General features: G+C 70.5%; 57 protein-coding genes and 1 pseudogene (1 of these 58 cut by a window edge). 21 read left to right on the forward strand and 37 right to left on the reverse strand.

The window, feature by feature from the left end; translation table 11 throughout:
* Positions 1-91: 91 nt before the first annotated feature.
* Entirely contained in the window at positions 92-2,860 is a 2,769-nt protein-coding gene (locus AB0E90_RS43070) for a DEAD/DEAH box helicase (RefSeq protein ID WP_360418123.1), read from the reverse strand.
* 64 nt (positions 2,861-2,924) lie between these two features.
* Between AB0E90_RS43070 and AB0E90_RS43075 the strand changes: the two genes are divergently transcribed.
* The gene (locus AB0E90_RS43075; protein WP_360418124.1) at positions 2,925-3,674 is read left to right on the forward strand and encodes an HAD family hydrolase; all 750 of its coding nucleotides are present in this window, start codon (positions 2,925-2,927) and stop codon (positions 3,672-3,674) included.
* On the opposite strand, the gene AB0E90_RS43080 is transcribed toward AB0E90_RS43075, so the two are convergent.
* The 7 genes from AB0E90_RS43080 to AB0E90_RS43110 all read right to left on the reverse strand — a co-directional run bounded on the left by AB0E90_RS43080 (position 3,665) and on the right by AB0E90_RS43110 (position 8,684).
* Positions 3,665-3,940, reverse strand: a complete 276-nt coding sequence (locus AB0E90_RS43080) for a hypothetical protein (RefSeq protein WP_360418125.1) — start codon at positions 3,938-3,940, stop codon at positions 3,665-3,667. The two genes, AB0E90_RS43075 and AB0E90_RS43080, sit on opposite strands and share 10 nt — an antisense overlap.
* A gap of 85 nt (positions 3,941-4,025) precedes the next feature.
* The gene (locus tag AB0E90_RS43085) at positions 4,026-4,925 is read right to left on the reverse strand and encodes a diacylglycerol kinase family protein (protein WP_360418126.1); all 900 of its coding nucleotides are present in this window, start codon (positions 4,923-4,925) and stop codon (positions 4,026-4,028) included.
* Between the two features lie 14 nt (positions 4,926-4,939).
* Complete coding sequence (gene tatC, locus AB0E90_RS43090) at positions 4,940-5,905, reverse strand: twin-arginine translocase subunit TatC (protein ID WP_360418127.1); 966 nt, start codon at positions 5,903-5,905, stop codon at positions 4,940-4,942.
* A gap of 9 nt (positions 5,906-5,914) precedes the next feature.
* Positions 5,915-6,250 (reverse strand): Sec-independent protein translocase subunit TatA, encoded by a 336-nt coding sequence (tatA, locus tag AB0E90_RS43095; RefSeq protein ID WP_360418128.1) that lies wholly within the window; start codon positions 6,248-6,250, stop codon positions 5,915-5,917.
* 164 nt (positions 6,251-6,414) lie between these two features.
* The gene (locus tag AB0E90_RS43100) at positions 6,415-6,636 is read right to left on the reverse strand and encodes a hypothetical protein (protein WP_360418129.1); all 222 of its coding nucleotides are present in this window, start codon (positions 6,634-6,636) and stop codon (positions 6,415-6,417) included.
* A 10-nt stretch (positions 6,637-6,646) separates the two neighbouring features.
* On the reverse strand, positions 6,647-7,612 hold the full coding sequence (locus tag AB0E90_RS43105; protein WP_360418130.1) for a YafY family protein: 966 nt from the start codon (positions 7,610-7,612) through the stop codon (positions 6,647-6,649).
* Between the two features lie 85 nt (positions 7,613-7,697).
* Positions 7,698-8,684 carry a WYL domain-containing protein gene (locus tag AB0E90_RS43110; RefSeq protein ID WP_360418131.1) on the reverse strand — a complete coding sequence of 329 codons (987 nt, stop codon included), beginning with the start codon at positions 8,682-8,684 and terminating at the stop codon, positions 7,698-7,700.
* 60 nt (positions 8,685-8,744) lie between these two features.
* Between AB0E90_RS43110 and AB0E90_RS43115 the strand changes: the two genes are divergently transcribed.
* Entirely contained in the window at positions 8,745-9,770 is a 1,026-nt protein-coding gene (locus tag AB0E90_RS43115; RefSeq protein ID WP_360418132.1) for a cation diffusion facilitator family transporter, read from the forward strand.
* 11 nt (positions 9,771-9,781) lie between these two features.
* Positions 9,782-10,870, forward strand: a complete 1,089-nt coding sequence (locus AB0E90_RS43120) for a DUF3866 family protein (RefSeq protein ID WP_360418133.1) — start codon at positions 9,782-9,784, stop codon at positions 10,868-10,870.
* Here the strand turns inward: AB0E90_RS43120 and AB0E90_RS43125 are convergent.
* A pseudogene (locus tag AB0E90_RS43125) lies at positions 10,821-11,072 on the reverse strand (diguanylate cyclase); the annotation flags it as partial. The gene AB0E90_RS43120 and the pseudogene AB0E90_RS43125 sit on opposite strands and share 50 nt — an antisense overlap.
* A gap of 782 nt (positions 11,073-11,854) precedes the next feature.
* Here AB0E90_RS43125 and AB0E90_RS43130 point away from each other — a divergent pair.
* Entirely contained in the window at positions 11,855-13,468 is a 1,614-nt protein-coding gene (locus tag AB0E90_RS43130) for a TIR-like protein FxsC (protein ID WP_360418134.1), read from the forward strand.
* Here the strand turns inward: AB0E90_RS43130 and AB0E90_RS43135 are convergent.
* Positions 13,447-13,635: a hypothetical protein gene (locus AB0E90_RS43135; protein ID WP_360418135.1), complete on the reverse strand. Its 189-nt coding sequence runs from the start codon at positions 13,633-13,635 to the stop codon at positions 13,447-13,449. The two genes, AB0E90_RS43130 and AB0E90_RS43135, sit on opposite strands and share 22 nt — an antisense overlap.
* Positions 13,636-14,994 (reverse strand): Pup--protein ligase, encoded by a 1,359-nt coding sequence (gene pafA / locus AB0E90_RS43140; protein WP_360418136.1) that lies wholly within the window; start codon positions 14,992-14,994, stop codon positions 13,636-13,638.
* A 127-nt stretch (positions 14,995-15,121) separates the two neighbouring features.
* On the opposite strand from pafA, the gene AB0E90_RS43145 reads away from it, so the two are divergent.
* On the forward strand, positions 15,122-16,213 hold the full coding sequence (locus AB0E90_RS43145) for a GDP-mannose 4,6-dehydratase (RefSeq protein ID WP_360418137.1): 1,092 nt from the start codon (positions 15,122-15,124) through the stop codon (positions 16,211-16,213).
* A 21-nt stretch (positions 16,214-16,234) separates the two neighbouring features.
* Positions 16,235-17,068: a patatin-like phospholipase family protein gene (locus AB0E90_RS43150; protein ID WP_360418138.1), complete on the forward strand. Its 834-nt coding sequence runs from the start codon at positions 16,235-16,237 to the stop codon at positions 17,066-17,068.
* A gap of 74 nt (positions 17,069-17,142) precedes the next feature.
* Here AB0E90_RS43150 and prcA read toward each other — a convergent pair whose 3' ends face one another.
* The 6 genes from prcA to arc all read right to left on the reverse strand — a co-directional run bounded on the left by prcA (position 17,143) and on the right by arc (position 24,162).
* A complete protein-coding gene (gene prcA, locus AB0E90_RS43155) occupies positions 17,143-17,997 on the reverse strand; it encodes a proteasome subunit alpha (RefSeq protein WP_360418139.1) in 855 nt (284 codons plus the stop codon).
* 52 nt (positions 17,998-18,049) lie between these two features.
* Positions 18,050-18,889 carry a proteasome subunit beta gene (gene prcB / locus AB0E90_RS43160; RefSeq protein WP_360418140.1) on the reverse strand — a complete coding sequence of 280 codons (840 nt, stop codon included), beginning with the start codon at positions 18,887-18,889 and terminating at the stop codon, positions 18,050-18,052.
* A gap of 255 nt (positions 18,890-19,144) precedes the next feature.
* Positions 19,145-19,360 (reverse strand): ubiquitin-like protein Pup, encoded by a 216-nt coding sequence (locus AB0E90_RS43165; RefSeq protein ID WP_213010935.1) that lies wholly within the window; start codon positions 19,358-19,360, stop codon positions 19,145-19,147.
* A gap of 115 nt (positions 19,361-19,475) precedes the next feature.
* The gene (gene dop / locus AB0E90_RS43170; RefSeq protein WP_360418141.1) at positions 19,476-20,993 is read right to left on the reverse strand and encodes a depupylase/deamidase Dop; all 1,518 of its coding nucleotides are present in this window, start codon (positions 20,991-20,993) and stop codon (positions 19,476-19,478) included.
* A 28-nt stretch (positions 20,994-21,021) separates the two neighbouring features.
* On the reverse strand, positions 21,022-22,320 hold the full coding sequence (locus tag AB0E90_RS43175) for an acyltransferase (protein WP_360418142.1): 1,299 nt from the start codon (positions 22,318-22,320) through the stop codon (positions 21,022-21,024).
* A gap of 63 nt (positions 22,321-22,383) precedes the next feature.
* Complete coding sequence (gene arc, locus AB0E90_RS43180; RefSeq protein WP_360418143.1) at positions 22,384-24,162, reverse strand: proteasome ATPase; 1,779 nt, start codon at positions 24,160-24,162, stop codon at positions 22,384-22,386.
* A gap of 174 nt (positions 24,163-24,336) precedes the next feature.
* Here arc and AB0E90_RS43185 point away from each other — a divergent pair, with 174 nt between their 5' ends.
* Positions 24,337-24,630 (forward strand): ferredoxin, encoded by a 294-nt coding sequence (locus AB0E90_RS43185; RefSeq protein WP_360418144.1) that lies wholly within the window; start codon positions 24,337-24,339, stop codon positions 24,628-24,630.
* A gap of 137 nt (positions 24,631-24,767) precedes the next feature.
* On the opposite strand, the gene AB0E90_RS43190 is transcribed toward AB0E90_RS43185, so the two are convergent.
* The 3 genes from AB0E90_RS43190 to AB0E90_RS43200 all read right to left on the reverse strand — a co-directional run bounded on the left by AB0E90_RS43190 (position 24,768) and on the right by AB0E90_RS43200 (position 27,477).
* Entirely contained in the window at positions 24,768-25,358 is a 591-nt protein-coding gene (locus AB0E90_RS43190; RefSeq protein ID WP_360418145.1) for a hypothetical protein, read from the reverse strand.
* A gap of 65 nt (positions 25,359-25,423) precedes the next feature.
* Entirely contained in the window at positions 25,424-26,341 is a 918-nt protein-coding gene (locus tag AB0E90_RS43195; protein ID WP_360418211.1) for a tRNA (adenine-N1)-methyltransferase, read from the reverse strand.
* 50 nt (positions 26,342-26,391) lie between these two features.
* Positions 26,392-27,477 carry a site-2 protease family protein gene (locus AB0E90_RS43200; RefSeq protein ID WP_360418212.1) on the reverse strand — a complete coding sequence of 362 codons (1,086 nt, stop codon included), beginning with the start codon at positions 27,475-27,477 and terminating at the stop codon, positions 26,392-26,394.
* 154 nt (positions 27,478-27,631) lie between these two features.
* Here AB0E90_RS43200 and AB0E90_RS43205 point away from each other — a divergent pair, with 154 nt between their 5' ends.
* Both AB0E90_RS43205 and AB0E90_RS43210 read left to right on the forward strand, forming a co-directional pair.
* Positions 27,632-28,594: a PD-(D/E)XK nuclease family protein gene (locus AB0E90_RS43205; RefSeq protein WP_360418146.1), complete on the forward strand. Its 963-nt coding sequence runs from the start codon at positions 27,632-27,634 to the stop codon at positions 28,592-28,594.
* A 16-nt stretch (positions 28,595-28,610) separates the two neighbouring features.
* Positions 28,611-29,525 carry a response regulator transcription factor gene (locus AB0E90_RS43210; protein ID WP_360418147.1) on the forward strand — a complete coding sequence of 305 codons (915 nt, stop codon included), beginning with the start codon at positions 28,611-28,613 and terminating at the stop codon, positions 29,523-29,525.
* Positions 29,526-29,902: 377 nt separating this feature from the next.
* Here AB0E90_RS43210 and AB0E90_RS43215 read toward each other — a convergent pair whose 3' ends face one another.
* Positions 29,903-30,718, reverse strand: coding sequence for a DUF4097 family beta strand repeat-containing protein (locus AB0E90_RS43215; RefSeq protein WP_360418148.1), 816 nt, complete (start codon positions 30,716-30,718; stop codon positions 29,903-29,905).
* 11 nt (positions 30,719-30,729) lie between these two features.
* A complete protein-coding gene (locus AB0E90_RS43220) occupies positions 30,730-31,215 on the reverse strand; it encodes a hypothetical protein (protein WP_360418149.1) in 486 nt (161 codons plus the stop codon).
* Between the two features lie 277 nt (positions 31,216-31,492).
* On the opposite strand from AB0E90_RS43220, the gene AB0E90_RS43225 reads away from it, so the two are divergent.
* A complete protein-coding gene (locus AB0E90_RS43225; RefSeq protein WP_360418150.1) occupies positions 31,493-32,245 on the forward strand; it encodes an ABC transporter ATP-binding protein in 753 nt (250 codons plus the stop codon).
* Positions 32,245-34,773, forward strand: coding sequence for an ABC transporter permease (locus AB0E90_RS43230; protein WP_360418151.1), 2,529 nt, complete (start codon positions 32,245-32,247; stop codon positions 34,771-34,773). Before AB0E90_RS43225 ends, AB0E90_RS43230 begins: the two co-directional genes overlap by 1 nt.
* Here the strand turns inward: AB0E90_RS43230 and AB0E90_RS43235 are convergent.
* On the reverse strand, positions 34,742-35,404 hold the full coding sequence (locus tag AB0E90_RS43235; protein ID WP_360418213.1) for an HAD family phosphatase: 663 nt from the start codon (positions 35,402-35,404) through the stop codon (positions 34,742-34,744). The genes AB0E90_RS43230 and AB0E90_RS43235 overlap by 32 nt on opposite strands.
* A 94-nt stretch (positions 35,405-35,498) precedes the next feature.
* Here AB0E90_RS43235 and AB0E90_RS43240 point away from each other — a divergent pair, with 94 nt between their 5' ends.
* From AB0E90_RS43240 to AB0E90_RS43250, 3 genes are all read left to right on the forward strand, one after another.
* Complete coding sequence (locus AB0E90_RS43240) at positions 35,499-36,269, forward strand: aminoglycoside 3'-phosphotransferase (protein WP_360418152.1); 771 nt, start codon at positions 35,499-35,501, stop codon at positions 36,267-36,269.
* Positions 36,269-37,006, forward strand: a complete 738-nt coding sequence (locus AB0E90_RS43245) for a DUF2071 domain-containing protein (RefSeq protein ID WP_360418153.1) — start codon at positions 36,269-36,271, stop codon at positions 37,004-37,006. Before AB0E90_RS43240 ends, AB0E90_RS43245 begins: the two co-directional genes overlap by 1 nt.
* A gap of 165 nt (positions 37,007-37,171) precedes the next feature.
* Positions 37,172-37,768 carry a DUF4190 domain-containing protein gene (locus AB0E90_RS43250; RefSeq protein WP_360418154.1) on the forward strand — a complete coding sequence of 199 codons (597 nt, stop codon included), beginning with the start codon at positions 37,172-37,174 and terminating at the stop codon, positions 37,766-37,768.
* 104 nt (positions 37,769-37,872) lie between these two features.
* On the opposite strand, the gene AB0E90_RS43255 is transcribed toward AB0E90_RS43250, so the two are convergent.
* From AB0E90_RS43255 to AB0E90_RS43265, 3 genes are all read right to left on the reverse strand, one after another.
* Complete coding sequence (locus tag AB0E90_RS43255) at positions 37,873-38,577, reverse strand: SDR family oxidoreductase (protein ID WP_360418155.1); 705 nt, start codon at positions 38,575-38,577, stop codon at positions 37,873-37,875.
* 11 nt (positions 38,578-38,588) lie between these two features.
* Entirely contained in the window at positions 38,589-39,497 is a 909-nt protein-coding gene (locus tag AB0E90_RS43260; RefSeq protein WP_360418156.1) for a helix-turn-helix domain-containing protein, read from the reverse strand.
* A gap of 94 nt (positions 39,498-39,591) precedes the next feature.
* Entirely contained in the window at positions 39,592-40,143 is a 552-nt protein-coding gene (locus AB0E90_RS43265) for a hypothetical protein (RefSeq protein WP_360418157.1), read from the reverse strand.
* Positions 40,144-40,200: 57 nt separating this feature from the next.
* Here AB0E90_RS43265 and AB0E90_RS43270 point away from each other — a divergent pair, with 57 nt between their 5' ends.
* The gene (locus AB0E90_RS43270) at positions 40,201-40,668 is read left to right on the forward strand and encodes a GNAT family N-acetyltransferase (RefSeq protein ID WP_360418158.1); all 468 of its coding nucleotides are present in this window, start codon (positions 40,201-40,203) and stop codon (positions 40,666-40,668) included.
* Here the strand turns inward: AB0E90_RS43270 and AB0E90_RS43275 are convergent.
* Positions 40,623-41,528: a CDP-alcohol phosphatidyltransferase family protein gene (locus AB0E90_RS43275; RefSeq protein WP_360418159.1), complete on the reverse strand. Its 906-nt coding sequence runs from the start codon at positions 41,526-41,528 to the stop codon at positions 40,623-40,625. The two genes, AB0E90_RS43270 and AB0E90_RS43275, sit on opposite strands and share 46 nt — an antisense overlap.
* Before the next feature lie 28 nt (positions 41,529-41,556).
* On the opposite strand from AB0E90_RS43275, the gene AB0E90_RS43280 reads away from it, so the two are divergent.
* The 3 genes from AB0E90_RS43280 to AB0E90_RS43290 all read left to right on the forward strand — a co-directional run bounded on the left by AB0E90_RS43280 (position 41,557) and on the right by AB0E90_RS43290 (position 44,233).
* Complete coding sequence (locus AB0E90_RS43280) at positions 41,557-42,288, forward strand: phosphoribosyltransferase family protein (RefSeq protein WP_360418160.1); 732 nt, start codon at positions 41,557-41,559, stop codon at positions 42,286-42,288.
* 207 nt (positions 42,289-42,495) lie between these two features.
* Positions 42,496-43,365, forward strand: a complete 870-nt coding sequence (locus AB0E90_RS43285) for a PAC2 family protein (protein WP_360418161.1) — start codon at positions 42,496-42,498, stop codon at positions 43,363-43,365.
* 76 nt (positions 43,366-43,441) lie between these two features.
* On the forward strand, positions 43,442-44,233 hold the full coding sequence (locus AB0E90_RS43290) for a GntR family transcriptional regulator (protein WP_360418162.1): 792 nt from the start codon (positions 43,442-43,444) through the stop codon (positions 44,231-44,233).
* A gap of 6 nt (positions 44,234-44,239) precedes the next feature.
* On the opposite strand, the gene AB0E90_RS43295 is transcribed toward AB0E90_RS43290, so the two are convergent.
* The 8 genes from AB0E90_RS43295 to AB0E90_RS43330 form a co-directional block, all read right to left on the reverse strand.
* Positions 44,240-44,677, reverse strand: a complete 438-nt coding sequence (locus AB0E90_RS43295) for a HEAT repeat domain-containing protein (protein WP_360418163.1) — start codon at positions 44,675-44,677, stop codon at positions 44,240-44,242.
* A 232-nt stretch (positions 44,678-44,909) separates the two neighbouring features.
* Positions 44,910-45,161, reverse strand: a complete 252-nt coding sequence (locus tag AB0E90_RS43300; protein ID WP_360418164.1) for a hypothetical protein — start codon at positions 45,159-45,161, stop codon at positions 44,910-44,912.
* 219 nt (positions 45,162-45,380) lie between these two features.
* The gene (gene mshC, locus AB0E90_RS43305; protein WP_360418165.1) at positions 45,381-46,619 is read right to left on the reverse strand and encodes a cysteine--1-D-myo-inosityl 2-amino-2-deoxy-alpha-D-glucopyranoside ligase; all 1,239 of its coding nucleotides are present in this window, start codon (positions 46,617-46,619) and stop codon (positions 45,381-45,383) included.
* A gap of 507 nt (positions 46,620-47,126) precedes the next feature.
* The gene (locus AB0E90_RS43310) at positions 47,127-47,738 is read right to left on the reverse strand and encodes an AAA family ATPase (protein ID WP_360418166.1); all 612 of its coding nucleotides are present in this window, start codon (positions 47,736-47,738) and stop codon (positions 47,127-47,129) included.
* Between the two features lie 151 nt (positions 47,739-47,889).
* Positions 47,890-48,681: an SCO1664 family protein gene (locus AB0E90_RS43315; RefSeq protein WP_360418215.1), complete on the reverse strand. Its 792-nt coding sequence runs from the start codon at positions 48,679-48,681 to the stop codon at positions 47,890-47,892.
* 20 nt (positions 48,682-48,701) lie between these two features.
* Positions 48,702-49,310, reverse strand: coding sequence for a DUF3090 domain-containing protein (locus AB0E90_RS43320; protein ID WP_360418167.1), 609 nt, complete (start codon positions 49,308-49,310; stop codon positions 48,702-48,704).
* A 96-nt stretch (positions 49,311-49,406) separates the two neighbouring features.
* Positions 49,407-50,090, reverse strand: a complete 684-nt coding sequence (locus AB0E90_RS43325; RefSeq protein ID WP_360418168.1) for a histidine phosphatase family protein — start codon at positions 50,088-50,090, stop codon at positions 49,407-49,409.
* Complete coding sequence (locus tag AB0E90_RS43330) at positions 50,090-51,142, reverse strand: LLM class F420-dependent oxidoreductase (protein WP_360418170.1); 1,053 nt, start codon at positions 51,140-51,142, stop codon at positions 50,090-50,092. The genes AB0E90_RS43325 and AB0E90_RS43330 overlap by 1 nt, the downstream gene beginning before the upstream one ends.
* A gap of 133 nt (positions 51,143-51,275) precedes the next feature.
* On the opposite strand from AB0E90_RS43330, the gene AB0E90_RS43335 reads away from it, so the two are divergent.
* Positions 51,276-52,271 carry an aldo/keto reductase gene (locus AB0E90_RS43335; protein ID WP_360418171.1) on the forward strand — a complete coding sequence of 332 codons (996 nt, stop codon included), beginning with the start codon at positions 51,276-51,278 and terminating at the stop codon, positions 52,269-52,271.
* A 34-nt stretch (positions 52,272-52,305) separates the two neighbouring features.
* The gene (locus AB0E90_RS43340) at positions 52,306-52,497 is read left to right on the forward strand and encodes a DUF5703 family protein (protein WP_360418172.1); all 192 of its coding nucleotides are present in this window, start codon (positions 52,306-52,308) and stop codon (positions 52,495-52,497) included.
* A gap of 3 nt (positions 52,498-52,500) precedes the next feature.
* On the opposite strand, the gene AB0E90_RS43345 is transcribed toward AB0E90_RS43340, so the two are convergent.
* The gene (locus tag AB0E90_RS43345; RefSeq protein WP_360418173.1) at positions 52,501-53,172 is read right to left on the reverse strand and encodes a hypothetical protein; all 672 of its coding nucleotides are present in this window, start codon (positions 53,170-53,172) and stop codon (positions 52,501-52,503) included.
* 31 nt (positions 53,173-53,203) lie between these two features.
* The gene (locus AB0E90_RS43350) at positions 53,204-54,511 is read right to left on the reverse strand and encodes a M20/M25/M40 family metallo-hydrolase (protein ID WP_360418174.1); all 1,308 of its coding nucleotides are present in this window, start codon (positions 54,509-54,511) and stop codon (positions 53,204-53,206) included.
* 54 nt (positions 54,512-54,565) lie between these two features.
* Between AB0E90_RS43350 and AB0E90_RS43355 the strand changes: the two genes are divergently transcribed.
* Positions 54,566-55,129, forward strand: the 5' portion of a protein-coding gene (locus AB0E90_RS43355; RefSeq protein WP_360418175.1) for a hemerythrin domain-containing protein. 18 nt of this gene lie beyond the right edge of the window; the window shows 564 of its 582 coding nt (coding positions 1-564); its start codon is at positions 54,566-54,568; the stop codon falls past the right edge of the window.

The raw sequence follows: 55,129 nt of genomic DNA on the forward strand, positions 1-55,129 counted from the left end.
CCGTTACGAAGCAACGGTAACCATCGCCTCAATCATGATCTGGCTACGCGCGAAACCCGACCGGAGCCGACCATGATCCGTCAGATGCGCTCTAGAGCTCTCCCTGGTAAGCCAGCACCCCCCGGTTGACCGCTTTGATCGCCTTGCGGGCGGTGTCGCGGACCTCGGCCGACGCCGCCGACGCCTCCCGGATCTGCCCGAGCAGGTCGAGCACCTGCCGGGCCCACCGCACGAAGTCACCGGCCGGCATGTCGGCGTCGTAGTTGTGGCCGCTGGCCAGCACCTTGGCGAGCGGCTCGCCCCGGGCCCACCGGAACATCGGCCAGACGAACCCGGGGTCGGGCTCGCGGGTCAGGGTGAGCCCGTGCGCGGACTCGTCGGCCGCGATCTCGCCCCACAGCTTGGTGCAGGCGTCGACCGCCTCGGTGATCGGCCCCTTGGGCACCGAGGCCCGGTCGTCGCCCTCCCGCCGCGACTCGTAGAGCACCATGGACACGGCCGCGGCCAGTTCCTCGGGATCGAGGCCGTCCCACACGCCCTGCTGCAGGCACTCGGCGACGAGCAGATCGGCTTCCGACCAGATGCGGCCGAGCATGCGCCCGGCCTCGGTCACCCCGCTGTCGCCGGCCAGGTACCCGCGCTCGGTCAGCACCGCGCAGACCTGGTCGAACGTGCGAGCGAGCGACCCGGTGCGGCCGGCGACCTTGTCGCGCAGCGCCTCGGTGTCGCGCTGCAGGCGGTGCCGCCGCTCGGCCCAGCGGGCGTGCTCCTCCCGCTCCGGGCAGGCGTGGCAGGGATGCTGTCGCATCCGCACCTTGAGCAGCGCGATCTCGGCGTCCTCCCCGGAGTGGCCGCCCCCGCCGGCACCGCGCCGGCCCCGGCGGCCGCCGCCGTGCCGGTCGAGACCGGTGGCGGAAATCTGCGCGGCAAGGTCACGCCGGGCGGCCGGCGAACGGTGGTTGAAGTGCTTGGGCACCCGGATGCGCTCCAGCACCTCGACCTGGCCCGGGAAGTCGGCCGGGCTGATCCGGCCGGCCCACCGGTCCTGGGTGAGCACGAGCGGCCGCGGCTCGCCGAATCCGCCGTCCGCCGGCTCGAGGACGACGGCGAGCCCCGCGCGCCGGCCCTGCGGCACCCGGATCACTTCACCGGCCTTGAGCCGTTCGAGTGAGGACACCGCCTCGGCCCGGCGCTGGTTGGCGCCCTGGCGGGCGAGGGACCGCTCCCGGTCGGCGATGGCGACCCGGATCCCGAAGTACTCGTCGAAGTCGCCGTGGTGGCAGGCGCCGTCCTCGCCGTACGTCTCCATGGTTTCGACGTTGCGCTGCACCTGCCGGGCCAGCCCGACCACCGAGCGGTCGGCCTGGAACTGCGCGAACGACGACTCGAGCAGGTCACGGGCCTGGTCGGCGCCGACCGTGCCGACCAGGTTGACGGCCATGTTGTAGGACGGGCGGAACGACGACCGCAGCGGATAGGTGCGCGTGGAGGCGAGCCCGGCCACGTGCCGCGGGTCGACCTCGGGGCTCCAGAGCACGACCGCGTGCCCCTCGACGTCGATGCCACGACGCCCGGCCCGGCCGGTGAGCTGCGTGTACTCCCCCGGAGTCAGGTCGACGTGCGCCTCGCCGTTGTATTTCACGAGTCGTTCGAGGACCACGCAGCGGGCCGGCATGTTGATGCCCAGGGCCAGCGTCTCGGTGGCGAAGACCGCCTTGACCAGGCCGTTGACGAAGCACTCCTCCACCGCCTCCTTGAAGGCGGGCAGCATGCCGGCGTGGTGCGCGGCGACGCCCCGCTCCAGGCCGTCGAGCCACTCCCAATAGCCCAGCACCGACAGATCCTCACGCGGGATCGACGCGACCTTGGCCTCGGCGATCCGCCGGATCTCGGCCCGCTCGTCGGCGTCGGTCAGCCGCATGCCGGCCGCCAGGCACTGCTGCACGGCCGCGTCGCAGCCGGCCCGGCTGAAGATGAACAGGATCGCCGGCAGCAGGCCGGAGCGCTCGAGCCGGTCGACCACCTCGGCGCGCGGCGGCGGCTGCCAGCGCCGCGACCGGCCGCCCTTGTGCCCCGGACCGTAGGAACGGCCGGTCATCTCGATCCGCCGCTCCATCTCGCGCGCGTAGCGCAGCAGCTCCGGGTGCACGTCGTGCTTCCTGGCCGCGTCGGCGTCGTGGAACAGGTCGAACATGCGCCGCCCGACCAGCATGTGCTGCCACAACGGGACCGGCCGGTGCTCGCTGACCACCACCTCGGTCTCGCCGCGCACGGTGACCAGCCAGTCGGCGAACTCCTCGTAGTTGCTGACTGTCGCGGACAGCGAGACCAGGTGCACCGAGGACGGGAGGTGGATGATCACCTCTTCCCAGACCGCGCCACGGAACCGGTCGGCGAGGTAGTGCACCTCGTCCATCACCACATAGGCCAGGCCCTTGAGCGCGGCCGACCCGGAATAGAGCATGTTGCGTAGCACCTCGGTGGTCATCACCACCACCGGCGCGTCGCCGTTGATCACGTTGTCGCCGGTCAGCAGCCCGACCTTGTCCGGCCCGTAGCGCTCGACGAGATCGTGATATTTCTGGTTGGAGAGCGCCTTGATCGGGGTCGTGTAGAAGCACTTGCGCTCCCCTGCCCGCAGCGCGAGATGCACCGCGAACTCCCCCACCACCGTTTTGCCGGCGCCGGTCGGCGCGCACACCAGCACGCCGCTGCCCCGCTCGAGCGACTCGCACGCCGAGCGCTGAAAATCGTCCAGGTCGAAGCCGACATCCAGCATGAAGTCTTCCAGCGCCGGAAACTCGGCCTGCCGGGCCGCCCGCCTCTTGGAATCCGCATACCGCTCGGCGGGACTAGTCATGACCACAAGGCTAGTTCGTGGGTGTGACAACTGGGAGCACCGGCGGGCTCGGTATGGTGCACCCGTGCCGGAAGCTGTGGAATCGACCGATCACCCTCCCCATCGGCCGTCCCGTCAGGTGGACGCGGTGCTGTTCGACTTCCACGGCACACTGGCCCAGGTGGAAGAACCGGTCCGGTGGGTTCTGCAGGCGGCCGCGGCCTGCGGCCGCGAACTCGACCGGGGCAAGGCCACGGTTCTCGCCGACCGGCTGGTCATGGCGGGGCGGGCCGGCGGGCCGGTTCCACACCGCGTCCCACCCCATCTCGCGGAGCATTGGGCCGACCGCGATCTGTACGAGCACAGCCACCGCGCCGCCTACACGGGCCTGGCCGCGACCGTGACCACCGACGTGGACGGCCTGCCGGACGCGCTGTATGAGCGACTGCTGGACGCCGACGGCTGGCTCCCCTACGCCGACAGCAAGGCGACGCTGCGCACCCTGCACGACGCCGGCATCCGGGTCGGGGTGGTCAGCAACGTCGGCTTCGACATCCGCCCGCACTTCGCGTCGTGGGGCATGGAATCGCTGGTGGATGCATTCACCCTGAGCTACGAGGTGGGCCGCCTGAAGCCCGACGCGGCCATCTTCCTGCGGGCGTGCGGCATGCTCGGCGTGGACCCGGAGCGCACGCTGATGGTCGGCGACACCCCCGCCGACGCCGGCGCGGTCCAGGCGGGTTGCGCGGCCCTGGTGCTGCCTGCGGCCGAGCCCGGCCGCCCGAACGGCCTGTCGGCAACGCTGGCCCTGACCGGCTGCCAGGGTCAAGCGTAGGAGTCGAGGGCTACGCCCTTGCGGGCGCCCCGCGGCTTCTTCGCCTCGGCCTCGGCCTTGACCGGCTCGGTCACAACCGGGGCGGCCTCGGCGGCGGCCGGCTTGGCCGGCTTGGCCGGCTTGGCGGCCTTGCCGGTGGTCTCGTCGGTGGTCGCGGTGGCTGCCGCGGCGTCGGCCATCGCCTTCAGCGAGGAGCGAGCCGCGTCGAACGCCGACGTGGCAAGCGCGGCGGCGTTGGTCAGCGAGCGGAGCGAGTTCAGCGACATGCCAACACGTTCGGCCGCCCTCGGCGGAACTGACCGCGAGGCCGCCCACGCAACCCGACCGCACCCGAAAATACGGCGAAACCGGTCAGACGAGCAGCCGCAGCGCCCCCGGCACGCAGGTGATCTCCATCGGGAGCGGGCCGATGCGCTCGCCATCGGCGTACGCGATGATGTCGTCGGCGTGGAGCCGCACCTGCCGTGCCCGGAATGTCCGGACCCGGGGGTCAGTGATGTGCGTTCCGCGCCGCAGGCGCGGCTTCAGCCGGGTCATCGCGATCCGGCTCAGCGGCGCCGCGATCACCACGTCGAGCAGCCCGTCGGCCGGATCCGCGTCCGGCAGGATGCGCAGGCCGCCGCCGTAACTCGGGCAGATGCCGACCGCGACCAGCGTGCCCTCGAAACCGCGGTCCACACCGTCGATCTCCAGGGCGTAGACCCGCGGCCGCACCCGCACCATCTCCAGCACGATCGCCAGGTCATAGCGCCGCGGACCACGCGGCCAGCGCATCCGGTTGGCCCGCTCGTTGACGATCGCGTCGAAGCCGGCCGCGAGCACCGCCCCGAACCACCGCGTCTCCCCGTCGGTCCCGCTGGTCAGCGCCAGATCAATCGGCCGGTGCCGCCCGGCACGAAGGGCGTCGGCAATCGCCGACGCGGCCCGCAGCGGATCAGCCGGTACGCCGGTGCCCGCCGCGAAGTCGTTGCCCGTCCCGGCCGGCACGACCCCGAATCCGACCGGCTGCGACGCGGCCGCCTGCAACGCCTGGTGAACGGTCCCGTCCCCACCCACCGCGACCAGCGCGACCGCCCCGTCGGTGACCGCCCGATGGCAGACCTTCTCCGCTTCCTCCGAGGTGTGCGCCTCCAGCAGCCGCACCGGGTGACCGGCCGCCCCCAGGCGCTCGACCACCCCCGGAAGCAGACCGCGGTGCCGGCCACGCCCCGCACGGGGGTTGGCCAGCACCGCGATGTCACCGCTCGTCATGGCGGGTGACGTTACTACGTCATGTCGTCGTAGCGGCCCTCGATCGGCCGCGGCTTGCTGACCGGCTCGGGCGCGTCGATCGGGCTGGCCATCTCGACCGGATCGGACGCGCCGACCGGGACGCGATCATCCTCGAGCGGCGAAATCGTGTCGTCGTCGAGCTCGGCGTAGATCTCCTTGCCGCGACCCTTGCGCCGGTCGTTGATGAACGCCACGCCGACCGCGATGAAGTAGAGCAGGCACATGCAGGCGGCCAGCAGCGTCATGCCGAACGGGCCCGGGTCGGGCGTGGCGATCGCGGCGAACGCGAACGACAGGAAGATCACGACCCGCCACCAGCTCAGCAGCCGCCGGGCGGTGACCACCCCGGTGAAGTTGAGCATCAGCAAGATCAACGGGAACTCGAACGCCGCCCCGAACAACAACAGCATGCTGGTGACGAAGCCGATATAGCTCGACACCTCGAGTTTTGTCGACTCGCCGAGGACGCCGGCCTCCATGATGAAGGCGAGGCTGTGGCCGACCACCAGGTAGGCCAGGACGGCGCCGACCACGAACAGCGGCGCGGCGATGGCGACGAAGAGGTAGGCCCACTTGCGCTCGTGCCGGTGCAGCCCGGGCGCGATGAACGCCCACAGCTGGTAGAGCCAGACCGGGGCACCGACGATGATGCCGACCCACAGCGCGATCTTGAGGCGCAGCATCAGACCGTCGCCGACCCCGAGGACGACGAAGTCGCAGTACTGCGTGCCGTCAGCGTGCAACGCCCATGAGGAGGGCAGCGCGCAATACGGCTGCTTGAGCCGGTCAAAGACCCAGTTCGAGAGAATGAAGCCGACGACCAGGCCGACGATGAGGCCCAGGGACGCCAGGAAAAGCCGGTTACGCAGTTCCCTGATGTGGTCGATCAGTGTCATCGAGCCATCGGCGGCCTGCTCGAACTTGCTGGGCCGGCCCTGGCGGCGAAGGGTCAGCGCCATGATCGACGGTCAGCGGTCGTTGGTGCGCTGCACCGGGTCGACATAGGGCTGAGCCGGCGGCTGCTGGAACTGCGGCTGAGCCGGCTGCTGGTACTGCGCGGACGGCGGCGCCTGCTGGTAACCGTTCGGCTGCTGCACGTCGCCCTGCAGGGGCGTCCGGTTGTACTGCGGCTCGGCCTTCTCGGCGACATCGTTGTTCTCGTCGATGAGGCCCTTGGTCTCCGCCTTGATGATGCGCAGCGATCGGCCGAGCGACCGGGCCGCGTCGGGCAGCCGCTTCGCGCCGAACAGCAGCACGAGGACGACCACGAAGATGGCGATGTGCCATGGCTTGAGGGCACCCATGGGAGAACTCCAGTCGGTCGGATCAGTTGTGCGGGGTCCATCGTACGTGTCTATTCCGGGAAACCAGCGTGTCGGTAGCCCCAGGATTTCCTGACTTTCGCGAAGTCTTGGACAACAGGGAAGGAACGCCGCAGGTTACCGGCGCAAGCCAACCGCTGTAAAGATCATTGGCGAGCCGAAAGTTTCGCCGCCCGCTCCTGCACCGCCAGAACGGTCCGCTGCAGCTCCGCCGCCTTGCCCTGCAGTTTCATCGCGGACTCCTGCCGGATCTGCAGGCCACGCACGGCTCGTCGCAGCTTGCCGAGCCGGCCCAGCAACGGCACCGCCGCCGACAGAAGAATGATCAGAGCGACGACGACAACGGCGATCCACACCCAGAGCAGCACGATCGCCACCCTACCCGGCGGGGCTGGCGTACTGATCGAGCGCCGCGGCGGCCTGCGCGCGGATCCGGTCGAGAAGCTCCGGCGGGCCGATCACCGTGACGTCCGGGCCGAGGCCGAGCAGCAGCCGCTGCGCCCAGCCCAGGTCGGTGACCCGCATGGTCACCACCCACTCCTCACCCGGGCCGTCCCGGCGCACCTCTTCGACCGGGTAGTACTCGGTGACCCACCGGCTGTGCCGGCCGATCCGCAGCGTGACCAGCGGCAGGTCGGGCGTGGGGCGGAAAACGCCGTCGGTGACGTCCTGCGGCACCGCCTCCGAGGGCGGGGCGGAGAGCTCGTCGAGCGGCGTGAACGCGTCTATCCGGTCGACCCGGAACATCCGGGTGCCCTCGGCCCGCCGGCACCAGGCCTCCAGGTAGGCGCGCCCGTCCACCATCACCACCCGCATCGGGTCGATGACCCGGTCGGTGGTCTCGTCCCGCGCGGCCGTGTAATAGGTGATGTGCAGCGCGTGCCCGCCCTCGACCGCGGCGCGGACCCGGTCGAGCTTCTCGGCGTTGGCCGGCAGCTTGACCGCGACCGGCGCGTCGGCGAGGTCACCGGCCGCGTTCTCGATCTTGGCGAGGGCGCGTTCGATCACGTCGCGGGTGCCGGTGCCGGGCGTCTCGGCGAGCATCCGCAACGCCACGACCAGGGCGAGCGCCTCGTCCGGGTTGAGGCGCAGCGGCCGGTCGATGCCGGCGTCGTGGCTGATCGTGACCCGGTCGCCGTCGAGCGCCATGTCGATGAGGTCGCCCGGACCGTAACCGGGGAGGCCGCAGACCCAGAGCAGCTCGAGGTCCTCCCGCAGCTGCTTCTCGCTCACCCCCTGGTCGGCGGCGGCCTCGGCGACGAGGATGCCCGGCCGGGCGAGCAGGTAGGGCACCAGGTTGAGCAGCCGCCCGAGACGGTCGACGGAGGTTTTCGGTCCCGTCATGCCGTGCCCTCCTCCGGCATGCCCTTCTGGCGCTCGCCTGCGGCCTGGGCGTGCAGCTCACGGAAGTGCCGCTCGGTGCAGGCGGTCATGCCGCCACCACGCCGTCGTGCCGGGTCATGACCTCTTTCAAGCGCTGAATCACGGCGTCGCGAACCTCGGGCGGACCGTCGACCCGGACATCTGGGCCGTAGCCGACGATCGTGGCGGCCAACCGTTCCGCGTCCGCGTAGGGAAGCGTAAGTCGATCGCCGTCCGGCGAGGGCAGCGTCTCGACCGCCCAGCGGCGCAGGCCGGCGGCCTTCCCGGGGCGAGCGACGACGGTGGCGCGTCCGTTACGCGGAGTTTGTCCGTCCCAGCCGGCCACATGACTGAGCAGGTCGACATTCGCCGGAGGCGAGAAAGCGCCGGGCCGCCCCGCTGTCCGGACATTTCCCACGATGCGCGACAGCCGGAAGCAACGAGTGGCACTTCGGTCCCGATCATGACCCACCACATACCAGCGGCCCCGCCAGCAGACCACGCCCCACGGCTCCAGGCGGCGGGTGACCGCGTCGTCGACCTCGGGCACTCGGTAACTGAACGTGACCGCCCGCCGATCGCGCGCCGCCGTGGTCAGCGGCCCGAACGCCGGGTCGACGGTGACCACCGGCTCGACGCCCAGGGTCGCCTGCGGGTCGACCTCGACCCCGGCCGCCCGCAGCTTGGCCAGCCCGGACGACGCGGCGGCGGCCAGCCCCGCGTGCTGCCAGAGGCGGGCCGCGATGCCGACCGCCGCGGCCTCGTCCGGTTCGAGGATGATGTCGGGCAACGCGTACTCGCGGTGGGCGATGCGGTAGCCGGGCTCCTGGTCGAAGATGCTCGCCGTGCCCGTTTCCAGGGGGACGCCGAGCTCGCGCAGCTCCGCCTTGTCCCGCTCGAACTTCCGCTGGAACGCTTCGTGGTCGCGCGGATCCGACGGGTCGTGCTCGTAGCCGGGCACGGTCGCGGCGATCTGCGCGGCGGTCAGGAACCGCCGTGTGGACAGCAGGCAGATCACCAGATTGACCAGGCGCTCGGTGCGGGTGCGCGACACGAGAGGCAACGCTAGCAGCCTGGCCGCCCCGGCGGTTATTCGTAACCTGCCGGGGGAAGGATGGTCGTTGTGACAACACAGGACGAGACCCCGGTCGGTCTCGCAGCGGCGGAGCCACTCGATGCCGGCCCGGAAAACAACGAGGGCAACGAGAGCGTCGGCACCGTCATCCTGGCGGGCGCGGCCAACCTCGCGATCGCCGTGGCGAAGCTGGCGGCGGGCCTGTTCTCCGGCTCGGCAGCGATGCTCTCCGAGGCGGCCCACTCGATCGCCGACACGATCACCGAGGTCTTCCTCTACGTGGCGCTGGTGCGCGGCCGGCAGCCGGCCGACGAGGAACACCCGTTCGGGTACGGCAAGGAGAGCTTCGTCTGGGCGTTCATCGCCGCCCTGTTCACGTTCGTCGGCGGCGCCGGCTTCTCGATCTACCACGGCATCACGGCCATCGTCGCCGACGAGAAGAGCACCGAGTTCCTCTGGTCGTACGTCGTGCTCGCGATCTCGTTCGTCGCCGAGGGCACGTCGTTCCTGCGCGCGCAGCGCCAGGTGGCCGGCGAGTCGCGCCGCTGGGGCGTGACCCGCTCCCGGTTCCTGCGCCTGACCCCGGACACCACCGTCAAGGCGGTCTACTTCGAGGACTCCGCCGCCCTGATCGGCCTGGTCATCGCCGCGCTGGGCCTGCTGCTCACCGAGCTGACCGGCAACGAGCTGTGGGACGGCCTCGGCTCGGTCGCGATCGGCATCCTGCTGTTCATGGTGGCCGCGATCCTGGCCCGCAGCAACGCGTCACTGCTGGTCGGGCGCTCGGTGCCGCGCCGCCTGCACAACCAGATCGCGGCCGACATCAACAGCATCCCGATCGTCGTCTCGGTCCCGACGCTGCTGACCATGCAGCTGGGTCCGGGCGAGATCCTGGTCGCCGCCAAGGTCGACTTCGACGACGACGTGAGCGGCGGCGAGATCGAAGAGGCGTCCGACGAGGCCGAGCGGCGCCTGCGCGCCCGCTACCCGGCGATTCACTATGTGTTCCTCGACCCGACCCGCGGCACGGCCGGTCAGAACCACGTCGACGGCGGGGTCGAGTAATCTCGCCGGTCATGGTGCGGTGGCGGTCCGGGACAGTCCGGGCAATTCGGCGTCGTTGGCGGGGCGCGGTCGAGTTGGACGTGCAGGTCGGCGACGATCAGCTGCGCGCCCTCGCCTATCCGGAGCTGGTCGGCGAGCCGGAGCCGGGCGACCGGGTGCTGCTCAACGTGGGCGCGCTGGTAATGGGCCTGGGCACCGGCGGATATGCCCTGGTCGTGGCCCTGCCCGACCGGCTGCCACCCGATCCGGCCGACGACGGGACCACGCGCGACACCGGTCATCTGGTGAAGGCCCGCTACACCCCGCTGCAGGCGATCTCGCTCGGCGTCGACGAGGAGGCCTCCCCGCACCGTTCCGTCATGGAACACGCCGAGTCGCTCGACGGCATGCCGGTGGTCACCGCGGATCTGCATTCGGCCCTGCCGGCCATCCTCGCGGGGATCAAGGCCACAAATTCAACGGCCCGGATTGCGTACGTCATGACCGACGGCGGCGCACTTCCCGCGTGGTTCTCGCGCACCCTGGACGGCCTGGCCGGCCACCTCGCCGGCACCGTCACCACCGGTCAGGCGTTCGGTGGCGACCTCGAGGCGAGCACCGTGCACACCGGCCTGCTGGCCGCCCGGCACGTGCTGCGGGCCGACATCACGATCGTCGCGCAGGGCCCCGGCAATCTCGGAACCGGCACGCCCTGGGGGTTCTCCGGGGTGGCGCTGGGTGAGGCGATCAACGCGATCGGCATCCTGGGCGGCCGGGCGGTGGGGAGTCTGCGGGTGTCCGACGGCGACGGCCGGCCCCGGCATCGCGGGGTGTCACATCACTCGCTCACGGCGTACGGGAAAGTCGCTCTTCTCCCCGCCGATCTGCCGGTGCCGGACGACGGCCTCGAACCCGCCCTGGCCGCGGTGGTCGACGCGGCGCTCGTGCCGCTCGCCGAGCGGCACCGCCTGGTCCGCGTCCCGGTCGAAGGCCTCGACGAGGCGCTGCGCAAGTCACCCGTCGGCCTCTCCACCATGGGCCGCGGCCTGGACGCCGACCACGCCTACTTCCTCACCGCGGCGGCAGCGGGACGGCATGCGGCGACGCTTCTGCTGACCTGATCCGGTTGCGGCCGGCCGCCTTCGCCTCGTAGAGCAGCTCGCCGGCGCGCTGGATCAGCTGATCGGCGGTCTCGGCGTGATCCCGGACGGCCACCCCGGCCGAGAACGTCTGCCCACCGGGCGTCGCACGCAGCGCCCGTTCGAGCACCTCGCACGCCTCGCCGGCGCTCGCGTCCGGCAGCAGCACGACGAACTCCTGGTCGCCGACGGTTGCGGCGCGGTTGTACTACTCCGGATCGTCGGCCCGCAGCTGCTCGAGTGCCGTCGCACGGTCTCCTCGGAGATGCTCTCGCCTTCCAGCGTGACCGTCCTCGTCTCCCGTACCTGTCCGTCGACGACGGTCTCGGCGGTCAGTTTCAGCTGCCGCTTCTGCGGCCGCCTCAACCAGAGACCAACGAGCCGGACGAACCCGGCCACGGCCGCCGGCCCGGTGAGCGACAGCGCGATCTCACTCCACGGCCCCTTGACGCCCTCCTCGACGACGGCCCGTTCCTTCACCAGCCCGGCCAGCTCAGGAATGTCGCGTGCGAGCAGCCAGAACTCCGCCGCGGCCTCGCGGACCGCGGAGTGGTCGATCGGCAAGCCGGCCACCACGGGAGCAATTGTTACGTGGAGTCGCGGCATCGTATCCTCCTGTGCATAGCCGAGAGGCGGTCGAGTGTATCGAGCTCTCCTGACCTGTAACTCCCGATATGAGTTCCTGCCCGCCCTCAAAGGGCCGCGCAGTGACGGCACGCTGTTTCGGGGTGCGCTCACCCACGACCAGTCCGGGCTGTTCCACGACGACGACGTCAGCGTCTGTTTCGATCTGACTCAGCGCGAGATCCTCGAGGAGACCAGCTCGGACGCGGGAGCTACCTGCTCGGCGCCACCACGACCGCCCAGCGCGCCGCGGACGCCCCGTCCGACGGCCGGCCCAGCCCTTTCACGAAAGCCCTGGTCGACGGGCCCACCCACGGCGCGGCCAGCACCCACAACGACGGCATGGTGGATTTGGCCGACCTCTACCGCTATCTCAGAAGTCGTGGCGGTGACGGGATGGACTCCTACCAGCGGTTCGACGGCATCGGCCGGGTCGTCATCGCCCGCCGCGCCGCGCGGATGCGTGCTCCCGCCCGGGCCGAGCGCCTCCCGTTCCTCGACGAGGTCACCGGCCTCACCACCATCGACCCGAGTCGCCTGGCCCGCTTCCGGGCCGACCTCCGGCCGGGCATCGTCGAGCGCCTTCCGGCGGCCCTACCCGCGGCTGACTTCCTCACCCAAGCCCACCTGTTGCGGGACGGGCAGCTGACCCGGACCGGGGCGTTGCTTTTCGGCGCCGCGCCGACCGCCGTGTTCGCCAATGCCATCGTGCAGTGCCGACAGATCCACGGAGTCAACAAGTCCGACCTGGCCGAGGACCGGGCGCCGTTGGACGGCTCAGTGGCCGAACAGATCGTGCAGGCTCGCGACTTCGTGGCCCGGCTGGCCCGGCGCGGCGATCGGCCGACCGCCGACTCGGCGGTAGCCCAGACCTACTACACATTCCCGATGGTCACCGTGCGCGAGGTGATCGCCAACGCCCTGGTCCACCGCGACTACGAGCAATCCGACAGTTGCGTTCACGTGCGCTTCTACGCCGACCGCATCGAGGTCGTCAGCCCCGGGCGCTGGCACGGCGTCGATCTGGAGACCCACGGGCGGCGGCCACTCGGCGCCCTCGCCGCCGAGTCCAAGAAACGGAACTTCCGGCTGGCCAGCATCCTCACGTGGATCCGGGTGGTGGAGGGCGAGGGCAGTGGAATCCCGCGGGCCCTCGAGGAATGCCGACAACTCGGTGCGGAGGAGCCCACCGTCACTTTCGCCGACGACATCGTGACCGTCACGATCCATCCGGTCGACCCCCCGACGACGGCCGACCTCGACATAGCCCTCGATCCACCCATCCGCATCCAGCCACGAGCCGGCGGCTCCCGACCGCGCACGGAGGAGGACCACCCGGTCTTCTTCATGAGCTACGCCCGGTCTCCGCGGAGCGGGCAATCGGCGGCGCTGATGGAGCTGAACCCGCATGTCACGGCGTTCTACGACGATCTCTCAGCCGATGTCAATGACCTTCTCGGCACCGGCCCGGGGAAGGAACCGGGATTCATCGACGAGAGCGTGCTGGGCGGCGAACGGTGGACACGGAAGGTTCTACGGGCGGTGAACAGCTGTCAGGTCTTCCTGCCCCTGATCTCGTCGGCGTACTTCACCAACGAGTGGGCTTCCGCCGAGTGGAATGCGTTCGCACGCCGAGAGGTGCGTCCGCGAGCGGGCGGGGAAGTCAGCAGCAGCGCCGCCATCATCCCCATCGTGTGGATCCCGATGCCTGAGTCGCAACTTCCCGAGGTAGCCGACGTTCCGCACTTCGTGCCGCCCAGACTCTCGGCCGAGGCCCGCGAGATGTACCTCCGCGAAGGTCTCTACGGGCTGCGCCGCATCGGCGCGCACAACGCCTACGACGAGATTGTCTGGCGGCTCGCGCAACACATCGTCCAGACCCTCCAGGAGCTGGACGTCGCGCCGGGCCGGCTTCGCTCCCTCTCGTCTCCCGATCAGGACGAAACGACCAAATAGAGCCAGCCGAGCACGAACAGGCCCAGCACGGTCGTGAGCACCCACGTGGGGATGCGGTGGCCGCCTGCCCGGTTGCGCCGGATCTCCGTCCGGATGCGCTCCCGGCGCCGGTTCAGGCGGCCCCACGCCACGTCTTCCGCGGTGCGTTCGGGTTTGTCCTCGGTCATTTACATGCTCGCGATGAGCCGTTCCACCCGTTCGTCATACGCCCGGAACGGGTCCTTGCACAACACCGTGCGCTGGGCCTGGTCGTTCAGCTTCAGGTGCACCCAGTCGACCGTGAAGTCGCGGCGCTTCTCCTGCGCGTGCTTGATGAACTCGCCGCGCAGCCGGGCCCGGGTGGTCTGCGGCGGTGTCTCCTTGGCGGCGAAGATGTCCAGGTCGTTGGCGATCCGGTCGACCTGCTTGCGCTTCTCCATCAGGGCGTAAAGCCCGCGGCCGCGGCGCACGTCGTGGTAGGCCAGGTCGAGCTGGGCGATGCGCGGGTGCGACATCGGGATCTCGTGCTTTGCCTGGTAGCGCTCGATCAGCTTGTATTTCGAGACCCAGTCGATCTCACGGGAGACCGTGTCGAGGTTGCCGCTCTCGACCGCGTTGAGCACCCGGCCCCACAGCTCGACGACCCGCTTGGCGGTCTGGTCGCCGCCGCGCCGCTCGACGAACTCGGTCGCTTTCGCCAGGTATTCCTGCTGGATCTCGAGGGCGCTGACTTCTTTGTTGTTGGCCAGCCGGATCTTGCGGCGGCCGGTGATGTCGTGGCTGACCTCGCGGATCGCCCGGATCGGGTTTTCCAGCGACAGGTCACGCATGACCACGCCCGCCTCGATCATCCGCAGCACGATGTCGGCCGTGCCGACCTTGAGCAGCGTGGTGACCTCGTTCATGTTCGAGTCGCCGACGATCACGTGCAGTCGGCGGTAACGCTCGGCGTCCGCGTGCGGCTCGTCTCGGGTGTTGATGATCGGCCGGGACCGGGTGGTGGCGCTGGAGACGCCCTCCCAGATGTGCTCGGCCCGCTGCGACAGGCAGAACACGGCACCCCGCGGAGTCTGCAGCACCTTGCCGGCGCCGCAGATCAACTGCCGGGTGACCAGGAACGGGATGAGGACGTCGGCCAAGCGTCCGAACTCGCCGTGCCGACTTACGAGATAGTTCTCGTGGCAGCCGTACGAGTTACCGGCCGAGTCGGTGTTGTTCTTGAACAGGTAGATCTCGCCAGCGATTCCTTCATCGTGCAGCCGCTTCTCCGCGTCGACCAGCAGACCCTCCAGGATCCGCTCGCCGGCCCGGTCGTGCGCCACCAGATCGACGACCGAGTCACACTCGGGCGTCGCATATTCCGGGTGCGAACCCACATCCAGGTAGAGCCGGGCTCCGTTACGAAGGAAGACGTTGCTGCTGCGCCCCCAGGACACCACTCGGCGGAACAGGTAGCGAGCCACCTCGTCCGGTGACAGCCGCCGCTGTCCCCGATAAGTACACGTGACTCCGTACTCGGTCTCGAGGCCGAAAATTCGCCGTTCCATGACGAAACACTAGCCTCATCCGGCATCCATTGGCAGTCACCACTCGCGCATTCCCCGGCACTACGCGTCGACCCGCGTTCACCGGAACGGGTGTTGATCAGCAGAGCGTGACTAAACTCGCGGGACGATGCACCTCTTGGTCACCGGCGGCGCCGGCTTCATCGGATCGCACTTCGTGCGGTCGGTTCTGGCCGATCGGCTGCCCGGGCTGGAAGGCGCGTCGATCACGGTCCTCGACAAGATCGCCTGGGCCGGGAACTTCGCCAACCTCGGGCCGGTCGCCGAGAGCAGGCGCCTGGATTTCGTGCCGGCCGACGTGGGCGACGCCCCGGTCGTCGGCGCCGCCCTGCGCGGGCACGACGCCGTGGTGCACTTCGCGGCCTCACACGGCGGCGCCGACGTGGCGGGCATCGAGATCCTGCTGGCCGCCGCGCTGCGCCACGACGTCGCCCGCTTCCTGCACGTCTCCACCGACCAGGTGTACGGGTCGATCGAGACCGGCGCCTGGCACGAGCGCTCGCCACTGGCCCCGAGCACCCCCGACGCGGCCGCCAAGGCCGGCTGCGACCTGATGGCCCTCGCCTACCACCGCGCCCATGACCTGCCCGTCGTGGTGACCCGCAGCAGCGACAACTACGGCCCCTACCAACACCCCTGGCGGACCGTCCCCCGCCTCGTCACGAGCCTGCTGGACGGCCGCCCGGCCCCGCCGCCCGGCGACCGGGTGCGCGACTGGCTGCACGTCGACGACCACTGCCAGGGCCTCGCCCTGGCGCTGCTGGAGGGCCGACCCGGCGAGATCTATCACATCGCGGGCAGCCTCGAGCTGGCCGAACGCGACCTGACCGACCTGATCCAGGCCGAACTGGGCCTGACCCGAAACCGGTTCGAGCCGCCCGCCGCCGAGCCGCGCTGGGACCGCGCCGAACCGGTCGGCCTCGAGCCGCGCTGGGACCGCGCCGAACCGGTCGGCCTCGAGCCGGGCTGGGACCGGGCCGAACCGGTCGGCCCCATGCCGGGCTGGGGCCGGGTCGAGCCGCCCGTCGCCGGACCGGGTCGGGACGGCAAGGCCGGCGACCGGCGTCGCGCCCTCGACGACGACAAGATCCGCCGGGAGCTGGGCTGGCGGCCGCACATCGAGTTCACTGCCGGCCTGGCCTCGACCATCGCCTGGTACCGCGAGCACCCCCGCTGGTGGCGGGCCCTGCTGTCGGAGTGATCGCGTGCTACGGATTGATCCATGGAAACCGCTCTGGTTCTCGGCGCCGGCGGCATCACCGGCATCGCCTGGCATCTCGGCCTGCTGATCGGCCTGCGCGACGCCGGCGTCGACCTGACCGGCGCCGACCTGGTGGTCGGCACCTCGGCCGGCTCGGTGACCGGCGCCATCGTCACCGGCGGCATCGATCTGGCCGACGCCCGGCGCCTGGAGGCACGGATGGGCGCCTCGGACCCGCCGATTCGCCCGGACTGGTCCCGCGGCTCGCAGGCCTACGCCGCACTGACCGACGACAGCCGCGACCCGGCCTCGATCCGCGCGGAAGTGGGCGCCCTGGCCCTGGCCGCCGACGTGGTGCCGGAGGAGCCCTACGTGGCGATGCTGACCCGCCGACTGCCCCTGCACGAGTGGCCGTCACGCCCGCTGCTGATCACCGCGGTCGACACACACAGCGGCGACCCGGTGGTCTGGGACCGCGGCTCCGGTGTCCCGCTGGACCGGGCGGTCGCGTCCAGCTGTGCCGTGCCCTGCATCTTCCCACCGGTAACAGTCAACGGCAGCCGATACATGGACGGAGGCGTGCGCTCCGGAACGAACGCCGACCTGGCCGCCGACGCAGCCCGCGTAGTGGTGCTGGCACCGCTGGCCCCGGTCCGCATGCACGGCGCCCCCACCGCCGAGATCGAGGCCCTACGCCGCCGCTCGAAGGTCGCCCTGATCGCCCCCGACGAGGCCGCCCTGGAGTCCCTCGGCCCGAACGTCTTCGACGCCGCCCGGTGGGAACCAGCCATCGAGGCCGCAATAGCCCAGGGCCACCGCGTCGCCCCCGAAGTCAGCGCCGTCTGGCAAGACTGACCCGCACCACTGGGGCGCGGCACAGCAACGCGGGCGCGGCCGGAAGGCCGCGCCCGCAGTTCAGCGCCTTGGCGTCAGGAGCCGTCGCCGTTGGTGTCGTCGGCCGGCTCGGCGGGGTCGTCGGACGCCTGGGCGTCCTTCTCCACCACCGGGGCCGCCGAGACGGTCGGCTTCTCCTCGGCCGGGCCGGGCGGGGCCGCGTCGGTCTCGCCCAGTTGGTCCTCGGCCACGGCGCCGTGGCCGAGCAGGGTGGTCAGCGACGCGTCGGCGATCCGCCGGAACGTGCGGCCCTTGCGACGGCGGTCGAGCACCGCCACCTCGAGCTGTTTGGCCTCGAGCTGCCGGGTCTGGCCGTTCTCGCCGCCGACGCTGCCCAGCGCCTTCGCCGCGAGGGCGAGCGCGGTCGGCAGGTCGGCCGCGTTGTCGTGCCCCTCGCGGAGCACCGTGGAAATCGCCTCGGCCTGGCCACCCATCGCCATGAAGCCGGGCTCGTCCATGACCGAGCCGTCGTACGTGATGCGGTAGAGCTCGTCGGTCTCCGGCGACGCCCCGACCTGCGCGATGCAGATCTCCACCTCGTACGGCTTCTGGGTCTCGGAGAAGATCGCACCGAGGGTCTGGGTGAACGCGTTCGCCAGGCCCCGGCCGGTCACGTCGCGACGGTCGTAGCTGTAACCGTTGAGGTCGGCCATCCGCACGCCGGCCCGGCGCAGGTTTTCGAACTCGTTGTACCGCCCGACGGCCGCGAAGCCGATCTTGTCGTAGATCTCACTGATCTTGCGCAGGGTGGTGATGTTCTCGGCGACCATCAGGATGCCGCCCTCGTAGGACAGCACCAAGGCGGAGCGGCCGCGGGCGATGCCCTTGCGGGCGTACTCCGAACGGTCGCGCTGGACCTGCTCGGGTGATGCGTAGAACTGCATGGCCACGGGTGGCTACTCCCTCTCTCCCGGCATTGATCAAGCTTGGTGGAAGCGGGACTCAGCCGCCCGGGTTTTCCATCCGGCCCGCGACGACCTGCTCGGCCACCGCCGAGATCTCTTCCTCGGACAGCCGGTGGGTGCCCTGCGCCGTAGCCGACATCACCACCGGGTAGATCTTGCGGGTCACGTCCGGTCCGCCGGTCGCGGTGTCGTCGTCGGCCGCGTCGTAGAGCGCCTCGACGGCCAGCCGGACCGCGTCGGTGGTGCTGACGCCCTTGCGGTATTTCTTCTTCAGCGCGGACTTGGCGAACAGCGAGCCGGAACCGATCGAGTCGTACCCGGTCTCCTCGTAGAGGCCGCCGGCCACGTCGAAGCTGAAGATCCGCCCGGCCTTGGCCGGGTCGGACGGCGAGAGGTCGTAACCGGCGAACAGCGGCACCACCGCGAGGCCCTGCATGGCCGCGCCGAGGTTGCCGCGAACCATGCCGGCCAACCGGTTCGCCTTGCCGTCGATCGAGAGCATGACGCCCTCGATCTTCTCGTAGTGCTCCAGCTCGACCTGGAACAGCCGCATCAGCTCGATGCCGATGCCGGCCGTGCCGGCGATGCCGATCAACGAATACGAGTCGGCGGGGTGCACCTTTTCGATGTCCCGGCTCGCGATGAGATTGCCCATGGTCGCCCGGCGGTCGCCCGCCATGACCACGCCCTCCGCGGTCGCGATCGCCACGATCGTGGTGCCGTGCGGCGCCATGTCCCCGGCCAGGCCCGGCGGCAGCGGCCGGCGGCCCGGCAACATCTCGGGGGCCGCATGGGTCAGGAACTGCGTGAAGGAGGACGTCCCCGCATTGGTGAAGATATCCGGCAGCCGCCCGGATGGATCAAAGTCCTTGGCCACGTGGTTCCTTTCAGATACGTGATCGCTCCGGCGCCGATGCCCCCGCGCGCCTTTGCAGTTGAAGCACAATATCCCGCGGGACCCACCCGGTGCGATGATCGTGATCGACGTGTCAGAGCCTCAGCCTGCCCGATCCGGCGTGCGGAGGCCGCACTTCTCCCGGCATTGCCCGGACCACCTGAAACAGGCCGTCCGGGCTTTGCCGCTTCGCTCAGAGCGAAACCGTTGCCCGACCCGAGGATCGGACAAACGGGACTACTGGCCGCCCTTCTGGACGTAGCCGCGGACGAATTCCTCCGCGTTCTCCTCGAGAACCGAGTCGATCTCGTCCAGAAGGTCGTCGACGTCTTCCGTGATCTCTGCGTGCCGCTCCGCTACCTCAGGGTTGGCCTCGACGGTGACGTCCTCGATCTCCTCGTCGCTGCGGCTCTTGCCGGACTGCGACTGACCACCTGTGTCTCTGGTTGCCATGGGATGTCCCCCTTCTGAGCCAGCTCACTGCGGAGCCACCCGAAGTCGCACAACATCGGGTATGCCAAACCTACCGCGCGGCTGTGACAAAACGACGCCCGGGCGTGAGCGAATCTCAGCGCGACGTAATGACCTCGAGCAGGTCCTTAGCACTTTCGCACTTGTCGAACAGGGCGCCCACGTGCTTCTTGGTGCCTCGCTCCGGCTCCATCATCGGCACCCGGACGAGCGACTCCCGGCCCACGTCGAAGATCACCGAGTCCCAGCTGGCCGCGACCACTTCGGACGCGTACTGAGCCAGGCAGCGGCCCCGGAAGTAGGCCCGGGTGTCCTCCGGCGGCTCGTACATCGCGTTCTGGGTGTCCTCGTCGGCGAGCAGCGTCTTCATCGAGCCCCGGGCCACCAGGCGGTGGTAGAGGCCCTTCTCCGGGCGCACGTCCGCATATTGCAGGTCGACCAGCTGAAGCTTCGGCGACGACCAGGCCAGATTTTCCCGCTCCCGATAGCCCTCGAGCAGCCGCAGCTTGGCCACCCAGTCGAGGCTGTCGGAGAGCAGCATCGGGTCGCGGCCGAGCTTGTCGAGCACGTCCTCCCAGCGGTCGAGCACGTCGGCCGTCTGGTCGTCGGCGTCGTCGCCCTGCCGCTCCTCGACGAACGCGCGGGCCCGCTCGTAGTAGGCCCACTGCAGGTCGAGCGCGGTGAGCCGGCGGCCGTCACGCAGCCGGATCAGGTGGGTCAGGGTCGGGTCGTGGCTGACCGACTTGAGCTCGCTGACCGGGTCGGCGATGCCCAGGTCGCCGCTGAACACCTTCTCCTCGATCATGGCGAGCACCAGCGACGTGGTGCCCATCTTGAGGTAGCTGGCGATCTCGGACAGGTTCGCGTCGCCGATGATCACGTGCAGGCGGCGGTACTTGTCGGCGTCCGCGTGCGGCTCGTCCCGGGTGTTGATGATCGGCCGCTTGAGCGTCGTCTCCAGCCCGACCTCGACCTCGAAGAAGTCGGCCCGGGAGGAGAGCTGGAAGCCCGCGCCCGAGCCGTCCTGCCCGATGCCGACCCGGCCGACCCCGGTGAACACCTGCCGGGTCACGAAGAACGGCGTGAGGTGGGCGACGATGTCGGCGAACGGAGTCTGCCGGCGCATCTGGTAGTTCTCGTGGGAACCGTACGATGCGCCCTTGTTGTCGGTGTTGTTCTTGTAGAGCTGGATCCGGTGCGTGCCGGGGATCGTGGCGGCCCGGCGGGAGGCCTCGGCCATGACCCGTTCGCCGGCCTTGTCCCACTTCACGACGTCGAGCGGGTTGGTGCACTCGGGAGTGCTGTACTCGGGGTGCGCATGATCGACATACAACCTGGCGCCGTTGGTCAGTATTACGTTGGCCAGGCCGAGGTCTTCGTCGGCGAGGGCGTCGGCCGGGTCGTAGGCGGCGCCGGAGTAGGTGAACCCCCGGGCGTCCCGCAGCGGCGATTCCTCTTCATAGTCCCAGCGTGCACGCCCGTTGCGGTTGAGCTCAGGCCGGGCACCGTAGGCGTTGACCACCTGCGACGAAGTCACCATCGGATTGGCGCCGGGTTGCCCGGGCACCGAAATGCCGTACTCGACCTCGGTACCCATGATCCTGCGAACGCTCATGCGACCACTCCGCCCCTGCCGGTGCTGCTCATGCATCGAGCCTAGACGCTCTGCGCGCGTTCTCCCCCTGCCCCGTCGCCGTGGCGGCACGCTGAGTGGCGAGCAGGCTCGCCGGAACCGGTGGGGGCAAAAGCTTGGCGGTCAGCTTCCGGCCCAGTGCCTGGCCCGGGAGTTCCACCATCCGGTACGCAAGCCAGGCCACCCCAAGAGCGATGATCACGTACGCCACCCCGACCGCGACCCTGATCACACCGGCACTGTTCCCGATATCCGGGACGATACGCGGCACCAGGATCAGCAGCACCACGTGCAAAAGGTACAACGAGTAACTGATCCGGCCCAGCCAGGTGAGGAACGCCGGAACCGGTCGGTTTCTCATGGCGTACGCGAAAAGGAACGTGACCGCGACCGCGCCGACGTTGGCCGACCAGACGCGCAGCGCCGCGTACGTGCCGAGGTGTGCCCAATGCGCTCCGACCACGCCCAGCGCGACCGTCGTCAGGGCGAAGGTCGCCGGCCGGCGGCCGAGCTGGCCGTGCTGCCACCGGTAGATGACGGTGCCGGCGAACATGACCGCCAGCAGCAGCAGGCCCTGCCAGCTCGCGATCACGGTGCTGTTCTTCGTGTCGTGGCCGTTGAACGCGGGCAGCAGCAGGAAGGCGATGCCGGCGGCGCCGGCGAGAAGAACAAAACGGTCCATGACGTACGCGAGGACGCTGAGCCCGATCACGACGACCAGGATCGCGGCCGTGATCCGGCGCTGCCCCGGGTCGGCCCCGAAAAGGTTGTCCGGCAGCCGCACGAAGGCCAGCAGAGCCAGGCCGGACGCCCACCAGGCGCTGTGCCGGTGCAGTTTCCAGGCGAACAGGCCGGAGACGACGAGGTAGAAGGTCATCTCGTAGGAAAGGGTCCAGAAGACGCGGGCGGCGCCGCGCTGGCCGAGCAGGTCGGGCATCATCGTGGCGTGCGCGAGGACGCCGGTGACGGTCTCCTGCCGGAGGGAAGCCTGCCAGCTCATCCAGCCGGCTGTGCAGAGCACCGCGACGCAGGCGATCGCGAACAGATATGCCGGATAGATGCGGCAGAGGCGGCCGATCCAGAAGCGGCCGAGGCTGCCGTGCTTCTCCAGGGACATCGGGATGACGTAGCCGCTGACCAGGAAGAACAGCAGCACGCCGTACTTTCCGAGGTCGATGTGGCGCATGACCGCGAGATGCCGCTCGTTGCCGAGCACGAGCGGGCTGAGGTGGAAGGCCATGACGGTCACGGCGGCATAGCCGCGGAGCGCATCGAGCCAGGCCAGGCGTACCGGATTGGGCGCGGTCATGCCCGGTGCAACGAGAACGCGGGCGGAAGGGTGATCCCCGCCGCCCGCGAACCGCTGCTTGCCTTACAGGTACTGACCGGTGTTGCTGGCCGTCTCGATCGAGCGGCCGGCCTCGGCGCCCTTGCCACCGGAGACGAGCGTGCGGATGTAGACGATCCGCTCGCCCTTCTTGCCGGAGATGCGGGCCCAGTCGTCCGGGTTGGTCGTGTTGGGCAGGTCCTCGTTCTCCCGGAACTCGTCGACGCAGGAATCGAGCAGGTGCTGCAGGCGCAGCCCCTTCTTCCCGGAGGTGAGGAACTCCTTGATCGCCATCTTCTTGCCGCGGTCCACGATGTTCTGGATCATCGCGCCGGAGTTGAAGTCCTTGAAGTACAGGACTTCCTTGTCACCGTTGGCGTAGGTGACCTCCAGGAAGCGATTTTCCTCGGTTTCCGTGTACATCCGCAGGACGACGGCCTCGATCATGGCGGCGACCGTGACATCCCGGTCGTTGCCGTGCTCGATCAGGTCATCGGTCGAGAGCGGCAACTCCGACAGGATGTACTTGGCGAAGATGTCCTTGGCCGCCTCGGCGTCCGGACGCTCGATCTTGATCTTCACATCGAGACGGCCGGGACGCAGGATGGCCGGGTCGATCATGTCTTCCCGGTTGGATGCGCCGATCACGATGACGTTTTCCAGGCCCTCGACGCCGTCGATCTCGCTGAGGAGCTGGGGAACGATCGTGTTTTCCACGTCGGAGGAGACGCCGGAGCCACGGGTGCGGAAGATCGAGTCCATCTCGTCGAAGAACACGATCACCGGGGTGCCCTCGCCGGCCTTCTCCCGGGCCCGCTGGAAGACCAGGCGGATGTGCCGCTCGGTCTCACCCACGTACTTGTTGAGCAGTTCCGGGCCCTTGATGTTGAGGAAGTAGCTGGTGTGCTTCTCCTCGCCACGCCGCTCGGCGATCTTCTTGGCCAACGAGTTGGCCACCGCCTTGGCGATCAGGGTCTTGCCACAGCCGGGCGGGCCGTAGAGCAGGATGCCCTTCGGCGGGCGCAGGTGGTGCTCCCGGAACAGGTCGGCGTGCAGGAAGGGCAGCTCCACCGCGTCGCGGATCTGCTCGATCTGGGAGTGCAGGCCACCGATGTCGGAGTAGTCGACGTCGGGGACCTCCTCCAGGACGAGCTCTTCCACCTCGCTCTTGGGGATGCGCTCGTAGGCGTACGCCGAACGGGGCTCGATCATGAGCGAGTCACCCGCGCGGAGCTTGCTGATCTCGAGCGAGTCGGCGAGGAAGACGATGCGCTCCTCGTCGGCGTGCGAGACCACCAGGGCCCGATCGCCGAGCTCGCCGTTCGGGCCGGTCAGGACCTCCTTGAGGAGCACAACCTCGCCGGTGCGTTCGTACCCGAACGCGTCGACGACGTTGAGCGCGTCGTTGAGCAGGACTTCCTGCCCACGCTTGAGCTCCTCGACCTCGAGTGACGGCGACACCGCCACCCGCAGTTTGCGGCCACCGGTGAACACGTCGACCGTGCCGTCCTCATGAGCTGCCAGGAAAACGCCGTAACCGCTGGGCGGCTGGGCGAGCCGGTCAATCTCTTCCTTGAGAGTGACGATCTGGGCCCGGGCTTCCTTGAGGGTCGCCACAAGCCGGTCGTTGTTCTCGGTCAGTCGGGCCAGCTGCGCCTGCGTTGCCGCGAGCCGTTCCTCGAGCTGCCGGACGTGTCGGGGGCTTTCGGTCAACTTCCGCCGAACAAGGGCGAGTTCCTCCTGCAGGAACGCGACCTGGCTGGAGAGATCGTTGGCCTCTTTCTCCCAACGTGCGCGTGAATCCGCCTCGTCGCTACGTGCCACGTCCCACCTCCCCGGGGGCTCGAACGTCTTGCGATAACACTAGCTGCTGTGGGCGGGATTTCGACCCATGCAACACCCTCGTCACCGAGTCTTGATCCATTCGGTCAGTGGCGGCAAGTTGGTTGTCGGGGGCATCCGGTACCGTCGGTCGGGACCATTTTCAGGAGGTTGCAGTTGTCGACGCCGACCGGTATAGGGGAGCTTCAGGTCTGGGTCGATCAAGACCTGTGCACCGGTGACGGGCTCTGCGTGCAATATGCACCGGAGGTCTTCGAGTTCGACATCGACGGCCTTGCTTACGTCAAGGATCAGGCCGGTGAGCTGCTGCAATCCCCCGGAGCGCGCACGGGGGTGCCGGCCCACCTGCGGCTCGAGGTGATCGACTCGGCCAAGGAGTGCCCGGGCGACTGCATCCACGTCGTGCGGTCCGCCGACGACGTCGAGGTGGCCGGCCCGGACGCCGACTGAAAGACTTCCCGGGGTCCGTCGTTTCAGCCGCCGAACCTTCGGCCGACCGTCCCCAAAACGCGGAAAATGTCACATCCCCGAAATAAACGTCCGCCGCCCCGCCCACCACCCTTGAGCGGACTGAAGGCTCAAAAGACTCAGAGGGTCGGCCGGCCCACCAACGAGGCGACAACGCGGCTGAACTCCTCGAGACGGGCAATCTGCCCCGGCCCGCCGTCGTCCAGCGTCTTGCCGAACCGCAGCGCGTCGTGCCGCAGCGCGGTGCGGCCCTCGCCCTCGTCCATGCCGGGTGGCGGCACCGCGTCGTCGATCGAGCTGAGCAGCAGGTAGACGTCGATGCTGTCGACCCGGGCCTGCCCGTTGGGGGTGCGGGTGAGCCGCCGGCGGCAGCCCACCTCGGTCACCGTCGAGAGCGGCACCACCCGCAGCGACGAGGTCATCGAGCCGACCGGCCCGTCCCCGGGCGCCACATCCTCACCGTGCCACAGCACCAGGCGGCTGCCGTCACAGATGACGACCTCCTGCCAGACGCCGTTGACCTCGTTGACGAAGCGCTCGAGGGTGAAGCACAGCACCGAGGCGCCGCGCAGCACCCCGAACAGGGCGTCCAGAGCGACCTCGGGGTCACGCAGGTAGGCGCGGGCCGCCGAGTCGAGATCCTGGTAAGGAGACCAGTCCGGGAAGACCGCCGGCATCTCGTTACTGCCGCCGAACGGCGGAGAACTCATCGCTCCCACCCGATCCTCCCCGTGTTTTAGGCCCCTTGGAAGCTACCCGAATGCGGCGGCCCGAGTCACATCGCTTGTGCGGGTCCCTCGTCGATCCGCTCCGCCTCGGCCGCGAGCGCCGCCTGAGCGGCGCGGCGCAACGCGTACGCCTCGGCGCCCTTGCTCGGTTTGCGCCGCCGTAGCGGGGCCGTGACGCCCGGCGCGAGCTTGCGCGCCGACACCAGGAACGCCGTGTGCGCCACCATGCGGTGGTCGGGACGCACCGCGAGGCCCTCGGCGTGCCAGTCGCGGACCAGCGACTCCCAGGCGCGCGGCTCGGTCCACCCGCCCCGCTCGCGCAGCGCCTCCACCAGCTCCGACAGCTGCGGCGTGGTCGCCACGTAACCGATGAAGACGCCGCCGGGCACCAGGGCGCGCTCGACCATGTCGAGCGTCTCCCACGGGGTCAGCATGTCCAGGATGATGCGGTCGAAACCGGTCTCGGTGCAGTCGGCGACGTCGCCGTTGTGCAGGTGCCAGGCCGGGTGCGGGCTGCCGAAGAACGCCTCGACGTTCTTGCGGGCGATCGCCGCGAAATCCTCCCGCAGCTCGAACGAGTGCAGTTCGCCGCTGCTGCCGACGGCCCGCAGCAGCGAGCAGCTCAGCGCGCCGGAGCCGGCGCCGGCCTCGAGAACCTTCGCACCCGGGAAGATGTCACCCATCGCCACGATCTGCGCCGCGTCCTTCGGGTAGATCACCTGGGCGCCGCGCGGCATGCTCAGCACGTAGTCGCTGAGCAGCGGGCGCAGCGCCAGATATTGGGTGCCGCCGGCCGAGCTCAGCACGCTGCCCTCGGGCAGCCCGATGATGGCGTCGTGGTCGAGGGCGCCACGGTGTGTGTGAAACGACTTGCCCGGCTCCAGCACGATCGTGTGCATCCGCCCCTTGGGGTCGGTGAGCTGGACTCGGTCACCCGCCCGGAACGGCCCGTGGTGAGCAGGCATCGAATCCTCGACGACGGTGGCAGGCGAACTGGTCACTAACTCTTCTCTCTTCACGGCTTCTGGGGCGCTGATCTTCTCAGCCGGCGCGGCTCCAGGATGTTGGCGACGTCTCCGACACGGAGCACACCCACCACATCCTCGCCCGAGGTCACCACGTACTGCCCGGCCGGCTGGGCCTGCAGCGCGCGCACCACCTGCTCGCCGCTGAGCCCGAGCGGGAGCGCGGGCACGGCGTCGCGAGAGCGGGACACGGAGTCCACAGCCACCCACGGGCGCCGGTCGACCGGAACCCGCTCGGCGGCGACCGGGTCGACCAGTGCGGTGAGATTACCGGCCGAGTCGGTGACCGCCAGCACCACGTTCGGCCTCGGGTCCTCGGAGCGGCGGCGCTGGGCCTCGCCGAGCGGGGTGCCGGCCGGGACGGTCAGCAGCGGGCGGGCCAGGACGGCCAGGTCGACCAGGGGGAACCGGCGGGTCATCCGGGCCAGCCGGATCGACTGGCCCGCGCCCTGCCACAGAGTGAAGACCACGAGCAGCACGAACGCGAGGCCGAACAGGGTGATGAACTCGAGCCGGTAGAGCCAGATCGCGACCACCATGCAGACGAACGCCAGGATCCGCCCGGACCAGGCGGCCGCCTCGGTGGCCCGGTTGCGGTCCTTGATCAGCGCCCACAGCCCGGCCCGCAGCGCCCGGCCACCGTCGAGCGGCAGCCCCGGGAGCACGTTGAAGATCGCCACGAGCAGGTTGCTGGCGGCCAGCTGGAACGCGACCTGGTCGGCGAGGGTGCGGTCGGGCAGCGCCAGAGTGGCCGCCGTGGCCGCGCCGCCGAGCAGCAGCGACACCGCCGGACCGGCCAGGCTCACCAGGGCGTCGATCTTGGGCGACGGCGCGTCGCGGTCCATCTCGGTCCAGCCGCCGAGCAGCTCCAGGGTGATGCCGCGGACGCCGATCCGGTAGCGCCGGGCGGTCAGCGCGTGCCCGAGCTCGTGCAGCAGCACCGAGCCGAGCAGGCAGCCCACGAAACACAGGCCGACCAGGTAACCCAGCGGGTCGGGCAGGCCGAGCTCGGAGCGCACCCAGTTGCCGTAGACCACGGTGACGAGCACGGCGAGCAGCAGCATCGAGCCATTCATGTACACCGGGATGCGCAGCACGTGACCGACCGGCCGGCCCGGTCGTCGAGTCGGCTGCGACGCGCTCTGCTGCTCCACGCGCTAGATGCTACGTAAGCCCGCTGAGTGGGGTCGCCCCGCGTTTTCGTCGTACCCCTGCCCTAGCCTCTTCCCCATGACGGCACAGACGGTCTCCCCGCCCCCGCCCGGCAACTCACCGGCGGGTCCATCGCTGTCGCCGTCGCGGGCGGCCGACTTCAAGACCTGCCCGCTGCTGTTCCGCTTCCGCACCATCGACAAGCTGCCCGAGCAGCCCAGCGCCGACCAGGCCCGGGGCACGCTGGTGCACGCCGTGCTGGAGCGCTTGTTCGATCTGCCGGCGGCTGAGCGCACGCCGGCGGCCGCCGAGGCCCTGGTCGAGCCGGCCTGGCAGGCGCTGCTGGAGACCGAGCCCCGCCTGACCGACATCTTCGCCGCCCCGGTGCGGCCGGCTCTGATCGACCAGGCCGCCCTGATCGCCGAGGCCGACGCGACCGGTCCCGCCGCCCCCTCCGACGACGAGGCGTCGCGCCTGGCCGCGTTCCTGGCCGGCGCCGCCGCCCTGCTCCAGGGCTATTTCGCGGTGGAGGACCCGCAGCGGCTCGAGCCGGCCGAGCGCGAGGCCCTGGTGTCGACGCTGGTCGACGACGAGCTGCTGATCCGGGGTTATATCGACCGCCTCGACGTCTCCCCCGCCGGCGACCTGCGCGTGGTCGACTACAAGACCGGCGGCGCCCCGCGCGAGGCGTTCGAGGGCCGGGCGCTGTTCCAGCTGAAGTTCTACGCCCTGGTGCTGTGGCGCACCCGTGGAGTGGTCCCCCGGGTGCTGCGCCTGCTCTATCTGAAAGATGCCGAGGTCTGCGACTACAGCCCCGACGCCGAGGAGCTGGAGCGTTTCGAGCGCACGCTGGTGGCCCTGTCGCAGGCGATCGAGCTGGCCAAGCAGAATCAGGATTTCCGCCCGAAACCGAGCCGCCTGTGCGGCTGGTGCAACCACCAGGCCCGGTGTCCCGAGTTCGGCGGCACCCCGCCGCCGTTCCCGACCACCGAGGTGATCCGCGTCGACATCACCCCCGCCGACGACGATCGCCTAGGGTGACGCCCAGACCTGCCGGGTGAGCGCGGCGGGCACGGTGGCGAAGGGGCGGTTCGGCGGGGTGAGCGAGACAGCGGCCAGACCGCTGCGCGTGCTGCTGGCGGACCCGGCGCCGATGCACCGGTCCGGCCTGCGCATGGTCCTGGCCCCGAGGTCCGGCCCCGCGGCGCAACCCGGCCTTGCACACGGCGCCGCAGCACGGGACGACGGCGCGCGCGGTGCCGCAGCACGGAACGACGGCGCACACGGCGCCTCAGCGCGGGACGACGGCGCGCACGGCGCCTCAGCGCGGGACGACGGCGCGCACGGCGCCGCGGCGCCGGACGACGGCGCTCGTGGCCCGGTGGCGGAGATCGTCGTGGTCGGTGAGACCGGCGACGGCGCCGAGGCGGTCGAGCTGGCCCGGCGGCTGCTGCCCGACGTGCTGATCTGCGAGATCGCGCTGCCCCGCCTCGACGGGCACGCGGTCGCGCGGGCGGTCACCGGGGCCGGCCTGCCGGTGCGGGTGCTGATCCTCACCGACCACGACAGCGACGAGCACGTGCTGGCCGCGATCGCGGCCGGCGCCGCCGGTTTCCTGCGCAAGGACGCCCCGGCCGCCGAGGTGATCACCGCGGTGCGGGCGGTGGCGACCGGCGGCGCGGTGATCACTCCCCCGGTGCTCGCCCGCATCCTGGTCCGGGTGGCCGAGGCGTTGCCGGCCCCCGAGACCACCGTGACCTCGAAGCTGGACACCCTGACCGAGCGCGAGCGCGAGGTCCTGGTGCACGTGGCCCGCGGCCACTCGAACTCGGAGATCGCGATGGCCCTGCAGGTGAGCGAGACAACCATCAAGACGCACGTCGGTCACGTCCTGACCAAGCTCCGCCTCCGCGACCGCACCCAGGCCGTGGTCCTGGCCTACGAGACCGGCCTGGTGAAGCCCGGCACCTGAACACCCTGCTCGGCCGCCCTGCTCGGCACCGATCTTGCCCACTGCACCGCGGCCCGGCGCGACACGGCCCGGCGCGACACGGCCCGGCGCGACACGGCCCGGCGCGACACGGCCCGGCGCGACACGGCCCGGCGCGACACGGCCCGGCGCGGCGCGGCCCGGCGCGGCGCGGCGAGGACGCCGAGGCCGGGGGGACATGCCGCTGCGCCCGGTGGGAGCACCGGGCGCGGGCGGTCAGTGTCGGCGGGGGTTCGGGGTCGGGCCTCGGCTCCGGGGCCACTCGGGCTGGGCCGGCCGGGTGCGGCGCGAGCTGGTCAGCCGGCGGTGGCGCAGCGTGTGAGCGGCCAGCTCCAGGTCGAACAGCGACGCGGGGAACATCAGGCGGCCTTGGCGGTGTCGACGGCGCGGTGGACGTGGATGTTGCCGCTGGCCGTGCGGATCTTCAGCTCCAGGGTGATTGGGTTGTCGGCCGGCGGGACGTCACCGGTCGCGGTCAGGTCGCTGGTCGAGCGGCCCGACGCGGTGCTCAGGTCCATCCACACGCCGGAACCGGCGGCGACCCCGACCTGGACGTCACCCGACGCCGTCTTGACGCTGGCCTGGCCCTGGCGCAGGCGACCCACGCCGATGTCGCCGCTCGCCGAGCCGGCCCGCACCGAGGACTCGAGGCTGCCGGCGCGGATGTTGCCGCTCGCGGTCTGCGCGTTGACGTCACCGGTGACGTCACCGATGTGCAGGGCGCCGGAGGCGCTCTTGATGTGCAGCCCGCCGCCGACCCGGCCGACCACGATGTCGCCGCTGGCCGAGTCGAGGTGGGCGTCGCCGGTCACCTCGGCCACGTCGATGTCGGCGGAGGCCGCGGTGATATGGGCGGCGGAGTAGACGCCGGTGGCGCGCAGGTCGGCCGCGGCGCTCTTGGCGTGCAGGCTGCTGCCGATCGGCACCCGCGCGGTGATCCGGAGTTTCGGGGTGCGGCGCCACAGCCAGTGCTCGCTGCCGGGGGCCTGGATGAGCAGGGTGCCGTCGTCCAGCTCGACGCGTGTCTTCTGGGCGGCATCCTGCGCCGCCTCGCTGCTGTCGAGCGGCTGCACGTCGACCTGGATGCTCGCTCGCTCCTCGGCGGTGATCTCGACGAGACCGCCCTGGGCGCGCAGGACGAGCGTGACGGGGGTGGAGTGGTCGAACTCGTACATCGGAATTCCTCTCAGGCCTGGAAGTAGCCGGTCATGCGCTTGCCGGAGCGCTCGCTCCGGCCCGGCTGGGGCTGGTTGCGGGAGGTGAGGGAGGACGTCACGGCGCGGACCAGCCACGCGTTGACCGAGACGCCCTCGGCGGCGGCCATCTGCTCGACGTGCGTCTTGAGCGACTCGGCCATCCGCAGGGTGAGGCGGGTCAGGTCGCCCTCGCCGCCGGTCGGCGGAGGTGGCGGCAGGTCGGGCTGCTCGGGCGCGGTGCGGGTGACCACAAGGTCGGCCTCACGGCCGCGCAGCCGCACCTCGACGGTGGCGTCGGTGAGCCGGGTGGTGATCTCGGCGGCCGCGTCGGAGAGCGCCTCGAGCAGCGCCAGCCGGGCGGACGCCTCCAGCGAGTGGCCGAGCATCTCGGCCGCCCGGGTGGTCTCCGGACCGCCCGGCGCCGCGGCGGCAGCGAGGTCGGCCCGAAGGGCTTCGAGGTACGGCGTCAGGTCCATGTCACCACTATGACGTCATGGATGACGTCAGTCAAGTGTCAAACGACGTCGATCTGACGGCACTGATGACATCTCAGGGTGGTCCCTGACGTCACCTGGGGTTCACCCCGTACCGAAATCTCGCGTCGTCCTCCGACTGTGGACGGACGTTTCGCGCCTGCAGCGCCGGAAGACTGAGCCCTGCCGGCCGGGCGAAAGCCCGGCCGGACCACAAGTGGGGATTCGGTCGGCCCGGCCAGACGGGGGCGGGACCGCACGGGCTAGGGGGCAGGACGAGATGAGCGAGACCAAGGTGCTGGAGCCGATGGCGGCGCGCGCCGAAGAGGTCTGGAAGGTCTACGGGAAGGCGGAGGCGCAGGTCGTTGCGCTTCGGGGGGTCAGCGCGAGCTTCGCGCGCGGGAAGTTCACCGCGATCATGGGGCCGTCCGGCAGCGGCAAGTCGACACTGATGCACTGCCTGGCGGGGCTGGACACGGTCAGCCGCGGGACGGTGCACATCGGCGGCACCGAGGTGACCCGGCTGGGCGACAAGGCGATGACCCGGCTGCGCCGCGACCGGGTGGGGTTCATCTTCCAGCAGTTCAACCTGCTGCCCACGCTGACCGCGGCGGAGAACATCCGGCTGCCGCTGGACATCGCCGGCCGCAAGCCCGACCGCGAGTGGTGGGACACGGTGATCGACACCGTGGGCCTGCGCGACCGGCTGAGCCACCGCCCCAGTCAGCTCTCCGGCGGCCAGCAGCAGCGGGTGGCGTGCGCGCGGGCCCTGGTCGGGCGGCCGGACGTGATCTTCGCGGATGAGCCGACCGGCAACCTCGATTCGAAGTCGGGCGCCGAGGTGCTCGGCTTCCTGCGCGACAGCGTGCGCGAGCACGGCCAGACGATCGTCATGGTCACCCACGACCCGGTGGCGGCCGGCTACACCGACCGGGTGATCTTCCTGGCCGACGGCGCGATCGTGCACGAGCTCGCCGACCCGACGCCGGAGACGGTGCTCGAGGCGATGAAGTCGGGCGAGGTGCTGGTCTGATGTTGCGCGCGACGCTGAAGAGCCTGCTCGGGCGCAAGCTGCGGCTGGTGCTCTCCGGGCTGGCCGTGGTGCTCGGCGTGATGTTCGTGGCCGGCGCGTTCGTGGTGACCGACACGCTGGGGCGCTCGTTCGACCAGCTGTTCGCCACCGCGTTCGCGGGCACCGACGTGTCCGTTGCGGCCAAGCCGAAGATCCAGGTGTCCGAGATGGAGGGCGAGCAGGTCCAGTCCGCCCTCCCGGCGGCCGCGGTGGCGCAGGTCCGCGATGTCGCCGGGGTGAAGAGCGCCACCGGCATGGTCAACGCCGACGGCGCCCGCGTGATCGGCTCCGACGGCAAGGTCCTGGCCGGCACCGGCCCACCCCGGCTCGGCGAGAACTGGGTGGGCGAGAGCGACCTGCTGAAACTGCGCGCGGGTCGCGGCCCGCAGAAGGACGACGAGATCGCGGTCAACGCGCTGATCGCCAAGCAGGGCAATCTCAAGATCGGTGACCGGGTCGGCGTGCTCACTCTCGAACCGAAGAAGCTGTTCACGCTCGTCGGCATCTGGGGCTACCAGGGCGACAAGGACTCGATCGGCGGCTCGCAGGAGGTCGCGTTCACCGAGCCGGTCGCCCAGCAGCTGATGATCGGCAAGACCGGCGAGTTCACCTCGATCGACGTGAAGGCCGCCGAGGGGGTCACGCCGGAGCAGCTGCGCGACCAGATCTCGCAGAAGCTGGGCGCCGGCTACGACGTCAAGACCGGTCAGCAACTGGCCGACGACAACGCCGCGGGCCTCAAGGAGTTCCTCGGCTTCTTCAACAAGATCCTGCTGGGCTTCGCGAGCGTCGCCCTGTTCGTCGGGATCTTCCTGATCCTGAACACGTTCTCGATCATCGTGGCGCAGCGGACCCGGGAGCTGGCCATGATGCGGGCGCTCGGCGCGAGCCGGCGCCAGGTGATCGGCTCGGTGCTGCTCGAGGCGGTGGTGATCGGCCTGGTCGCGGCGCTGCTCGGGCTCGGGGCCGGGGTCGGCGTGGGGGCCGCGCTGGGCGAGCTGTTCGCGTCGCTCAACGACGGCTTCGAGATGGCCACGGTCGGCGTGCCGTTGTCCGCGATCCTCAGCTCGCTGATCGTCGGCGTGCTGGTCACCGTGGTCGCGGCGGTGCTGCCGGCGCTGCGCGCGTCGCGCATCTCCCCGGTCGCGGCGATGCAGGACGTGGCCACGCCGGACCGCCCGCTGACCAAGGTCAGCGTGTCCGGCGCCGTGGTCGGCGCGGCCGGCGGCACCATGCTGGCCATCGGTCTCTACGGGTCGGGCGGCCTCTGGCTGATCCTCGGTGGCGTGCTGGTCAGCTTCATCGGTGTCGCCCTGCTCACGCCGCTGATCGCCCGGCCGGTGGTGAGCCTGCTCGGCCGCCTGTTCTCCTGGTCGGTGCCGGGCCGCCTCGGCCGGCTCAACTCGGGCCGCAACCCGCGCCGCACCGCGATCACCGCGGCCGCGCTGATGGTCGGCATCGCCCTGGTCACCGGTGTGACCGTGGTGATGGACTCGGCCAAGACGAGCCTCGCCGCTCAGGCCGAGGACACGATCAAGGCGCAGATCGTGATCGGCGGCGACCAGAACGGCCCGCGGCCGCCGACCTTCGACCCGGCGGTGCTCGAGAAGGCCAGGCAGGAACCGGGCGTCCGCAATGTCGCCGGCATCTGGAACGATCAGGCCCAGATCAACGGCAAGCTGGAGTACGTCACCGCGACCGACGATCTGGCCCAGCTGACCGACACGTACGGGGCGGCGCCGCTGCCGAAACTCGCGGACGATCAGATCGTGGTGAGCTCCGAGACCGCTGCCGACCACCAGTGGCAGATCGGAAGCGTGCTGACCGTCCAGCTGTCCCGCGGCGACGAGCGGCGCTACACGGTCAGCGCGATCTACCAGGAGAACACCCTTCCCGCCAACTATCTGCTCCCGGCGGCGGCGACCAAGGACTTCGGCATCCCGCAGCCGAACTTCGGGTTCGTCCGGCTCGACGACGGCGCCACCCTCGCGCAGGTGCTCCCGGGCATCAAGGCCCTGGTGGCCGACAGCCCGGAGGTGTCCGCCACCGACCGCACGACCTTCATCGACCAGCAGGTGTCCGACTTCGACACGGTCATCACCATGGTGCAGGTGCTGCTGGCGCTGGCAATCCTCATCGCGGTGCTCGGCGTGGTCAACACCCTGGCCCTGTCGGTGCTGGAACGCACCCGTGAGCTGGGCCTGCTGCGGGCTGTTGGCCTGAGCCGCTCCCAGACCATGCGGATGGTGACGGTCGAGGCGGTGGTCATCTCGGTCTTCGGCGCACTGCTCGGGGTGGTGGTCGGCTCCGGGCTGGGCGCGGCGGTGGTGCGGGCCCTGAACGACGACGGCATCACCAAGCTGGTGCTGCCGTGGGGCGGGATGGGCCTCTACCTGGTGCTGGCCGCGCTGGTCGGCGTGCTGGCGTCGGTGTTGCCGGCGATCAAGGCGGCCCGGCTCAACGTGCTGGCCGCAATAGCTGCCGACTGACCAGCAACTGGGTCAGATAGGCGGGGTCCACGCCGACGAGCGATCGCCGGAGGTGGACCCCGTCGGTCGGCGGCAGCTCCAGCTCGGCCGGCACGGCCAGCACGACCGCCCCCGAGGCGAGCGCGCTGGCCACGCCGGTCGGCGAGTCCTCGATCGCGACGCACTGGTCGATCGGCACGCCGAGCAGGGCGGCCGCCGTCTTGTACGGCTCCGGGTCGGGCTTGGGCATGCTGACCTCGTCGCCGCAGACCACGACGTCGAAGTTCTCCCGGCCGAGCGTGTCGAGAGCGGCCTCGACCAGGATGCGGCCGGTCGAGGTGACCAGGGCGGTGGGCAGGCCGGCCAGCTTGACCGCGCGCAGCAGCTCGGCCGCGCCCGGTCGCCACACCAGGCCCTCGCGGAACAGGTTGAACACCCGCGACGTCAGCCACTTCACGTCGGCTTCCTCGGGGCGGTCGGGCTGGCCGAGGTCGTCCCGGAAGATTTGCATGCTCTGCTTCATGCTGCCGCCGACCATGGCGGCCCGCGCCTTGGGCGAGAGCGTGCCACCGGCCCAGGCGGCCAGCTCGTGCAGCGCGATCTCCCAGACTTTCTCGCTGTCCACCAGCGTGCCGTCCATGTCGAAGAGCACCGCGGCAGGTCGTTGTGAGTTCATCGCCCCCGATTCTTCCCGCCGGGACGGGTCTCCGGCACGTCGTGTGACACAAGTGGCAGAGTTGACCCCTGTGCATCCCCCGGAGACTCGGTTCGGCGCCGAGATCGAGATACCCGCCGCGGTCCGCGCGATAGCCGCAGGTCGCCCCCTCACCCCAATCTGGCGAAATGTCCTCGGCGGCCTGACTTATCGCGTCGGCGACGGCTATTTCGTGAAGTTTGCGCCGAAAGGCACGGGGCTGCCGCTCGCGCGTGAGGCCGAGCGCCTCGCCTGGGTGCGGCAGTACACCCCGGTCCCCGAGGTGGTCAGCACCGGCGCCGACGAGACCGGGGTCTGGCTCCAGACCAGGGCGATCGACGGCTGGTCGGCGGTGGACGAGCGCTGGTCGAAGGAAGAGGCGGTGACGGCCATCGCCGAGGGCCTCAAACAGCTGCACCACGCCGTACCGGTCAAGGAATGCCCGTTTGACTGGGGTGTCGAGAGCCGCCTGGCGAAGAGCCCTCGCGACCTCTCCGACGCCCACCAGATCCACCGTGACCTGGGCATCGATGAGGCGTGGCGGCGAGCGGAGAACCCGCCGCCGGTCGACCGCCTGGTCGTCTGCCAGGGCGACCCGTGCGCCCCGAACACCCTGCTCGGCGCGGACGGCACGTGGATCGCCCACGTCGACATGGCCTCGCTCGGGGTGGCCGACCGCTGGGCCGACCTGGCGGTGGCGTCCTGGAGCCTCGGCTGGAACTACGGTCCCGGCTGGGAGGACCTGTTCTTCCGGACCTACGGCGTCGAGCCGGACCAGGAGCGGATCGCCTACTACCGCCTGCTCTGGGACCTGGGGTCCTGATGATCGAGGACGTCACCCCCGAGACCCTCCGCCCGGTGCGGCGCTCCATCCTCGTGCAGCGCTGGGCCGACCTCACGTTCCTGCACTGGCCGGTCGCTCCCGAGCGGATCGCGCCGCTGCTGCCCGCCGGCACCAGGCCCGACGTGCTGGACGGCGTCACCTACATCGGCCTGATCGCGTTCCGGATGGTGGGCGTCGGCTTCCTCAACGGGCCCGGCGTGCCCTATTTCGGCACGTTCGGCGAGACCAACGTGCGCCTCTACAGCGTCGACGCCAACGGCCACCGCGCCGTCGTCTTCCTCTCCCTGGACGCGGAACGCCTGCTCCCGGTGCTGACGGCCCGCCTGTCGCTGCGCCTGCCCTACATGTGGGCAAAGATGCGGCTGAACCGCGAGAACGACGTCATCTCGTACACCTCGAAGCGCCGCTGGCCGCCACCGCGCGGCGCGAGCAGCGCCCTCACCGTGCGCATCGGCGCGGAAATCGCCGAACCCTCCGTGCTGGAACACTTCGTCACCGCCCGCTGGGGCCTGCACACGACCGCCTGGGGCCGCACGATCCACCTGCCCAACGAACACCCACGCTGGCCCCTGCACCGCGCCACCCTCCTGCACCTGGACGACGAGCTGATCACCGCCACCGGCCTGCCCGCCCCGGACGGCCCTCCGGTCAGCGTGCTCTACTCCCCCGGCGTCGACGTCAAATTCGGCAAGCCCTTGAGGGGTACGGGAATCTGAGTCCCCGAACACACGGCGGCCGTCCCGCCCGCAGCGCCCGGCCAGGCGCCACTCCGGACCGTCGCGACCCACCGGCCCGGCGACCCCCCACAGCAGACCGTCACCGCCCGCCATAAGCGCAGCGCGACGGAGTCGCATGTGGCGGGGCAGTGCCACCATCGGGGCATGGACGACGAGGAGTTCGGCAAGAACCCGCTGGCTCCGGTCGGTCTGTTGCTCAGCATCCTCGGCGGGCCGCTCGGCCTGATCGTCTCGTTCCTCGCGCTGCGCCGCGCCGACCGCACCGGCGAGGGCCGCCGGATGGCGATCGCCGGGCTGACGCTCTCCGCCATCTGGATCACGATCGCCGTGTTCACCCTGGCCGCCCTGGTCAACCCGGGCGACGGCCCGACCGCCGGCGACGCCGTTGCCGTCGAGGCCACCGGCACCACGGTGACGGTGAACCCCGAGGTCGCCGACGAGACGACCCCGCCGTCCGCGCCATTGATCACATCGAGCGAGCTGAGCGCCCTGGCGCACGATTCCGCCACCGTGCGCGGCAAGACCTTCACCGTGTCCGGCCGGGCGGTCAGCGACGGCACCGAGACCGACGACGTGATCGCCGCAGTGACCGCACCCGGCGACGACGTCCGGGTGATTCTGCGCGGCCCGCTGGTCGGCGACATCGAGCACGACGAGGATTTCCAGGCCACGGTGACGGTCACCGACACCAAGGTCATCGGCCTCCCGGTCCTCCAGGTCTCCGACCTCGACATCCCTTGAGGTGACACCGGCTTTCTGAAAAAGGGGGCCTCGGAAGGTGATTGAGGCACCGGCTTCCAGGATCTGGGGCGGCAGCTCGCGTGGGCGTCGGGCTCGGACGTCTCCTAGGCGAGCAGGCCGCCGGTGGCGCGGATGTTCTGGCCGGTGATCCAGCCGCCGTCCGCGGAGACCAGGAACGCCACCACCGCGGCGATGTCGTCCGGCGTGCCCAGCCGGCCCAGCGCGGCCAGTTCGGCGCCCTTCGCGAGACTCTCCTCGGTGTTCTCCGCGCGCAGCAGGTCGGTGTCGGTCGCTCCCGGGGAGACGGTGTTGACGGTGATGCCGCGCGGGCCGAGTTCCCGGGCCGCGACCGCGGTGAGCTGTTCGAGGGCGGCCTTGCTGGCGCAGTAGAGGGTCAGTCCCGGCGCGGCGGCCACGGTGTTGAGCGTGGAGATGTTGACAATCCGGCCGCCGTCGCGCAGCAGGGGGATCGCCGCCTGGACCGCCAGCAGCGGAAACCGGAAATTGACCGTGAACACCCGGTCGATCTCCTCGACGGTCAGCTCCGCGATCGGCGTCTGCGACACCGCCCCGGCGTTGTTGACGAGGATGTCGAGCCGGCCGCCGACCTGCTCGAAGATCGCCCCGAGATTCCCCAGGTCGGCCTGGTCGGCCCGCACGCCGACGGTCCCCGGCACCGGATCCGCCGGCTTGTCGTGGGCGTAGGTGAACACCACGTGCGCGCCGGCCGCGGCGAGCCGCCGCACGATGGCCCGGCCGATCCCCCGCGATCCGCCGGTAACGACCGCTGTCTTCCCGCTGAGCGTCATGCCCTCCGAGGCTAGGCAGTCGCCATCGGCCGGTATTGAACAAATGCGCGCAGCTCGCCGGGCGTGACGCCGGCCATGGCCCGGGTCTCCCGGCTCAGATGAGGCTGGTCCGCGTAGCCGCTGTCGGCCGCCACCTCGGCCAGCCCGACGCCGGCCCCGATCAGCTGCACGGCCCGCTGGAACCGCGCGATCCGCCCCACCGCACCCGGCGAGAGCCCGAACGCCGCCCGGAACTCCCGCTCCAGCCCGCGCCGCCCCACCCCGAGCTCCACCGCCAGCTCCCCGACGCGAAGCCGGCCGTCAGCACGCTGCAGCGACGACCAGGCTGCCATGGCCAGCCCATCGGCACGCCCGGCCGATCCGGCGCTCCCCGTCGGGCCCGTTTCCGCCGTGCCGCATCTGCCTCCGGGCGGCGCGCCGGCCACATCGCCGCGCCGTCTGGCGGCCGGTGGCACCGGCCGGGTGGACGGCAGGCCAAGGCAGCGAGCCACAATGTCGTCGAGCAACCGGAACCTGGACGGCCAGTCGGCGGCGCCGGACAGGCGCTCCGGAAGGTCGGCGATCGGGCCGCCCGGCAGCTCGTCGAGCCGCAGCGTCTGGCCGACCAGCTCCCGCATCGGTAGGCCGAACAGCGCGGTCACTCCGGCCGGAGTCAACCCGACCGTGACGCCCTGCCCCCACCTGGTCGGCCCGTCCGTGGTGGTGACCGCGCGTGGCCCGGTGACGACCGCCTTCTCCTCGGCGAAGTCCACGATCAGCGCCGCCACGCTGATCGGCAGCAGCCGGTGCGGCACGGCGTTCCCGCTCGCGGAGCGGAACCCGCCGTAACCGAGGACATGCGCCCGCAGCGCCGCCGCCGCAGCGCCCTCGACCGTCTCGCAGCCAGCGGCGTCCGCGCGGGCCGGCACGGAGTGGATCACCGCTGCCTCCACCCGCCGGTCACCCGGCCAGCCTTACCGCACCGGCCGGCCCGGTCAAGCCGATCGGCCGGGCGGAACCGCAGCGCGGGGCGGGTCAGACCTTGGTCGGCAGGCGGCGGTGCAGCTCGGCCAGCAGGACCTCGGGGCCGGGCGACATCAGGCCGACGTCGACGAGGTAGGAGACCTCGCCGCCCCGCTTGCGCATCCGGGGGGCGCGGCCGGGGCCGTCACCGGTCGTGGCGAAGTCGGCGGCCACCGGGGTGACGACCAGTTCCGTGAACGGGCCCCAGTGGCGCAGCGTCACCGCGGCCACCCCGGCCCACGGCAGGTGGACCGGCTTGCGGCCGGTCGCGGCGAAGTCGAGGCCGTGCATCGAGCTGTGCAGCCAGCCCAGGCGCTTCCAGGCCAGCAGCAGGACGGCGGCGGCCAGGACGACCGGCACGATCAGCGCTATCTCCAGGTACATCACCAGGTCGTCACCCGAGAGCGAGTCGCCGACGGCCAGCCGGATCGCGATGTGCAGGCCCAGGCTCACCACCCAGACGGCCGCGATCACCCACAGCATCGTCACGTACACCATGGCTCTGGGCTGGAAGAACGTCACGGTGTCGTCGGCCGGTCCGAGGACTTGGTCGATGTGCGCCACGGTTGCATTATGCGGGTTTATCCAACCCTTTGTCGGTATCCCCGGGATTATGACGCTATGACCGCGACGGCGACCGCCACGGCGCAACGGCTCACCGCGGTGGACGATCCCCTGTTCACCGCGGCCGCCGTGCTGTTCGACGAGTACCGGCAGCACTACGGGGCCAATCCGGCGCCGGAGGCGGTCGCCGACTGGCTGCTCGAGCAGGTGCTGTCGGCGCGGACACGGATCTATGTGGCCGGGACGGACGTCGAGGCGTACGCCATCTGCTCGATCGCGGTCGTGCCGGCCGCGCTCACCCTGCGCACCGCCTGGCTGGTCCGGGATCTCTTCGTCGCGCCGGAGGCACGCAACCGTGGCCTCGCCCGCAGCCTGCTCACGCTGGTGGCGGGCGAGGCACGCACGGCCGGCGCGCACCGGCTGTCGCTGCAGACCGAGACCAGCAACGTGCGGGCGATCGAGCTGTACGCGCGGAGTGGTTACTCCGTGCTGACCGACGTGGCGCTCATGGACAACGTGTTGTGAGAGTGCTGCGCCGGGAAGACCGGCGCGGCGGCCATCTTGCGCTCGTACGTCCGGGTGGCCGAGTACAGCTTGTAGATCAGCAGCAGCTCGAAGCCGATCATCAGAACTGCCGAGACCACCGTGATCCCGACGATCAGGTTCACCACCGGGCCGACGATGAACACGAACATCATGAACTCGATGCCGCTGAACACGTGCGCCCGGATGCGCTGCCCGAACAGCGCGTTCCGCACCCGGACGAAGAGCCCGAACCGCGAGCGGAAGTCGCTGAACACGTCATCGGCATCGGCGGACTCGGCCTCGGCCGCCGCTTCGGCGACGGGGGCCGGCTCCGGTCCGCGCACGGCCGCCAGCGACGTCCGCATGTCCGCCTTGACCTTGCCCATCTGCAGGGCGTTCAGGTAGCGGAACATGTCCAGGAAGAGCACCAGGCCGCCGAGCCAGATGTAGACGAAGTCGTGGGTGTGCGAGTACTGCCCGCCGAACAGGGCGATCGTGCACGCCGCCACCCGCAGCCGGTCGAAGACGTAGTCGAGCCAGGCCCCGAACACCGACCCGGTGCCGTTGAGCCGGGCGATCTTGCCGTCCATGCAGTCGAGCACGAAGCTCAGGTGGAACAGCACCGCCCCGAACAGCAGCCAGCCGTAGCCGCCGTGCCGCGCCTGCCAGAAGGCGGCGGCCGAGCCGAGCCCGATCACGAACGCGCCTGCGGTCAGCAGGTTGGGCGTGATCCACCGGAACGGCGACACCAGCCAGACCAGCCGCGAGGCGAGCGGGTCGACGAGCCACACCGTCCACCACGCGTCTCGCTGCTTGTAGGTCCGAGACCGGATCTCGCTGAGTGCGACCCGTCGCGCCATGCAACAACTCCACCGGGGTGCCGAAAAGGTGAACATTCGAACGCGCGGACCTTACCGGAAGCCGACATTCTGGGGGAAGCCACCAGACGGATGCGGTCGCGACCAGGCATTGCCGGGCCGTGGCAGGATCTTCGGACAGGCACCTCTTCGCGCCTTCGGGAGGCACATGGTGGACGCCGGCCACGTAGCGAAGGATCTCGAAGCGGTGATTCACACCGAGGAACAGATCCTGGCACGAGTGGACACTCTCGCCGCCGAGCTGCACGAACGCTATGGCGACTCGACCCCGATCATGGTCGGCGTGCTGGGCGGCGCGGCCACCTTCACGGTTGATCTCGCGCGGGCCTACCCGGCCCAGGCCGAGATCGGCTGGATGGCGATCAAGTCGTACACCACCCGCAACCGCGCCTCCGGCTCCGTCCGCCTCCTGAAAGATCTCGAGGTCGACATTTCCGGACGCGACGTGATCATCGTCGACGGCGTCATCGACACCGGCCTCACCATGAGCTGGCTGATCAGCAACCTGGCCCAGCGCGCGCCCCGATCGATCGCGGTCTGCGCCCTGCTGCGCAAGCCCGACGTGGCGCGCTTCGACGACACCCCCACCTACATCGGCTTCGATGTCGGCCCCGGCCTGATCGTCGGTTACGGACTCGACTACCAGGGGCGATATCGGAATCTGCGATGCACTGCGCTGATCGTCGAAAATGCCATGAAACCAGCGAATGGTACGAGGCAGCCCGGCCCCCGACCGCAATGACGCGCGCCCGGCCACTCGGTTGGCGCGAAGTGCGGCGTACGCGCCGTCCGCCCGCTGCGGCCCGGACCAACGAGAGCCAACGCCGTACCAAAGCTGCCGTTTTCTCCGCATTTTTGCTTGTGATCCGGCTCTCGGAAGCGGGGGTCGGGCGCGCTGCGCGGCGCGGCCACTGAGTGCCGCACACGCACCGCACGTAGGCTGTCACCTATGACTGAGTTCGACGGCCTCCCGCTGCTTCGCTCGCCTGTGGCAATCGTCGCCTTCGAGGGCTGGAACGACGCTGCGGACGCTTCCACCGCGGCCGTGGAACACCTCGAGCAGGTGTGGCAGGCCCGAGAGGTCTCGACCATCGATCCCGAGGACTTCTACGACTTCCAGGTGAGCCGGCCCACGGTCACGATGGGCGAGGGCGAGACCCGCAAGATCGAGTGGCCGACCACCCGGTTCACCGTGGCCAGCCCCGAGGGCGCCGACCGCGACGTGGTGCTGATCCGTGGCATCGAGCCGAGCATGCGCTGGCGCACCTTCTGCGACCAGGTCCTCGAGCTCTGCCACAGCCTCGAGGTCACCCGGATCGTGCTGCTGGGCGCCCTGCTCGCCGACGTTCCCTACACCCGGCCGCTGCCGATCAGCGGCTCGGCCAGTGACAACGGTGTCGCCGACAAGTACAAGGTGGTCCCGACCCGGTACGACGGCCCCACCGGCATCGTCGGGGTGCTGCACGAGGCGGCCGGCCGGGCCGACCTGGAAGCGCTGTCGTTCTGGGTGCACGTCCCGCACTACGCGAACAACCCGCCCTGTCCGAAGGCGACGCTGGCCCTGCTCAGCCGCTTGGAGGACGTGCTCGACCTGCCGGTCCCGATGGCCGACCTGGCCGAAGAGGCGGACGAGTGGGAGAAGCGCGTGCGGGTCGCCGCCGAGCAGGACGCCGAGCTCGGCGAGTACGTCCGCGAGCTCGAGGAGCGCGTCGGCGACGAGGGCATCCAGCCGCTGACCGGCGACGAGATCGCCAGCGAGTTCGAGAAATACCTGCGCCGTCGCGGCGGCTCGGCCGGCCCCACCGCCGGCTCCTGGTAGGTCGTTGCCCGGCGTGTCGGCGCGCCGGTCACACGGCTTCAGGGCATCCTAGGAACCTAGGGGTCAGGAGGTCGTAATGACGATCAATCCCGGCGCGGCGGAGTTCCCGCACCGCCAGATCGCCGCCCAGCTGCGCGAGCGCATCCGCCGTGGCGACTGGCAGCCCGGCGAGCGGCTGCCGTCCATCCCGGCAATGGCCGAGATGTTCGGCGTGGCCAAGCAGACCGTGCAGCGCACCGTCGACCAGTTGCGCGTCGAGGGCGTCCTGATCACCAAGCCCGGCTCCGGCACCTACGTCCGCGGCACCCGGCGCCGGCTCAACCGGCTGTCCCGCGGCCGCTACGGCGCCCACCGCGGCTACCACGCCGACCTGGCCGCCCGCTATCGGCAGCAGCTGGTGTCGGTGGCCCGCGAGCCCGCTCCCCCGGAGGTCGCCGACGCGTTCGGCGTGCGCGACGGCACCGAGATGCTGGTCCGCCGGCACCTCGTGCGCGCCGACGACGCGACCGTCGAGCTCGGCGCCTCCTGGTTCCGGGTGGCGGAGACGTCCGGCACGTCGCTCGAACGGGCCGAGGCGTTCGGCCGCCCGCTCTACCAGGAGGCCGAGGAGGTGCTCGGCAAGCGCTACACGTCGGCCACCGACACGATCAGCGCCCGCCAGCCCAGCCGGGACGAGGCCGAGATCCTGCAGATCCGCCCGGACACCCCGGTGCTGCACCTGCTGCACGTGGCCTTCGACGAGACCCGCAAGCCGATCGAGGTGGCCCAGGCGACCTGGCCGGGTCCGATGACGACGCTGACCGAGGAGTACCGCATCCCGGCGCCCGTCCCGGCCCCCGACCCCGGACCGGGCCTCGCTCTGACCTGACCGGCCTCAGTTCGTCAGCAATCGCAGGGCCCGGGCGGCGGCCGCCCGCACCCGCGGGATCTCGTCGGTGAGCAGGGCGGCGATCGCCGGTTGAGCGGCATCCACCCGGTGCTGGGCGACGACCTTCGTGGCGTTCTCCCGCACCCGCCAGCTCTCGTCGGCCAGCGCGCTCAGCAGCGCCTCGACGATGTCCGGGTCGTGCGCGGCGGGGGCGTCGGGGGCGCACAGGGCCCACCGCAAACCGCGCACGCCCCAGACCCGCAGCCAGTAGCGCTGGTCCGGCGGCGCGTCCAGATAGCGCGGGCCGGCCGGGTTGCTGAGGATCTCCACCAGCTCGGGGTCGGTGTCGCCGCCGCCGATCAGGGCCAGGCAGCCGGCGACCACCTCCGGAGCGCCACGGGTCGCGCAGGCGAGTTCGATGCGCTGCTTCGGCGTGCTCGTCACGGCTTCACCGCCCCCGTAACAGCGTCACGGCGTCGCGCCCGTCACGTCGTCGCGCCCGTCACGTCGTCGCTCCCGTCATGCCCGGAGCTTACGGAGGAACCGCGGGATGTGGGTGGCCGGAAAGGCGAAGACCCGGGGAGCCTCGCGGCCCCCCGGGTCTCAGTCGCCGGCCTGGGAGGCCGGCATTACCGCTTCACGCCGGGGCTGTGCGCCCCGGCCGAATCGCGTCAGTTCAGGAGTTGCTGCCGATACCGAGAATGCCGATACCGCTGAGCAGGCTCCACTTCACATCGTGCGAGTCGATGTCGGTGCTGTTGTAGTAGGAGTAGTAGTCGCCTTCGTCATCCCAGTCACCGAGCTGCGCACCGTGGTTGTGGTGGCACTTGACCGGGTGGGCCGCGGCGGCGGAGGCGGGTCCCGCGAGAGCGAGGCTCGCGCCGGTGGCCAGCAGGAGGCCAGCGAGGTACATAACCGGACGACGCATGATAGTTCCTTTCGAGCGAAAGTATGACCAAGGAAATCTTGACTGTTTCGCCCGATTAATGTGGCTGTTTCTGGCAAAAGTACGGCGATCGCATAAAGTTTCGCCGAAATCGCCACGAAAAGGATGCGTGCTGGCTACAGTGCCCGTCCGCCACCCCTACACAGGCGAAACGGGCGCTGTTGCGCCCGTTTCGACGGAAAGTCCCTTTCGAAAGCCGAGTCAGACGCGGATGCCCAGCAGCGCATCCACCGTGCGGGACATCAGCGCCGGCGCCGACTCGTCGTCACCGGTGGCGGTCAGGGCCGCCTCGCACCAGGCGTCGACGACCGCCAGCACGGCCGGGGTGTCGAGGTCGTTGCCAAGGCTCTCGCGGACTGCCGCGAGCAGCCCCTCCCCCGACGGCCCGGTCGGGGCCACGGCCGCCGCCCGCCACCGGGCAAGCCGCTCCTCGCCCGTCTTGAGCACGTCGTCGGTCCACTCCCGGTCGGCCCGGTAGTGCCCGGACAGCAGCCCCAGCCGCACCGCCATCGGGTCGACGCCGTCGCCCCGCAGCCGCGAGACGAAGACCAGGTTGCCCTTGGACTTCGACATCTTCTCGCCGTCCAGCCCGATCATGCCGGCGTGCACGTAGTGCCCCGCGAACGGCGCCGCCCCGGTCAGCACCTCGGCGTGCGCCGCCGAGCACTCGTGGTGGGGGTAGAGCAGGTCGTTGCCGCCGCCCTGCACGTCGATCGTGTCGCCGAGCAGCCCGAGCGCGATGGTCGCGCACTCGATGTGCCAGCCCGGCCGCCCCGGACCGAGATCGCCGCCATCCCACGCCGGCTCGCCGTCACGCGCGCCGCGCCACAGCAGCGGATCGAGCGGGTCACGCTTGCCGGGCCGCTCCGGGTCGCCGCCCCGCTCGGCCGACAGGACGGTCATCTCGGCGCGCTCCAGGTTCGACTCGTAGCCGAACCGCGGTGCCGCGGCGACCGAGAAATAGACGTCGCCGGTGCCGTCGTCGAGCGTGTATGCCGCCCCCGCCGCCAGCAGCTCGCGCACGTGCCCGGCAATGGCCGGGATCGACTCGACGGCCCCCACGTAGTGCGCCGGCGGAATCATCCGCAGCGCCTCCATGTCCTCCCGGAACAGGGCGGTCTCGCGCATAGCGAGCACGATCCAGTCTTCCCCGTCACGGGCGGCGCGCTCGAGCAGCGGGTCATCGATGTCGGTGACATTCTGCACATAACGCACGTCGAAGCCGGCATCCCGCCACGCCCGGTTGACCAGGTCAAACGTGATCATCGTGGCCGCATGACCGAGATGCGTCGCGTCATAGGGCGTGATGCCACAGACATACATCGTCGCGGTCTCACCCGGCGCGGTCGGCTCCACCGCCCGGCGAGCCGTGTCAAACAGCCGCGGCGCCACCGCGTGCCCCGGCAGAGTCGGCACGTCGTGCCCGGTCCATGCGTCCATGGTCAGGAGCCTATCGAGCCCCCACGACAGAAACCGAGCCGTGAGGTTTACCTCACCACCCCACAACCCCCGCAGAGGTACGAGGGCCCGGCCGGCCCCCGCCACCCGGCCCCGCCACCTGCAACTCACCCTCCGCGCGCCCGCTGCGGGCGGGCCCGGCCCAAGCCCACCACCCGAGCCGCGCACGGCCGCTCGCCCTCCGCGCACCCATCACAGGCAGGCCCGGCCCAAGGCCGCCGGCCGAACCGTCGGCGACTGCTCGCCCACCGCCCGCCCGCTGCGGGTGGGCCCGGCCCAAGGCTGCAAACCGAACCGGGCACGGCTGCTCGCCCACCGCCCGCCCGCTGCGGGTGGGCCCGGCCCAAGGCTGCAAACCGAACCGGGCACGGCTGCTCGCCCACCGGGCGGCGCGCTACGTGCGGACCCGGCCAAGCCCGCCGACCGAGCCGGGCACGGCTGCTCGCTCGCCGCAACCGGGCGGGCGCGGCTGGTCGGCCTCCGGGCGCGCTACGTGCGGGGGCGACCCGCGGGGTCTGGCCGGGCCTTGCGTGGCAGGGCGAAGTGGGTGATGACCAGGTCGGCGGCCTCGGCTGGGAGCAGGTTGGTGTTGTCCAGGCGTAGGTGGTCGGGGTTGCCGGCGAACTCGTTGGTCGAGTTGAAGCGGTGTTCGGCCTCGTGTTGCAGCAGGAGCTCGCGGGAGCGGGGGATGTCGCGCTTCGACGGCTTTTCGGCCAGGCGCCACTCGTGCTCGTTGCGCCGTAGGCGCTCCTCCAGGCTGGTCTCCAGCTCGACGAAGAGCACCCGGCTGCCGCGGGCGCGGAAGGCCGTTGCGTAGCGTTCCACCGATTCGTCGCAGGTGGGCAGGTCGAAGGCCCAGACGTAGGTGAAGATCAGGCCGGGCAGGTCGCTGGCCGCTACCTCCTCGAACAGGGCTCGCCGGAAGCCCTCGACCAGGCGGGCGAACGGCGGCGTGCCGAACTCGAAGAAGCGCAGCACCGGCTCGATGGTCATGTGGTTGTGGAAGAGCGGGAAACCGGTGCGCTCCGAGATTTCGTGGCCCACGGCCATTTTGCCCACCGCCGGTGGGCCGATGATGAACAGCAATGTCGGGTCGGGCACGCCGCGAGGTTATCGGGACCTGCCGGGCGGCGGCCGCCCATTTTTGCGGGAGCGGCGTGGGGGCCGGGCCCGCCCGGTGGCGGCGCGCGGAGGGTGAGCGGTGATCAGCCGGGCGGGAAATGCGGGACTTGGCTACGCCGTATTTTATGAATCAGACCGGGGGCCACGGAATGGCCGGCCAATCCTGCGGGGGCTTGGGGAAACGGCCCGCTCTTTGCAGTCGCCGCACGCGCAGGCGGATGTGCTGGACCTCGGCGAGTGTCAGGTGTTCTTCCAGGGTTGCGCCCAGCGTGCTGTCGAGGTTGGCTGACAATGCCGCCAGGACCTCGGTTGCCTCGGCGATCAGCGATTTTCCGGTCCAGCCCCAGAGGACCGTGCGCAATTTGTTTTCGACGTGGAAGCTCACGCCGTGGTCGACGCCGTGGATTGCGCCGGTGGCCGGGTAAAGGACGTGGCCGCCTTTGCGGTCGGCATTGTTGATGATCGCGTCGAAGACGGCCAGGCGGGCCAGGCGGGGGTCGTCGGCGTGGGCCAAAGCGTAGGCGTCGCCGTCGTCGTCGCGGGCGTTGGCCACCGCGATCCAGCCCTGGGGGACGTCGTAGGCCGGGACGAAGCCGATCAGGGACTCGGCGTCGTCGGGCTCGTCGATCCACAGTTGCAGGGCGCCGACGCCGAGCGGGCCGTCGCGCAGGATCGTCGGCGGGACCAGGCCCCAGCCGGTCGCCTGGGAGACCAGGTAGGCCGAGACCTCGCGGCCGGCCAGAGTGCCGTCGGGGAAATCCCAGAGTGGGCGCTCGCCGCGGACCGGTTTGTACACGCAGCGGCGGGTCACCCCGTCGAGGGTGATCTCGGCCCGCAGCGTGGTGTTGGAAGCGTCGACCAGGCGCCCCTCGATCTCGATCTGCCCGCGGGCGAGCAACTCCAGGGCGTCGCTCTCCGCCAGGGCGGCCGCGGGCTCGGTGGTCACCGGTGGTAGCCGTTGTGCCGGGGGCAGAGGTGGCCGGCCGGGTCGAGCGGCTGGCCGCAGAGCGGGCACGGTGGGCGGCCGGCGGCCACGACGCGGCGGGCGCGGTCGATGAACGCCCGGGTGGCCTCGGGGCTCAGGCGGACCCGCAGGCGGTCGAGGTCGTCGTCGGGCTCTTCGTCATCGTCGTCGTCATCGTCGTCGGGGGTGGCCTCGTCGGCCTCGTCGTCGGCCTCGCCCAGCTCGATCTCGACCTCGGCCTCGCCGGCCTCGATCGCCTCGATCACGACGGTGCCGCTGTCGACGTCGAAGGCCAGGCCCAGCGTGCCGACGCGGAACTCCTCGTCGACCGGGGTGTCGAGCGGCTCGTTGTCGTGCACGGCGAGGATCGGGGCGTCGGGGAGGTCGACGCCGAAGCGCTTGTTGGCCTCGACTAGGAGCTCCTCGAGCTTTTCGGCGAGGAGCGACACCTGGACCTTCTCCAGGGCGACGCTGACCACCCGCCCGGCGCCGCGGGCCTGGAGGAAGAACGTGCGGTCGCCCGGCTCGCCCACCGTCCCGGCCACGAACCGCTCGGGCGGCTCGAACGAGTGCACCTGGTGGCTCATGAGAACAACCCTATCGACCCTTTCCCGGGATCGCTCACCCTGCGTGCCCCGGTTCGCCGAGGGCGCAACCAACACCCACCTGGGGTAACACGCCGGTCACACAGCGCCGCTCCCGGCCCCTCCGCCGACCGCGGCGTCCGAGTCGGTGGTGGCCGATTTGGGCGGAATGAGGGAGGCCAGGTCGCCGCCCTCGTTGACCCGCACCACGAACGGCCGGGTCGGGGTGTAGCGGATCACGCTGATCGAGGCCGGGTCGGCGACGATCCGCTGGAACTGGTCGAGGTGCAGGCCGAGGGCGTCGGCGATGATGGCCTTGATCACATCGCCGTGCGAGCAGGCGAGCCAGAGCGCCTCGGGGCCGTGCTCGGCGGTGATCTTCGCGTCCCAGCGGCGGATCGTCGCGATGGCCCGGGCCGACATGTCGGACATCGCCTCGCCGTTCGGGAAGACCGCCGCGCTCGGGTGCTGCTGCACGACCGGCCAGAGCGGCTCCTTGCTCAGCTCCTTGAGCGGGCGCCCCTCCCAGTCGCCGTAACCGCACTCGGTGAGGCCCTCGTCCTCGATCACCTCCGCGGCGGGCAGGACGATCTCGACGGTGTTGCGGCAGCGCTTCAGCGGGCTGGACACGACCGCGGCCAGGGGCAGGGCGCGCAACCGCTCCCCCGCGCGTTCGGCCTGTTTGCGGCCGGTCTCGTCGAGGTCGACCGGGCGGCGGCCGGCCAGCTCACCGGTCGCGTTGGCAGTCGTGCGGCCGTGCCGCAGCAGCAGGACGGTAGCCACTATTGAGCCACACCCGACTCTTCGTACGCCTCGGCGACGATCCGCAAGGTGTCGATGCCGCTTTTCAGATCACCCACGTACGGCGAGATCGACAGGGTGCCGACGCCGGCCGCGGCGTACTGCTTGATGCGTTCCTTGACCTGGATCTTGTTGCCGACGATCGAGGTGCGCTCGATGAACTCCTGCGGGATCGCCTCGGCCGCCTCGGCCTTCTGGCCGCTGAGGTAGAGGTCCTGCACCTTCTTGGCGGCATCGGCGTAACCCATCCGGACCGCGAGCTGGTTGTAGAAGTTTTGCTCCCGGCTGCCCATGCCGCCCACGTAGAGCGCCGCGTAGGGCCGGACCACGTCGGCGCACCAGGCGGTGTTGTCGCCGATCACGACCGGCACGGTGGGCGCCACGTCGAAGCCGGTCAGTCCGAGGCCGCGCTTGGCCCGGCCACGCTCGATTTGCTGCAGGTACTCGCCGGCGGCGTCGGGTGCGAAGAAGATCGCCAGCCAGCCGTCGGCGATCTCGCCGGCCAGCTCCAGGTTCTTCGGGCCGACCGCGGCCAGGTAGATCGGGATCTCCGTGCGCGGCGGGCGGAAGCCCAGCTTGAGGGCCTTGCCCGGTCCGTCGGGAAGCGGCAGCGTGTGGAACTCGCCCTGGTAGGAGACCGGCTCGCGGGCGATCGCCATCTTGACGATGTCGACGTATTCCCGGGTGCGCTGCAGCGGCTTGGCGAACCGCACGCCGTGCCAGCCCTCGGAGACCTGCGGGCCGGAGACGCCCAGGCCGAGCCGGAAGCGGCCGCCGGAGAGCGCGTCGATGGTGGCGGCGGTCATCGCGGTCATCGCCGGGGTGCGCGCCGGGATCTGCATGACGGCCGCGCCGACGTCGATCTGCCGGGTCTGGCCGGCCACCCAGGCGAGCATGCTGACCGCGTCCGACCCATACGCCTCGGCCGCCCAGGCCACCGCGAAGCCGAGCCGATCCGCCTCCTGGGCCATCGCCAGGTGATCGGCGGGCGTCGTCCACGCCGACTGATAGCCGAGGTTGATTCCGAGCCGCACAACGTCCTCCAGGTGCCGGTGATCCTGTTACCGAGCCTATCCACCCACGCTGCGTAGTTTCCGTCCGGTAACCGACCCGGTTGACCTGGGACTGAGCATTTTCCTGGGGACACAGTCCGAATAAGGTTCACTCATGCAACAGCGACCGCTCGGCCGAAGCGGGCTGGCGGTCTCCCGGCTGGCCCTCGGCACCATGACCTGGGGCCGTGACACCGACCCCGACGACGCGGCCGCTCAGCTCAAGATCTTCGTCGAGGCCGGTGGCACGACCATCGACACCGCGGACGTCTACGGCGACGGCGACGCCGAGGCGGTGATCGGCTCCCTGCTCGACCATCTGGTGCCGCGCGACGAAGTGATCATCGCCACCAAGGCCGGCCTCACCCCGCACGGTTACCGCCGCCGTGACGGCTCTCGGGGCAATCTGCTGCGCTCGCTGGACACGTCGCTGCGCCGGCTCGGCACCGACTACATCGATCTGTGGCAGGTGCACGGGCCCGATCCGCAGACCCCGCTCGAGGAGACCCTGTCGGCGCTCGACCACGCGGTCTCGTCCGGCCGGGTCCGCTACGTCGGCGTCTCCAACTTCGCCGCCTGGCAGACCGTGCGCGCCGCCACGTGGCAGACCGCCTACCCGGGCCGGGCCCCGATCGTCGCCACCCAGATGGAGTATTCGTTGCTGGAACGCGGCATCGAGCGCGAGCTGCTGCCGGCCGGCGCCGCCCTCGGTTTCGGGCTGCTGGCCTGGTCACCGCTCGGTCGCGGCGTGCTCACCGGGAAATATCGCAACGGCCGGCCGCTCGACTCGCGGGCCGCCACCGAGCACCTGGCCGCGTTCGTGCAGACCTATCTGGAGCCACGCAGCTCCAGCATCGTGCAGGCGGTGGTGACCGCGGCCGCCGGGCTGGGCGTCTCGCCGCTCGAGGTGGCGATCGCGTGGGTGCGCGACCGGCCGGGCGTGGCGGCGCCGATTCTGGGCGCCCGCACCGCCGGGCAGCTACAGGGCGCGCTGCTGAGCGAGGAGCTGACCCTGCCCGCCGAAATCGCCCAGGCGCTCGACGACGTGTCGGCCATCGACGTCGGATATCCGGAGCGTGAGGGTGTCGGTTACCCAGGCCGGCAGGGGTAGCCGACGCACGATCGTCCGGCGCATATTAGAGGCCATGGACTACGAATACGCGCCGCTGCGGTTGCCTTCAAATGTCGATCGGTTGACCGCGGCGGCGCAGCTCGCCATCCAAGCGGAGTTCTCCGGCTGGGAGTTGGCCCGGGTCCAGCTTTTCCGCGACGGCACCCGAAAAGTGGTGCTGCGTCGCCGGGTGCAGAACAACTCCCAGCCGGGACTGTCGTACTAAAAACTAGTGGTTGTGCCCCGCGTGGTCCTCTTCCTCATCGGGCAGGAAGGGATGCTCGTCGAGGCGGCCCACCAGAAGGTCACCCTCCCGGGGTGCGAAGGGTCCGTCGCCGTCCGAGTCCTCGTAGGCCTCGAGGTCCAGCGGCTCGGCGATCTCGCTCACGGTGAGCAGGCCGTCGAGCGGCTCCAGCTCGGGCACATCAAGCGACGAGAGTGAGCCGTCGCCGGCCTGCAGCAGCTCCAGCACGGCCTCGCCGACCGACTCGACCGCGCCGGCGTCCTCGTCCTCCGGCACCGAGTTGCGCCGGGCCGCGTCAGCCACCCGCAGCAGGGCCGCGACGCTGGGCACGCGGTAGTCGCGCCGCTGCCGGACCGAGATCACCTGAGGGTACGGGTCGGTCGACTCGGTGGCGTCGAAACCGTCCACGCCCAGGCCGAAGCGCTGGTCTGCCTCGTCCGGGTCGATCGATTCGACGTCCCACGGTGTGACCTCGCCGAACGCATCGAGCAGCTTCTCGTCGTACGCGAACGAGGCGTTGTTGAGGTTGACGTACGCCTGCCAGACGTCGTCGTCGTCGATGCGGCCGGCGGCCGCCTTGACCGCCGCGAGATGCGCCTTGGCGGCCTCGACGACCGCTTCGAGGGCGGCATCGAGTTCCGCGTTCTGGTCGGTCATCTATCGGGTCCTTCCGGGAAAAACGGCAAAATCAGCTGTTTCGGAGCAAGCGGTCCAGGACACGCACGCCGAACTCTAGTCCCTCCACCGGAACGCGCTCGTCGATGCCATGGAACAGCGCGGCGAAGTTGAGCTCCGGGGGCAGGCGCAGCGGCGCGAACCCGAAACAGTTGATGCCGAGCGTCGCGAACGCCTTCGCGTCGGTGCCGCCGGACATCAGATAGGGCACCGTGCGGGCGCCCGGGTCCTCCGCCCGCAGGGCCGCGCCCATGGCGTCGACCAGGGCGCCGCCGAACTCGGTCTCGACGGCCGGCTGCTGGTGCTTGTGCTCGATCTCGATGTCCGGACCGATGATCTCGCGCAGCTCGGCGAGGAAGGATTCGGCCTGGCCGGGCAGGGTGCGGCAGTCGATCGTGGCGGACGCCCGGCCCGGGATCACGTTGTCCTTGTAACCCGCGTCCAGCCGGGTCGGGTTGGCCGTGTTGCGGATCGTGGCGCCGATCAGGTTGGCGATCGGGCCCAGCTTCGAGACCGCCAGCTCCGGGTCGTCCGGGTCGAGCTCGATGCCGAGCGCGTCGGAGACCTCCTCCAGGAAGCGGCGCACGGTCGGGGTGATCACGATCGGGAAGCGGTGCCGGCCGACGGCGGCGACGGCCTCGGCGAGGTCGGTGACCGCGTTGTCGTCGTGGATGAACGAGCCGTGCCCGGGGCGGCCGGTGGCGTGCAGCTTCAGCCAGTCGAGGCCCTTCTCGGCGGTCTGCACCAGATAGAGGCGCAGATTCTCGTTCACCGTGTACGAGTAGCCGCCGACCTCGCCGATCGCCTCGGTGCAGCCCTCGAGCAGGTCGCGGTGCTTCTCGACGAGGAACTGCGAGCCGAACTGCATGCCGGCCTCCTCGTCGGCCGTGTACGCGATCACGATGTCGCGGGGCGGGACGTAGCCGGTGCGCTGCCAGTCGCGGACGACGGCCAGCATCATGGCGTCGAAGTCCTTCATGTCGATCGCGCCGCGGCCCCACAGGAAGCCGTCCTTCTCCTCGCCGGCGAACGGCGGCACCGACCACTCGGAGGCGTCGGCGGGCACGACGTCGAGGTGGCCGTGCACGAGCAGCGCGCCGCGGCTGCGGTCGGCGCCGGGGATGCGGGCGATCAGGTTGGCCCGGGTGGGCGCGGACTCGTGGATCTCGTAGGTGATGCCGACCTCGTCGAGCTTCGCCGCCACGTACTCGGCGGCGACGCGTTCCCCGACCGTGGTGTCGGCATCGCCGGTGTTGGTGGTGTCGATGCGCAGCAGGTCACGGCAGATGTCCGTGACCTCCGCGGCGGCGGTGGTCTCCATCGCCCCTTCTTACCAGGTGTTTGACATTTCATCCGGTCGGGTACCGCGGCGGCCGTGTCCGCCTTGAATCTTCCTCCGCTTCCCCCGGTCGGGGGCGAGACCACCGGCCGCAACGTCGTCGACGTGCTCAACCAGCAGCACCGCGACCTGATCGAGCTCAGCGACCTGCTCAAAGCTGAGCCCGACTCCCCCAAACTGAAAAGCGTCATGATCGCCGAGCTGTCCCGGCACCTGTCGGCCGAGGAGCAGTACCTCTATCCGGCCATCCGGAAGGCGGTGCCCGGCGGCGAGGATCTCGCGGCCCGGGAACTGGCCGAGGACCACGCCCTGCTCGTGCTGCTGCAGCGACTCGACAAGGGTGAGCCGGCCGTCGATGAGGTAGCCGAGGCGGTGCGACGGCACGTTGCCGCCGACGCCGAGGAGTTACTCCCCGTGCTCATGCAGATGGTTCCGGTCGAGGACTTGATTCGGGTCGGAAATCGCGTGGAGACCGCCGCCGAGGCCGCACCGACCCGGCCGCACCCCGGCACCCCGTCCGCCCCGCCGTGGAACAAGATCGTCGACCCGGCCGTCGCGGTAACCGACAAATTGCGGGATGTCGTGACTCGACGTACGACG

Origin of the sequence: Actinoplanes sp. NPDC026619, assembly GCF_040638295.1 — a bacterium.
Classification (GTDB): Bacteria; Actinomycetota; Actinomycetes; order Mycobacteriales; family Micromonosporaceae; genus Actinoplanes.

Coding starts and splice junctions, on each gene's coding strand:
- AB0E90_RS43070 (WP_360418123.1), bottom strand. CDS start 2,860: ATGACTAGTCCCGCCGAGCGGTATGCGGATTCCAAGAGGCGGGCGGCC.
- AB0E90_RS43080 (WP_360418125.1), bottom strand. CDS start 3,940: ATGTCGCTGAACTCGCTCCGCTCGCTGACCAACGCCGCCGCGCTTGCC.
- AB0E90_RS43085 (WP_360418126.1), bottom strand. CDS start 4,925: ATGACGAGCGGTGACATCGCGGTGCTGGCCAACCCCCGTGCGGGGCGT.
- tatC (WP_360418127.1), bottom strand. CDS start 5,905: ATGGCGCTGACCCTTCGCCGCCAGGGCCGGCCCAGCAAGTTCGAGCAG.
- tatA (WP_360418128.1), bottom strand. CDS start 6,250: ATGGGTGCCCTCAAGCCATGGCACATCGCCATCTTCGTGGTCGTCCTC.
- AB0E90_RS43105 (WP_360418130.1), bottom strand. CDS start 7,612: ATGACGGGACCGAAAACCTCCGTCGACCGTCTCGGGCGGCTGCTCAAC.
- AB0E90_RS43115 (WP_360418132.1), top strand. CDS start 8,745: ATGGTCGTTGTGACAACACAGGACGAGACCCCGGTCGGTCTCGCAGCG.
- AB0E90_RS43120 (WP_360418133.1), top strand. CDS start 9,782: ATGGTGCGGTGGCGGTCCGGGACAGTCCGGGCAATTCGGCGTCGTTGG.
- AB0E90_RS43130 (WP_360418134.1), top strand. CDS start 11,855: ATGGTGGATTTGGCCGACCTCTACCGCTATCTCAGAAGTCGTGGCGGT.
- AB0E90_RS43135 (WP_360418135.1), bottom strand. CDS start 13,635: ATGACCGAGGACAAACCCGAACGCACCGCGGAAGACGTGGCGTGGGGC.
- pafA (WP_360418136.1), bottom strand. CDS start 14,994: ATGGAACGGCGAATTTTCGGCCTCGAGACCGAGTACGGAGTCACGTGT.
- AB0E90_RS43145 (WP_360418137.1), top strand. CDS start 15,122: ATGCACCTCTTGGTCACCGGCGGCGCCGGCTTCATCGGATCGCACTTC.
- AB0E90_RS43150 (WP_360418138.1), top strand. CDS start 16,235: ATGGAAACCGCTCTGGTTCTCGGCGCCGGCGGCATCACCGGCATCGCC.
- AB0E90_RS43165 (WP_213010935.1), bottom strand. CDS start 19,360: ATGGCAACCAGAGACACAGGTGGTCAGTCGCAGTCCGGCAAGAGCCGC.
- dop (WP_360418141.1), bottom strand. CDS start 20,993: ATGAGCGTTCGCAGGATCATGGGTACCGAGGTCGAGTACGGCATTTCG.
- AB0E90_RS43175 (WP_360418142.1), bottom strand. CDS start 22,320: ATGACCGCGCCCAATCCGGTACGCCTGGCCTGGCTCGATGCGCTCCGC.
- AB0E90_RS43190 (WP_360418145.1), bottom strand. CDS start 25,358: ATGAGTTCTCCGCCGTTCGGCGGCAGTAACGAGATGCCGGCGGTCTTC.
- AB0E90_RS43195 (WP_360418211.1), bottom strand. CDS start 26,341: ATGCCTGCTCACCACGGGCCGTTCCGGGCGGGTGACCGAGTCCAGCTC.
- AB0E90_RS43200 (WP_360418212.1), bottom strand. CDS start 27,477: ATGAATGGCTCGATGCTGCTGCTCGCCGTGCTCGTCACCGTGGTCTAC.
- AB0E90_RS43205 (WP_360418146.1), top strand. CDS start 27,632: ATGACGGCACAGACGGTCTCCCCGCCCCCGCCCGGCAACTCACCGGCG.
- AB0E90_RS43215 (WP_360418148.1), bottom strand. CDS start 30,718: ATGTACGAGTTCGACCACTCCACCCCCGTCACGCTCGTCCTGCGCGCC.
- AB0E90_RS43220 (WP_360418149.1), bottom strand. CDS start 31,215: ATGGACCTGACGCCGTACCTCGAAGCCCTTCGGGCCGACCTCGCTGCC.
- AB0E90_RS43225 (WP_360418150.1), top strand. CDS start 31,493: ATGAGCGAGACCAAGGTGCTGGAGCCGATGGCGGCGCGCGCCGAAGAG.
- AB0E90_RS43230 (WP_360418151.1), top strand. CDS start 32,245: ATGTTGCGCGCGACGCTGAAGAGCCTGCTCGGGCGCAAGCTGCGGCTG.
- AB0E90_RS43245 (WP_360418153.1), top strand. CDS start 36,269: ATGATCGAGGACGTCACCCCCGAGACCCTCCGCCCGGTGCGGCGCTCC.
- AB0E90_RS43250 (WP_360418154.1), top strand. CDS start 37,172: ATGGACGACGAGGAGTTCGGCAAGAACCCGCTGGCTCCGGTCGGTCTG.
- AB0E90_RS43255 (WP_360418155.1), bottom strand. CDS start 38,577: ATGACGCTCAGCGGGAAGACAGCGGTCGTTACCGGCGGATCGCGGGGG.
- AB0E90_RS43270 (WP_360418158.1), top strand. CDS start 40,201: ATGACCGCGACGGCGACCGCCACGGCGCAACGGCTCACCGCGGTGGAC.
- AB0E90_RS43275 (WP_360418159.1), bottom strand. CDS start 41,528: ATGGCGCGACGGGTCGCACTCAGCGAGATCCGGTCTCGGACCTACAAG.
- AB0E90_RS43285 (WP_360418161.1), top strand. CDS start 42,496: ATGACTGAGTTCGACGGCCTCCCGCTGCTTCGCTCGCCTGTGGCAATC.
- AB0E90_RS43290 (WP_360418162.1), top strand. CDS start 43,442: ATGACGATCAATCCCGGCGCGGCGGAGTTCCCGCACCGCCAGATCGCC.
- AB0E90_RS43300 (WP_360418164.1), bottom strand. CDS start 45,161: ATGCGTCGTCCGGTTATGTACCTCGCTGGCCTCCTGCTGGCCACCGGC.
- mshC (WP_360418165.1), bottom strand. CDS start 46,619: ATGGACGCATGGACCGGGCACGACGTGCCGACTCTGCCGGGGCACGCG.
- AB0E90_RS43320 (WP_360418167.1), bottom strand. CDS start 49,310: ATGAGCCACCAGGTGCACTCGTTCGAGCCGCCCGAGCGGTTCGTGGCC.
- AB0E90_RS43335 (WP_360418171.1), top strand. CDS start 51,276: ATGCAACAGCGACCGCTCGGCCGAAGCGGGCTGGCGGTCTCCCGGCTG.
- AB0E90_RS43340 (WP_360418172.1), top strand. CDS start 52,306: ATGGACTACGAATACGCGCCGCTGCGGTTGCCTTCAAATGTCGATCGG.
- AB0E90_RS43345 (WP_360418173.1), bottom strand. CDS start 53,172: ATGACCGACCAGAACGCGGAACTCGATGCCGCCCTCGAAGCGGTCGTC.
- AB0E90_RS43350 (WP_360418174.1), bottom strand. CDS start 54,511: ATGGAGACCACCGCCGCCGCGGAGGTCACGGACATCTGCCGTGACCTG.